Raw genomic sequence first — 57,671 nt, forward strand, 5'->3', positions numbered from 1 at the left:
CTCAACTTACTCCATATCTAGATATTAATTTTAATGAAATTCTCGCAAGACAGCAGCAATTACAACAACACAGTTCATCTTGGAGACATTGGTTAAATTGGCAGGCTATAAAAAGCCAGTTGATTCAACATGGGTTAAAACAGTTGGCCTTTGAACTCTTAGATACTCCATTGGAACTGGATGCTGCATTAAAGCGTTTGAATATTAATTTAGCGAGACAATGGATTACTCATCAATTTAGCCAACATCCAGAATTAAATCAATTCAATAGCCAACAGCATGAACAGAAAATCCAGACTTTTACACAGCAAGACAGAGATCACCAGCTTGCTGCGAGTCATGAGATTATTCATCGTTGGAATGCTATTTTTAGTGAACAAGATAAATACAAGGCACAGTGGACTGTTCTTAATAAGGAATTAGGCAAGAAACGCCGTCATATTCCTGTACGCGAATTAATGCGTCAGATTCCTGATGTATTAGTTGGATTGAAGCCATGTTTATTGATGAGTCCGTTATCAGTTGCTCAATATCTGGATACTGAAGCAAAATTTGATGTAGTGATTTTCGATGAAGCATCACAGATTCCTGTATGGGATGCGATTGGTGCATTAGCGAGAGGTAAACAGTCAATTGTGGTGGGTGATAATAAACAAATGCCGCCAACAAGTTTCTTTGGTAAAGGAGATTCTGAGGAAGAGGTCGATGAGGAAGTAACCGAAGATTTAGAAAGTATTCTAGATGAATGCCTTGCTGCTCAGTTACCAGAATTGGCTTTGAACTGGCATTACCGTAGTCGTTATGAAAGTCTTATTCAGTTTAGTAATCAGAAATACTACAAAGGTGGTTTATTTACTTTCCCTGCACCTGTTGCTAAGGATACGGCTGTAAAACTACATGTAGTTGATGGTGTTTACGACAAAGGTGATACACGTACCAATAGTAATGAGGCTAAAGCAATTGTTGAATTTATTATTCAACATTTACAGTCACAGTTAGCGCAAGACAACCCTCTGACTCTCGGTGTTGTAACTTTCAATATGACTCAACAAAAGCTGATTGAGGATTTGCTAGATAATGAATTGGCAAATCATCCTGAATTAGAGACATTGAGTAAGTCAGGCATTGAACCTTTATTCGTTAAGAATTTAGAAAATGTGCAAGGAGATGAACGCGATATTATTGTTTTCTCAATTACTTATGCTAAAGATCAGGATGGTCGCTTATCAATGAATTTTGGTGCGCTTAACCGCCAAGGTGGTCAACGTCGTCTCAATGTAGCAATTACTCGTGCCCGTCAAGGGTTACATGTTTTCTCTGCCTTGAGTCCAGAAGAAATTAACTTGGCACGTACAAATAGTGAAGGTGTAAGGGATCTAAAAGACTTCCTCGTTTTTGCTCGAAGTGGTCAGTTGCATTTAAATTATGTGGATCAAAGTAAACAGCAGGCTAAAAAAGAATTCGTACAGTACCTACAAAATAAGTTGCAAGAACAAGGCTGGAGTGTGGACCTTGGAATAGGTCAGGGAGATAGTTGTGTAGATATAGCTATTAAGGATGATTTGAATTCGGGTAGCTATATTGCAGGTATTATAGTAGATGGTGAAAACTACGCTAAAGCAGCTACAGCACGGGACCGAGATCAGTTGAGACCAACTGTTTTAAATGGACTAGGCTGGGGCATTTTATCGGTTTGGACGGTAGATTGGTGGCTAGATCCAGAACAAAACTTAACTAAATTGGTAAAAGCATTGGAAGAGATAAAAGTTAATCAAAATGTTGCTTAAATTATCTAGAAGCAGATAAGGTTATTTCTTCTCTGTTTCTTTGACAGAATTTATAGCTGACCTATAAAAGGGTGAAAAGTTCTAAGTACGTTGAAATATTTTACATAGAAAATTATATTGCGAAAATGAATATGGTGAGAGCAACTGTATATCTTTTCTTCATCATGATCGGGGAATCACCTAAATACATCGTTAAAAAGCCAAGCTGAGTGAATCCTCTCAACTTGGCTAAAATAAATTTTACTTTAAGTTTTGATTAAAGAAGTTCGTCATCTTATCAAATGGAATGATGTCAACACGGTCATAGAGATCAACATGATTGGCATTAGGAACAATATAGAGTTCTTTGGGTTGGGCTGCCGCCTCATAAGCTGTTTCACTAAAATAGCGTGAATGTGCTTTTTCACCATGAATAAAAAGAATAGGACGAGGTGAAATTTCTTTAATATACGTCAAAATTGGCATATTCATAAATGAAATTGGTGTAGTCATTGACCATGCATTGCCTGAATTGACTGCACGAGGATGATAGCCACGAGGCGTCATATAGTAGTCATGATAGTCTACTAAGAACTGTGCTTCACCACCATTTAATTTATTGTAAGCAGGTTGATAGGCAGGCGTTCCATTTTTTGCATCGATCCAACGTTGAGCACTAAGCTGTTCCAGTGTTTTGTTACGTTGCTCTGGTGTAACACTATCATTATACCCTTTAGACATTACTCGGGTCATATCGTACATCGTGCTTGTGGCAACAGCTTTTACACGTTTATCTACGGCTGTCGCATTGAGCGCCATACCGCCCCAACCACAGATTCCAATCATTCCAATACGGTTTTGATCAACGTTGGGTTGCAGTCCGATAAAGTCTACAGCAGCACTAAAATCTTCGGTATTAATATCTGGCGAAGCAATATTACGGGGCTCACCACCACTTTCACCTGTATAAGATGGATCAAATGCTAAAGTGACAAAACCTCGTTCTGCCATAGTTTGCGCATAGAGTCCAGATGATTGCTCTTTTACTGCACCAAATGGTCCGCCAACCACGATAGCTGGAAGTTTGCCTTTAGCATTTTTAGGGATATACAAATCGGCAGCTAGGGTAATGCCATAACGGTTTTTAAATGTCACTTTTTGATGCTCGACTTTGTTACTTTGAACAAAGGTCTTGTCCCATTTAGTGGTGAGTTTTAAGTCCTGATTAGCCAATGTGGCTTGGTTTATAGCTAACGCTCCAATACTCAGGCTAAGAATAGCAAAAGTTTTTTTAAGAAAACGGTTCGATGTTGCTGGTGTGTAATGAGACATAGGGTTCATTCCTGTTATTTTGAAACGATTGAGATTGTGACCTTAAAGGGTTTATTGTCTGAAAATGCTTTTGGCAAAGTATCGAATTTGCCTAGATAAATGAGGCTGTTGGCAACACCATCAAAGTCTTTGTAAAAGACGGCGAGATTTCCCCAAGGTGCATAGTAGGCAATATCACCCGCTTTGGCTGAGTGCCCATTTGGGGCTCCCTGTGAAGTCAATTTTTTAGGCAAGTAGGCAATTTTTTCTGTTGCCACATAATCGGTCAGTTCGAGAGTCAGCGGAAGCTGCCTGATAAAATCCTGTGTAGTCGGTGAATCTTTTAAACGAACAAATACGGGCTGAGCTGAGCCTTCAATATCAAAACGAATATTCATACTGGAAACCTTTTGTGAAGCAGGTTGTTCTGCATTGGTCTTTGCTTCTGTACAAGCACTGAGTCCAAATGCTAGCGCAAGTAAGATGAAACCACTGATAACTGAAAACCTATATTTAATTTTTTGCATCATGCTGTTATCCCGATCAGGTGAGCAGTTAATTTTTTAAACATCAGACTGACGTACACTTATTAGTTGGGATGATTTTGTGTTCATTATAAAAGTGATAGAGCTTAAGGATTAGCCCAAAAAAACAACATAGACCTATGAGTATCATTCATAAATCTAATACCAAAATAATTTTTATCCTGGGAAAACGCCTTTATTGAATCCTAATTAATGAATCAGCCTCATAACTCTATTCATGGAAAAGTACTTATTCAGGAGGTGAGGTACCTTTATCATGGTTTTCTGATTTATATAGAGAACGTCTATGACACCTGCACAGCAATCTGTCGAGATAGAACAACAGCCTGCATATTGGAGTGGCGTATTTGCCATGACTTTGTGCGTATTTGCATTGATCGCCTCCGAGTTTATGCCCGTTAGTCTATTAACGCCGATTGCCAAGGATTTAAGCGTCACCGAAGGTTTAGCTGGATATGGTATTGCTATTTCAGGTGCATTTGCGGTCATCACCAGCCTGTCAATTTCACGTCTGGCAGGCAGCATCAACCGTAAAGCCTTATTACTTGCCTTAACAGCATTAATGGCGGTTTCAGGTGCAGTAGTTGCACTTGCTCCAAATTACTGGGTCTACATGTTTGGTCGGGCTTTAATTGGTGTGGTTGTGGGTGGCTTCTGGTCGATGTCGGCAGCAACAGCGATTCGTCTTGTACCGACAGCCCAAGTGCCGCGAGCCTTGGCAATCTTTAACAGTGGTAATGCCTTGGCAACAGTAGTGGCACCCCCTTTGGGCAGTTATTTAGGGGCAATGATTGGTTGGCGTGGAGCATTTTTTTGTTTGGTGCCGATTGCAATTTTAGCCTTTATTTGGCAATGGATTAGTCTACCTTCTTTAAAAAATCAAACATCTGCATCTAACTCATCAGATGGGATATTTAAATTATTAAATCATCGGATTGTGCTGATTGGTATGTTGGCAACGGGTCTACTATTTATGGGACAGTTCTCGCTTTATACCTATATTCGTCCATTTCTTGAAACGGTGACCAAGCTCAATTTATCAACATTATCTTTCACTTTATTTGTCATTGGAATTATGGGCTTTGTGGGAACAGTATCTATTAGTTTTGTATTAAAACGTCATTTCTACGGGACTTTAATTGCTATTCCGCTTCTCATGGCAGCCATTGCACTCACACTGATTGGCTTTGGGACATGGTCTGTTTTAGTAATAGTCATGTTGGGTTTTTGGGGTTTAATTGGAACGGCCGCACCTGTAGGTTGGTGGAGCTGGATTGCTCAGAATTTTCCGAATAATGCTGAAGCAGGTGGTGGCTTATTTGTCGCAATTGTTCAACTATGTATCGCATTGGGTTCAACTGTTGGTGGTTTGCTGTTTGACTATAGTGGCTATCAGATGACCTTTGCTGTCAGTGCAATTCTTTTAATTATTTCTGCTGCTTTAACACTTTGGGTTTCACGATTAACCATCTAAGGTGTATTTATCAACTGTTTGTTCCATTCATTAAATGCTTTCGCTAACTCATTATAGGATACTACCTGCGCTAATGGCGATGAAACGTTGTACTCTGAGTTTTTGCATGGCTTCTACGATATTTTCTGTTTTAATATCCAAATCCGTATTGCCGATTGTACTAATGACGATGTCTTGTCCTTGGATAGTCTTTTTCAAGACCTCTAAGTTATTTGCATTACCTTCAAATAGTTGTACACGTTTATTTTTAATGAACACAATTGATTGAGGTTACATGAGACTAGCGTGTGTTGAACATCATCCCGCTCAAGTAGGCGGGGGATTAATTTGTTGAGATGTGTATCCGCTTGCATCAATCACGATGAGCTTTTTAATTGAAGCTTATCCAGTAATTTCTAATTGTATCAGTATAGGAATAGAAAAGAAGAAGAATAAGGACCCAAAATAGAATAGAGTTATCAATACACTTCATTAATAGTAGACACGATACAGTGCCCAACGTGTAATAAAGATAATGGCTGATATTGAGCAACAGGAGTTTACGCCTTGATTAGTAGAGAGAACTATAACGACCTACATGCTTTTCTGATGGTGACACGAGAGGGCAGTTTTACTAAGGCAGCAGGTAAACTTGGTGTTTCACAATCAGCGCTCAGCCATAGTATTCGTGGTCTTGAAGAGCGGTTAGGTATTTTATTGTTAAATCGAACTACTCGTAGCGTATCGCCCACCGAAGCGGGTGAGCGTTTAAGACAAACCATTAGTGCCAGTTTTGACCAGATTGATAATGAACTGACATTATTGAATACCTTTCGGGATACACCAGCAGGTAGAGTTAGAATAAATGCCAGCAGCCACGCAATACAACACATCCTGATTCCAAAATTGGCAAAAATTGCCCATCTTTATCCTGATGTTAAAGTTGAGTTTAGTGCCAATAGCGGTATGGTGGATATCGTTGCCGAACATTTTGATGCAGGTGTTCGGTTTGGCAGTCGGGTGGCTGACGGAATGGTTGCAGTGAGAATTGGGCAGGATGTCAAAATGGCTGTGGTTGCAACACCTGATTATTTTCAAAGTTACAGCATCCCTCAGACCCCAAAAGATTTAGACCTGCATCAATGTATTGGTTTTAGATTGATGACCCAAGGCGGAATTTACGCATGGGAGTTTGAAAAAGAAAAACAAGAATTTAAAGTTAAGATCAATCCCCAATGGGTTTTTAATGAAAGTTTTGATATTGCTCAAGCAGTCAAATCAGGTATGGGATTGGCATATATTCCAAAAGACATGGTAGAAAAAGAAATCGAGCAAGGCGATTTAATTCAGGTCTTGAAAGAATATAGTATCCAGTTTTCAGGCTATCATCTTTATTATCCTCATCGCAGGCAGCAGTCTTCGGCTTTGAAACTGGTAATTTCTTTGTTAAGGCTTTGATTATTCTTGTTATTAAAATTTAAAATTATGTGATTCGATAGGATAAGGGTGATGCAAGGTTTTAGGTGAATTATTCTGAGTAGGGATTGGATACAGTCGATAATTTTTATTTAAAATCTGAGTCAGTTAGGGGTTGAAAATCAATGAATTTAAAAAAGATGACGTGTTTATTGATGTTAGTTAGCAAAGGTTACATAAGTTGGTTCAAGCTTTGAATTAGCAAAAGGAGGTAAATTACCTCCTTTATTTTTAGCCAAAGATCATATCAATTATTTATACAAATGCAGAAAAATTCTTACTACAATTTATTAATAACAAATGACTATCTAGAGATGTGCTTTGCAATTAGTCAGTATGTATTTTAATCACCATAATTGGGATAGTCGGTATAACCTTCAGCCCCTCCACCGTATAATGTTGCCGGATTTAACTCAGCCAATAGAAGGCCGTGTTTTAAACGTTCAACTAAGTCTGGATTACTAATAAATAATTTTCCAAAAGCAAATAGGTCAGCTTCTCCAGATTGAAGGTGAGCATTCGCAAGTTCTAAATCATAACCATTATTGGCTAAATAGGTCTGATCAAAACGGTTGCGTATAGCAGGATAATCGAAAGGCGCAATATCACGCGGTCCGCCTGTTGCACCTTCAACGACATGCAAATAGACGATACCGAGTCGGTTAAGCTGTTCAGTGATGTAATTGTACTGAGGTTGAGGCTCATTGCAGCTTATACCGTTGGCAGGAGATACAGGAGATATACGGACACCTGTTCGATTAGCACCAATTTCACTGACTATAGCTTCAACCACTTCAAGTAATAATCGTGCTCGATTTTCGATAGATCCACCATATATATCAGTACGTTGGTTGGCACCATCTTTTATAAATTGTTCTAGTAAATATCCATTCGCAGCATGAATTTCAACACCATCAAATCCAGCAGTAATGGCATTTGCTGCCGCTTGGCGGAAATCTGAAATAATGGCGGGAATTTCATATAACTCTAATGCTCGGGGTTCAGATACGTCAGTAAATGTATTATTTACAAAAGTCTTTGTATCTGCCTGAATCGCTGAAGGGGCGACAGGACTTGCCCCATTAGGTTGCAAATCAACATGAGAAATTCGTCCAACATGCCATAATTGAACAAAGATTTTTCCACCTTTGGCATGTACGGCATCTGTTACTTTTCGCCAAGCGTCAATTTGTTCAGACGTATATAACCCCGGTGTATCTTGATATCCTTGAGCTTGTGGAGAAACTTGGGTTGCTTCAGTAATAATAAGACCCGCGCTAGCACGCTGAGCATAATAATCAGCAGCAAACTCACTTGGCACAAGTCCTTTCCCAGCGCGGTTACGTGTGAGTGGAGCCATTACAATACGATTGTTGAGTTCAATATTGCCTAATTGATAAGAACTAAAAAGAGTTTTATCTGTCATGTCACACCTCTAAATTTAATAATGATGTTGAATCAAAAAATCTGCATTTTAAAAAATTGTTATGACGCTTTTTCAGGAGCATCGAAAATAAGGCATGTCGTTGTCGCATGTGCATATAATTTTCCATCAGGGCCTATTATTCGTCCCTCAGCAGTCGCTGTTTGGCGTCCGACATGGACGATTTTCCCTTCTACTCGTACAAGAGGAGTCGCATCTGTTAGTGCACGTACCATATTCACTTTGAGTTCAAGTGTGGTATAAGCTTTCCCCGCAGGGAGTGTAGTATGAATAGCGCAAGCAACAGCTGAATCAAGTAAAGTACAAAACCAGCCCCCATGAACACTACCTAATGGATTGTAATGTTTACGTTGAGGCCTGCCTTGAAAGACAGCAATTCCATACTCCATATGCACAGGGATATAGTCGAGCGTTTCTCCAATTGGAGGTGAGGGAAGCTCACCAGAAAAAATAGCCTCAAAAACCTCTAATCCTGAGCGTCGAGTTAACTCTGATAATTGCACAGAATCAGGTGGGCCTAGATGCTTAAGAATTTTCTGTTCAGTTTCTTCCCATTCTTTGAGAACGTCATTTATTTCCATAACTATAAGTCCAGTTTGAATAGTAAGAATTGAGAATGGTTAATATCGTTACTAAAATCTAAGCAATAATGGTTTTATGCTTTGCATCAGTATTTAATATAGGTATTCGCTTTTGATCTGAAGTTATTATTTGACTGACTGAATCGAGTAGTTGGATTTGATCATGTGACAATACAACATCAATTGCTTCTAAATTACTTTTTGCTTGTTGTAGAGATTTGGGACCAATAATTGGCACAGTTCCATGTGTAGATGACCAAGCAATTGCCACCTGATCAGCAGATACATTTAATTCATTAGCAATTGAAAGTACTGCATCTAAAATTGCTGTACGTTGACTCGAATTTTCTTGCTGAAAAACCTTGCCGCCGAAGCCCTCTTCACGGCCTTTCTCACCTTTTCGATATTTACCTGTAAGCATTCCTCCACCTAATGGAGACCATGTCACCATCCCTAATCCTAATGCTTGAGAGGCTGGAATTAAATCGGCTTCAGGCTCACGATAGACCAAGCTATGTTGGAATTGTGCCGCTGCAATAGGCACTGTATTTTTAAGTTCAGCAATAGTTGCTGCACGAGATAGTCGCCATGCTGGAAAATTTGATAAACCTGCATAGAGAATCTTTCCGGCACGAGCCAAATCCTCTAGCCCTCTTAGAATTTCTTCGCTGGGTGTAACATTATCAGGATGATGTACCCAGTAAAGATCAATATAGTCCGTTTTCAATCTGCGTAGACTTTGCTCAACTGAATAAAGCATTGCTTTTCGGCTATTTCCTTTATGCAGTTGATTTGTATCAGGCAAGGCACCATCCGAAAATTTAGTGGCTAAGACAACCTGATGGCGAATACCTTGTAATAAGTCACCTAGAATTTGCTCAGATTGCCCAAATTGATAAACATCTGCTGTGTCTATAAAATTGCCGCCTACATCCAGATATGCATCCAATATTAATTTGGCGTCTTCTTGTGAGGAACCATACCCCCAACCTGTGCCGAAGTTTCCAGTCCCTAAAGCGATTTGTGAAACATTTAAACCTGTTTGACCAAATAATTGATAATTCATATTTATCTCCACTTTTATTCAGAAATTTTTAAAACGATTTTTCCTTTTGCCCGTCCAGTATTTACATAGTGGAAAGCATCTTTAATCTCGCTAAATGTATAAGTCTTATCGACCACTGGGTTTATTTTCCCAGACTCGACTAATTTTGAAATTTCAGAGAGCTGTTGTCCATTCGGTTGCATAAATAGGAATGAATATGTAATGCCTCTTTTTTTGCTTTATTTCGGATTGACCAACTTAAAAGCGGAATAACACATTTTAGAAACCAGTTCGGATTAATTGCCTCTGCAAAAGCATGGTCAGGTGGCCCTGAAATACTAATAAGACGTCCGCCGCGTTTAAGAACGTTCAGTGATTTTTCTAAGGTTTTTCCACCTTGTGTATCTAAAACAACATCGTAGTCTTTAAGCTCTTGCTCAAAGTCCATTGTTTTATAGTCAATGATGATATCGGCACCTAGATCTTTTACCCAACTACTGTTTTTACCACTTGTGGTGGTTGCAACCGTAGCACCAAGAGACTTGGCAAGTTGAATTGCAATTGAACCCACACCACCTGAACCCGCATGAATAAGTACTTTTTGACCAGCTTTAACTTTTGCAATCTCAACCAGTGCTTGCCATGAAGTTAAGGCAACTAAAGGTAGGGCTGCTGCCTGTTCCATCGAAATATGTTGCGGTTTAAGCGCAAGTGAGGATTGTTGAACAACCGTATATTCAGCAAATGCGCCGTTTAAATCGGTCTTGGCATAGACCTCATCTCCGACTTTAAACTGGGTAACATTTGATCCAATTTGAACAACTGTACCAGCGAAATCATTGCCTAAGATAAAAGGAAATGAGACGGGCAGAATTGCCTTAAATTCACCTTCTAAAACTCGTATGTCGAGAGGGTTAATGCTGGCTGCATGCACTTTAACAAGTACCGCATTTTCGGTTAGAGATGGTCTCGGTTGTTCATCAATTTGTACATCATTGATATTGCCGTAGCGGGTTATATAAGCTGCTTTCATTTGGAACCTCTATTGTTTTGAACTTTTTAATGTTTTAGATTTTGGTTCTGTACTACACCTTCATACTTCGCTGAATTAACTTGTCAAAGACTTTTACAGGAGCAAAGTGTCGAAGGGCTTTTAAGTTTCTTGCAGTTTTACCTGCTGTGTAGCGTGGTAAAACATGTTGACTCTCAATGACATTTAAAATGGTATGGGCAACCACACGTGGGTCATCTGACTTATTAATTGAATGAATCATTTGTTTGTGTAGCTTTTCACGCATTTGATCGTAAAAAGAAACTTTATTGTCTGCTTCCAGTAAATTTACTCCTAAAGAAGTATTGGTATAAGCAGGTTCAATCAAAGACACACGAATGCCTTGTGATCTTAACTCGTGGTCTAAAGATTCAGAATAACCTTCCAGTGCATGTTTAGATGCAGCATAAAGAGCGCCAAAAGGCATAGGCACAAGTCCAAGAATTGAACTGATATTTAAAATAAGTCCTGAGTTTTTTTGACGCATGTGTGGAATAACTGCGCGAGTCATTCGAACGGCACCAAAAAAGTTAGTATCAAAAATAGCCTGTGCTTGCTGCATTGAGCTTTCTTCAGCACCAGCGGGTGATATTGCAAACCCAGCATTGTTAACTAAGACATCAATTCGGCCTTCATTTACAATTACTTTTTCAATAGCTTGAGTTACCGAGTCGTCTTGATTGACATCTAACTGAATCAGATGAAATTTAGAGTTTGATGAATTTTTCGTTTGTCGGCTTGTACCATAAACAATAAATCCCGCCTCATGTAAAAGGTTTGCTGTTGCTAATCCAATACCCGAAGATGCGCCTGTAATCAGAACTACTTTGTTGGCCATACCATGTTCCTTACTTAAACTTTGTCGCCTGAACCAATCAATTCCGGCTTGATTTTTTCATCATAATCTAAAAATAAAATAGTTACTACTAAAAAGATAGTGACAAATAAATATTGTGGTCGTATAGTAAGTATCAAATGAGTAGTTTCTGTAATGAATGTAGTTAATCTCAATAGATTGCTCATCAAAACAGTTAAATGAATAGACTTAGGATCAAAACAAGTGAAATTTCTATTAAATACAATTGCTATGGGATTAACGGTGGTATCAATTTTTAGTGCTCCCTTAACTCAAGCAGAGACGGTGGCGTCTATTTCTTTTAGTGACCACATAACTCAGGAGAATAAAATGTCATCAAATATCGTTACCCATCCGCAAGTTGGAGCAGACTCCCTGATAGATACAAATTGGAAGAATGTACCAACTCAATTGATTAGTGCAGGTGGCGTTAACTTCGCTTACCGAGAATATGGTCAACAAAATGGTGGAACGCCTGTCATTTTCTTAAATCACTTGGCGGCTGTTCTAGATAATTGGGACCCACGAATTATTGATGGAATTGCGACTAAACATCATGTGGTGGTGTTTGATAATCGTGGTGTTGGTGCGTCTACAGGTAAACCAGCTCAGTCGATTGAGCAAATGGCAGACGATGCGATTGCATTCATTCAAGCAAAAGGCTTTAAACAAGTTGATTTATTTGGCTTCTCGATGGGCGGCATGATTTCACAAGAAATTGTTTTGAAGCAGCCAAATTTAGTTCGAAAAATGATTTTGTCGGGAACTGGTCCCGCAGGTGGTACAGGCATTAGTACCGTAGGACGAATTTCTAATTGGGATTTAGTCCGTGGAATGGTGACTGGCCAAGACCCTAAAGTTTATCTTTTCTTCACACGTACAGAAAATGGTAAAGCAGCCGCTAAAAAGTTTATTCAACGCATTAATGAACGTACTGAAAACAGGGATAAAGAAATTACCATTTCTGCCTATCGTGCCCAGCTCAAAGCATTAAAAAAATGGGGAAGTAAGAAACCTTCCGATCTTTCTGTGATTCAACAACCTGTGTTAGTTGCTAACGGCGATCATGACCGAATGGTGCCAACAGTAAATACTTATGATTTAGCAAAACGCTTACCGAATAGCTCACTTGTTATCTATCCGGATGCAGGTCATGGAGGAATATTTCAGTTTCATGATGATTTTGTAAAACAATCCCTTACGTTTCTAGTTAAATAAAAATTAGCTTAATCAGAAACTTAAATTCAGGATAAATACAATGACTACTATTAAACACCAAACAGCCGAGACCCAATTCATTGAAGTAGATGGAGCAAAATTTGCTTATCGTCGATGGGGTAACTCAAATACAGGGCAGCCACCGCTAGTTTTTCTTCAACACTTTCGAGGTGGTTTAGACAACTGGGACCCAATCATTACCAATGATTTGGCACAAGGGCGTGAAGTCATTTTATTTAATGGTCGAGGCATAGCTTCATCTACAGGTCAGCCTCGTACCCGTATTGAAGATATGGCAGATGATGCAGCCGCAGTCATTCGTGCATTAGGCCTAAAACAAGTTGATTTATTAGGCTTTTCACTCGGCGGGTTTCAGGCACAAGATTTAGTACGCCGTCATCCTGAACTTGTAAGAAAGCTTATGCTTTTAGGTACAGGGCCAAGAGGCGGTAAACCTCGAGGTGACGACCCAGAAGTGGCTGCATTGGTATTGAAACATGCAACAACTGCTGTGCCATCTGAAGAAGACTTTCTGTTTTTATTTTTTGGCCGATCTGAAGCCGCTATTCAAGCGGGCCGTGAATTTTGGCAACGTCGACATGAACGCAAAGATCAAGATACACCAAGCTCAGTTGAAGTGATGCAAGCACAGATAGAAGCTAATATGCATTTTTTACCTAAACTTGATGAACAAGATCCATTTGCACATTTACGTGAGATTAAACAACCTACTTTCATTTTAAATGGTGTGGATGATGTGATGATTCCGACCATCAACGCCTATCACATGGCACTTAACATTCCAAACGCGCAGCTATTTATCTATCCAGATGCAGGACATGGCGCTCAATTTCAATACCCTGAACGCTTTGTAAAGCATGCAATACAGTTCTTAGATGAATAATTGCTTTTGAGTTCTGTTCAGTCAATTTGATGAATCAAGAAGGTAAAAATGATGAAATTTAAATTGTTGCTGTGGATGCTCACCAAGCTCATGCAGCGTGCGGTAAAAAATAATCCGAAATGTGCAGCGTTTGTGAAAGATAAAAATGTCACCTTTCAGATTCAGACGGCAAGTGGTGAAGGGCGCTATTTTGAAGTCAAAAATGGCAAAATTAACTCTTACTCAGGGCTAACCAAGTCGCCAAGTTTTATTTTTACATTTAAAACGGGTAGCAAGGGGTTCGCGGTATTGTCTGCTAAAGACAGTGTGAATACGTTTTTAACAGCACTTAGAACAAAGGATCTTGTGATTACAGGAAACTTTGTCGATGTCATGTGGTTTCAAAGTTTGGTCGATTTTATTCAACCCCAGCCTAAATCCTCTTCAACTGTGTGAGCGAAGCCCATGAGTGATTTGCAATTTAAAATAAATCTTTTGAATCAGCCTTTAACGTTGCCAAATGGAATCACTGTTTCAAACCGTTTAGCGAAAGCGGCAACCAGTGAAACCTTAGCCAGCTATTCAAATAATCCAAATGAAAAACATGTTCGGCTATATCAGCGTTGGGCTGCATCAGGGGTTGGGATGATTATAACTGGCAATATTATGATTGACCGAAGTGCCTTAGGCGAGGCTGGTAATGTTGTGATTGAGGATGAGCGGGATTTTGCGATTTTGCAAAAATGGGCAAAATCAGTTGCTGAGCAAGGTTCTCAATTGTGGGCACAGTTAAACCATCCGGGGAAACAATCACCAAAGGGATTAAATATACGTAACATTTCAGCATCGGCTGTACCATTTGGACCAGAAATGCAGTCTTTATTTGCAACACCTGATGAAGCCACACAAGCAGAGATTTTAGAAATTATTCAGCGTTTTGGGCGTAGTGCTGCGATATGTAAAAAGGCTGGATTTAGTGGCGTTGAGATTCATGCTGCACATGGTTATCTCATAAATCAGTTTTTGTCACCTTTGCACAATTTAAGAAATGACGAGTGGGGTGGTACACCAGAAAAACGTCGTCGTTTTTTAATGGAAGTTTATGCAGAGATCCGAAAACAAGTCGGTAAAGCGTTTCCTATCGCGATTAAGCTTAACTCGACAGACTTTCAAAAAGGTGGGTTTACCGAGCAAGATTCTTTAGAAACAATTCAGGCATTAGCGAATGCAGGCATTGACCTGATTGAAATATCGGGCGGTACCTACGAATCTGGTGTAGCCAAAGCTCCACAAAAAGCATCGACAATCTCACGCGAAGCTTTCTTTATTGATTTCGCAGAAAAAGTGAGAACACTGGTAAAAACGCCGTTGATGGTAACGGGTGGATTCCGAACTGTAGAAGGTATGGATCAAGCTTTGCAGTCACATGCATGTGATGTCATTGGAATTGCAAGACTTATGGCAATTGAACCTGATGTACCCAAATCTTTACTGTCAGGAGAAAATGGTCTTCAGTCGGTGCAACCCATCAAAACAGGCATCAAAAAAATTGATAGTCTGGGGATTATGGAAGTACTTTGGTATACCCAACAACTCAAACGGATTGGTAAAGGTAAAGAGCCGAAACCTAAGGAAAGTGGGTTATGGGCATTTATTAAATCAGTTTTACTCAGTGGTTGGGGAACTTATGCAACCCAACGTAGCCGAGCAAAATAACCAATTTATTTTAAATAGAACCCATAAAAAGCACTCAAATAGAGTGCTTTTTTAAATTTAAATTATTCGCTATTTTTGACTAATCGGACGGGTACCAATTTCAGCTCCCGTCACTTGATCAATCACGATAGGTTTAATTTCAGTCCCTTGTACAGCATCTAGGAATATAGGCATTTTTTCGGGTTGTTCAAAGGGTTTATGTTTACGTCCCCAAGCTCCAATCACAAACAGAACTGGTAGGAAATCTTGACCAGCTTGAGTGAGTACATATTCTTCACGTGGCGGATGTTCTGAATATTGTCGTTTTTCAAGTAATCCTTCATCGACTAAAACAGACAAACGTTTAGTTAGCATTGTGGGAGCAATACCTAAACTTTTACGGAACTGATCAAATCGAGTAAAACCCGAATGTGCATCACGTAAAATTAACATACTCCAAGCATCGCCAAGAACCGAAAGACTTCTTGCGATTGGACAGACTTCAAGACTGGAATTTTTGCTCATAATAGATCGATAAATTTGAATGTAACTACTAAATAGATAGTAACATATTTTGCTATTTTAAACTATGTTTAGAAATTAATAAGGTTATTTGTCAATTCTAGTGACGTAAAAAGTGATACCTTATTCAGCGTATATGTATGGTTTGTAATAACACTTTAATGATTGGTCTAAAAGATAAGAATATCTGTTTATTAAAAATACAAAGAGCTAAAGGTAAGCTTAGTACATGTAGCATTTTCAAAATATAATTTAGAATCACTCAGATTCATGATCCAAGTACGGAAAGTTTGTTGCGGTAACTATTACGGTAATTTTATTTGATTAATTAAGCTTATTATTATTAATCAATATCTTATGTTATATTTCTTGTGCTCGCTGAGCGCACCAATTTATTGTTATTTATCAATAGTTTGCATTTTTTCACACGTGTATTTAAATGGGTTTTCGAGGGTAATCATTCCCTTAAAAATTAAAAAAAGAATGAAAAATACACAAAAGTCTAAATTTGAAAATATCAGTGACTAACTTTTGCGCTTTCTAAAAGCATAAAACACATTTTTAATAGATTCTATCTTAGAGTCATGTTTTAAAGACAATAGTCTATTTTTAAAACCATTCTCAATATCTGGCTAATTCAGCTTAACGAATACTTTGGTTTAGCATCTCATTATATAAATGAACCCTTGATACGACTAAAACTGGAACATGAATAGATATTTACCATGCTCCTGAGCAGTTGGATATGGAATTTTCTTGCAAGCATCCATATACATCATAAAAATGATTTCAATACCTACTAAGGCTTCAGCTAATGCTTTATCCAAAAAATACCTACGCTATTTAATTTTGCCAGATCACGAGCACTTGCAATAAATGCATCACTTTCTTGCATAATTTTCACTGAATATTTCATAGTTATATACATGAGACTAATATGACGAGTTCACTAAGCTGCTAAAAAGGTTAGGGCTATAGCTTCAGATTCTTTTGTCTGCAATTTTTTGGCTATTTCGTTTTTGGATAGTTTGGTAAAACAATTTGTACTGATTAACTCAATAATCATGTATGAATCCTTTCCTTAAGCAACAGAACAACCCTTTATGCTAGACGTGTCATTTTATGTTGTTGTAATTTATAGCGGTTCTTTGTAAAACGATAACTGATAATAAGATATTCCTTCTTGGAGCTCGGCTCTCAAGTCTTCTAAAAGAGCTACGAGAATGTTTGCTCTAAATTTGTCTGTCTGTGTTAATCATTACTTCAGTTTGCTTGTATGCTAAACAATTTGTACTGTTGACGGGATTGAGAACCGCTTCAAATGTCTAATCATGATATTTAATAGACGTAGAAGAATGTATTTATTCAATGGCGCTTTAAATACAGGAGATACGAGTACAATTACGTCCATCATTTTTTGCTTCATATAGTTTTTGGTCTGCAAGCTTAATCACGTCATTGACACTTTCTGCATCTCGTGGCCAAGATGCAATGCCAATTGAAACGGTAATATGTCCCACTGGATCAAGATAGCTTTGTGCAACAGCCTCTCGAAGTCGTTCAGCTGCTGTATATGCAACTTTGGGATCTTCATGCACGACAAATACAGTAAACTCTTCTCCGCCAACACGACAGCAAATATCATGCTTACGGAAATTGTTCATCATGTGAGATGCTAGTTTCTTTAATACATGATCTCCTTGATCATGGCCATAGTTATCATTAATTGCTTTGAAGTGATCAATATCTATGTTGAGTACTGAAAAAGGAGTGTTTGTGGCTTTTAATTCATTTAAAAATAATTTCATGCCTCGGCGGTTATATAGTTCTGTAAGCGGGTCTGTATTTACGTGCTGTTTAAGTTCTGCAATTTCATCTTTAAAGTGTTTAGAGCTCAAAAGCAATGAAGTGCGAAAACGCAATGCTTCAAAATACCAAGGATCTATTTTCTTGATATCTTGATCAATATTGGGGCGTGTGAGCATGCTTGCCATTTGAGCAAGTTTATTGAGCGGAGAAGAGATTAAGTAGGATAGTTTCCAAACAAAAATAAAGAGTACAAGATAAAAAATCAGCATACCCAAGGTCACTTTTACAATAATAGCGTTCGCTTGGCTGAGCAATTCTAATGTGGGCTGCTGCGACACAATAATCCAATTCACGCTTGGTATCGCTGCAAAACCAGCTAAGTTCTCGATTCCTTTACTATTGACTAAAGCAATGTTGCCTGAGGAGCGAGAAGTAATATATTTCAACCCCGTATTATTTTTTAATGAATCTCCAATCCGGCTTTGATCAGGGTGGAAAATAATCTTATTTTTATTATCAATAACATAGGTGTAGCTTTTCTTGTGAGAATACGATGTGGCAAGGAGTTCACTCACCAAGTTCTCTTGATTTAAATAAATTGAACCCGTCACAATACCTAAAAATTCATTTTTATGATTAAAAATAGGTTGAGCAATGAGAACAATAAGGTTATTAGAAAGTCCTTTGTAGGGAGAAGATATATAAGTTTGTTTTAGTTTTAAGGCTTCAATGATTCCAGCAGTTTTATATTGTTTTTTGTGGTCTATACGAAAGTTATGTGGTGCATATTCCCGAATGTATGCATTTTTATCGACAATGGTGATCGAGTTAAATTTGTGGGATTGATTCTTGAGCCTTGAAACTTCTGCTTTTAAAACATCTTGATTGGAAAAGTTTTGACCTAAGATGTGAGCGCTAAATTTGAGTTCACTTAACATGCTTTCAAAATATTTATCTGTGCTAAATGCAATTTTGGCAGCATAGCGTTGATTTGCAGCTAAAGAATTCTCTGTGAGTTGCTCTTTGATGACATAATTCAGCACAAAAATTGAAATTAAAAACAAGCTTGATACGCTGCTAATAATTAAGATCAAAATAAGTTTTTGTAAATCTAAACTATGAAAGACAGACTTTTTGATCACTCATTACCTCGAAATAAACAGCGATGTTGTACATTTGCTTGTAGCGCGTAGGCATCCAATTTTAAACAGATTTATGAGAAAAATCTTTAAAAAAAGTATTTGATTGTTTTTGTGTTCATTTTTGAGATATAGATCAATTTACTGATAATATATATGTAATAGTTCTAGTAAATTTACACAAATTACTATTATGATCATACTGATTGAACATAATGGAGCAAAACTAATCACAAATTATAATAAAATTTAATGTAAATAACATTAAATTGACATGCTGAAAACGTAATAATCGAAGTCCATAATATTTTACCTTTGGAGAACATATATGTATGTCATCGGGATCGCATTCATCATTTTACTGTTGCTGATAGGGATAGGTGCAGTGATTACAGGCTTTGCTATGGGGGAGATGTTTTTCATTGTAATCGGAATTTTGTTATTTATTATGGCATTTTTAATTTGGTTAAGTTTTAAAGATAAAGTTTCAAACCCTTTTAAAGATTGATAGTTATAAATTTAATAATATATTTTTTTGATTAATATTTGTCATTTTTCTTGATTGTTTTGTGATTGAATAATTATAAGATTGAAATATGAACTTATTTGTGTGCTAACTGATTTTTACGTCATAACTTTAGAACTTTTAATGTTTTTCATTTAGCTAAGTAGGCTTTTCATAATGATATCGCTCTTGTCCTGACTTTGAATAAGCTCAGTTTTATTGCACATGAAGTGTTTGAAATATGATTGATTGAGCAAGAATGCACTTAAAAATATGTTGAAGAATTAGTCGCTTTTATTGATTTTTGGCCAGCGTCTATTCACTGACTGGCCTGGATGGTTATAGTTTATTACTTTTGCATAATTCCCTACGGCTGTTGCATTTTCCGGGATATCTTTTGTGACTACGCTCCCCGCACCAATGGTTGCATTATGACCAATTTTAACTGCATCAATGATACAGACATTTGGACCAATATAAACATTGTCACCAATGATTGCTGCTTGGCGACCACCATTAGCACCAATTGTTGTAAATTGCGATAAGTTGACATTATTTCCAATCACTGTAGTTGGATTGACAACCAAAGGCCCACCATGCCCAATATATAAGCCATAACCAATTTGTGTAGTACAGTGAATGTCTATACCATATTTCTTTTTCTTATAATAAAACACAGGATAGGCCAGTTTAGCGACCCAAGATTTTGAGCTTGCAAGACGCAACCAAAAACTAAAGTTAAAGCCCCGATTGAACAAATAATTTTTAACAAATGAGCTCATTTTAGTATTGCCACAATAGCGATATAAGTCACTTAAAATTAATTGAACTAACATGGAGATACACTCTTCGGTCGAGTTCGGGAGTTTACTTTATTTGCGGATGAGTTGTTATCTCTATTTTGCCATGAACATGATCGCTCATTTTAATAAAATATCAATTGGATTTTATTTGTACAGTTGTTTAGAAATGTCATACGTACTTGTCGAAGTGCAGAATTACTTTTATATTGTACCTACAGTAGGTCGATAACTAAGACGCTACGATGTAGTTGGACGGATCAATGACAGCTCGTTGAGTTTGAAACGAAATGTTCAAACAATAAATCAGCACTAGCCTTCCAACATAGAAAAGCTCGCAGAAATGCGAGCTTTTTTTATGTGAGTAATTATGACGATGTATCTCGGATGTTACCTTGATTCAGTTTAAGTTTTTGATTTATGGTTATGATTTTTAAAATATTCATATAAATTAACATTGCGATAAATTCTAACATCTCCAAATCGGGACAATTAAAAATCTTATGTTATAAAAGTAAGCAGAGCAAAAAAGAAAAGGAAAGAAAAATGACTCAACTTGTAGATGTGAAGGTTAAGGATCAATACAGTCAAACCTATGAGGTAAAAGCACGACTTAGGCAAGCTCCTGAAGAATCTGAGGCTGCAAATTTAGATTTGTTTCAGCGTATTGAACATATTGTGGTTGAGGGTGAGGTGATTCTTCCGAGTATTGAACTGCTGTTTGAAAGTCAACAGACTGAGAATATATATCGTGTTATTGATTGATTTTATCTTAAACAAAGAGCTCATGTTTACATGGGCTTTTTTGCTTGATCACCAAGCTTAAATAAAAAACAACGCTTTGGTTCTACTGAATAATCAGATGCTTTTCTCGTTAGTTAGGTCAGTACATAATTGCACATCCACATCATACTTATTCAGTTCTTGGATCAAAGTATTCAGTATACATTGTGCTTCTGCGGCATGAGGTGCAAATGAAAGCGTACTTTGCTGCTGACTGTCATAGCATTCGACATAGTCAATTGCCCAAAGATGTGCATTTGCAGTGCGGTGTATAATAATGCGCTGTGGTTGTAGTCGTGGGCTGAGTTGGCGTGGAAGAATATAAGTCAAAGCCAAACAACTATCGTTTAGATCTTCTGGGGGAGATAAAAAAGTAATCAACCAATTTCCGACTTTACTGAATTGCATCGGGTTATCTACAGGATCAAACAGTAGATGATTTAACATTGCCATAGCATGGTTCCTATTTCATATTAGAATTTATGCCTTGAGCGCTTGACTGAGCCAATTGTGCCAAAGTTTAAAGAAATTCGGATGACCTCTAAATTTTAGTTTAGATTCTAAAATAAATTTATAAAAACAATAGCTTGATATTTTTTCTTAGAGCTTACTCCTTTTGAACCATACAAAAAAAGACTGAATATGCATGCCTCAAGCGGCTTGTAAACGTAAAAGTGAATGATTAATTTGCTGTAGATATTGGTTGAGCATGATGGGTTCTATTCGACTTTCTTGTAGGGCGGTAATCCATTGCATTTGGCAACGTTTCAAGCTTTGTAGGTCTGTTGCAGATTGAATTTGGAGAATGAGTTGTCTCGCCATTAATCCACAATAACGTTGTAATAAACTCATCATCAACTCACGAGTTTCTTCAAAATTGTACGCTTTGAATGCTGGTGCTGGTGCTGGTGCTGGTGCTGGTGCTGGTGCTGGTGCTGGTGCTGGTGCTGGTGCAGTAATTTCAGTGTTTAAAACTAGAGCAACGTTGCTGTCTTTCAACTCAGGCGTTACAACGGGGGAGGAACTTGGAGCTATGTTGGTTATATTTGTTTCAAATTCAACAGGAGTTGGTTTTGGAGTATGAGCTGCTTGGGTGGAATGAATCAGACCCAATTCGACGAGTTGTTCGAGTATTTCTGGTGTTGCAATACGTTGTTTAAATTGATCTGCCAGTCGGTCAAAATCTTCTGTGCCAATTAAAACCAATAATCGTCTCTGGCGTGCATTGAGTGGGATATGACGTTGTTGTAACGCATCGAGACCTAATGCTGTCTTTTGATAATGATTCATACCTTAATTTACTCCCCCGAAAAAATAAATTAAGGCTGAACATACAGTGTAAAAATTACAGTAATATTAACAATTTATGACAAATTATTTTAAAGTGTTGTAATGCTGGCATTTTCCAAAGCCTTACGTAAGTAAGGATCAAGTTCATCTTGGCGCATTAACCACTGAATATAGTCGGCAGGGAGCTCTGCAATCGCAGTTCCACGATGTTTACCAAAGTTAATGACACGAGGAATGCGGGCATCTTCAGAGGCTATAAATAACTGCTCCATACTATTTATTTTTAAGTGATGAACCACATGCATTAAAATATTGGCTGTTAAGATAATATCCATATCCGCACGGTGCGCTTTTTTAATCATCTCACGGGCTTTTTCACTACCTTTGGAGATCATATAAATGAGTGCTGAAATATTATGGGCTTCAGCATCAGGCCAAACTAAGCGCGCAAGTGCCAAAGTACAAATTGCTTTAATATTTGAAACATTTACACCACACTTTTCTATGGCACGAATATCATAGTCAATATTATGACCAATAATGTATTGGGTCTCATCTGGTAGCCTGAATGTCGTGTAGTGGGGTTGGCCCACTAAATCAGACTCTAAAATATGGTGTACAGCCATAGCAGCAAAAGAAATCGGTTCATCGACCGTATAGAGCTGATCAAAGACTTGGCTTTTATCTAGGCTTAATTTGCCATTGATGATTTCAATTGGCGCGTATGCAATCTCAATAGGTTGACCGTTGAGGGTATGAGTTTCTGTATCGAGAATGATGGCTTGCATATGCATGTCCGAAAATTGAAAACTGTATAAATTTATCATTTTCAACAGGATCAAGACAGCCTGCGATGTCGGATTTGTAGCCTGATATTATTTTTGTTGGTGAACAAGTGTATGCACTGAAGCGCAAGTTTAAATGATTGAGCCATATTCATCCGTTCAAATCGACTAGATACAATAAGCCTAGCGAGTCGTAGTTCATTATCTTGAGAAAATTAAATAGCGTTAAAAACGTATTTTTGGACAGTCTCACCTATAAGTGCAATGACTTGTTATATGGTTTTTTATTTTATAAATTACAGTGCTTTATGTTGTTTCAAGAAATAAAGATAGATTCAAAAGGGTCATTTGTTTATTTTTTGTAAGTGATCTTGCTATAGGTCATTTTGAAGCGTAAATCATTAATGTATTCAAGTGATTTGAATCGTTACAACAAGAAAAAAACTTCATTAAGGAAATTGAAGATGAAAAAAAGAATATTGGCAGTGTTGGTCAGCAGTTCTGTACTTTTATTAACAGCCTGTGGTGGTGGGGAAGGGAACACAACTTCCGTCGTTGTAAATGATGGAGTCCCGAAAAATAATATTGTAAATCCAGTGGTGAAAACTGAAGCTTATACGGATGTTAATGCTAGTGCCAATATTGTTCTGGATAGTGTGAGTGCATCTAAAACCTTGATGACATATAAAATGCGTGGTGTAAATGGGAGTGAGACTCAAGCCACCGCATTAGTATTTACACCCAAAGGAACAATGCCCACAGGTGGTTGGCCAATTGTTGCATGGGCACATGGGACAACTGGCGTTGCTGATCAGTGTGCGCCAAGCCAACAGGGCTTAGCTGGAAATGAATATTTGATAGCTAAACTTCTTGCCTCAGGTTATGCCGTGGTTGCACCAGATTATGAGGGTTTAGGTGAACCTAGTGGCCGTGAGTTGCATCCATTTTTAAATCTAAAAAGTGAAGCCTATTCGATCACCGATGCAGTTGTTGCAGCGAGTCAAAATTTTGGTAATACAACTGAAAAACGTTGGGCTGCCATCGGACATTCTCAAGGTGGACATGCAGCATTGGGTGCAGCTGAAAATGCATCACGTGCACAACTTGATTATAAAGGTACGATTGCAATTGCTCCTGCATCATTTTTAAGCTTGATTCTGATTGGCGGTGAGCAACAGGCAGCTGCTGAAACAAACTTAACAAATAAAATTAAAACACTTGCAGGATTAGACACATTTACAGCCTTAATTACAGCAGGGTTAAGAAACCCTTATCCAAATTTACACTATAGCGAAGTGTTCCAAACGCCAACTGATAATATTGCAGCAGAAGCTGAATCACTATGTTACACAGCATTAGGTAATAAGTTTGGTGGGGCGATGGGTGTTTATGCTGCAACATATGGAACCATAGATGGTTATCCACGAACTCAAACAGGATTTATGTCGAATATTCCTGAAGTAAAAGATTTTCTAGCCAATGGTTCACAACCTTTGAAGAGCAAGATTAGTACCCCAGTGATTATTTATCAAGGAACATACGATACGACAGTACCAAGAACAATAACCAATAACTTAGTGAATACAGCACCAGCAGGTACGGTGATCACGTATGTTAATGATGATCAACTCGCAGCAGTTGATAAGTGGGATCATACTACTGTTTATACTAAAAATTTGGATAACTTTGTGGCAGATGTTAAAACTCTCATGCCAATTCAATAATTTGCTTTGACCTAAAGCGCTCATGTGGTTTTACTGCATGGGCGATTTTTATTTCAAACAGAGTAAAGTTCGTTCTCGAAATTTATAAACTTCATGCTACAATACGCGCCAATCTTAGCACGGCTTAAAAGCCCTAATTTCATAGGACCTCGCTAATGTTTGCCAATATCTCAATTGCTGAATTTGATCCAGAAATCGCGCAAGCAATCACACAGGAAGATGCTCGCCAAGAAGCGCACATCGAACTGATTGCTTCTGAAAACTATTGCTCTCCAGCAGTAATGGAAGCGCAAGGTTCAAAACTTACAAACAAATATGCTGAAGGCTACCCAGGCAAACGCTACTATGGCGGTTGTGAATATGTAGACGTGATTGAACAATTAGCGATTGACCGTGCTAAAGAGCTTTTCGGTGCAGATTACGCAAACGTTCAACCACATGCGGGTTCACAAGCAAACTCTGCTGTTTACTTAGCCCTTCTTAACCCAGGCGACACAGTTTTGGGTATGAGCTTGGCGCATGGTGGTCACTTGACTCACGGCGCAAAAGTGAGCTTCTCTGGCAAAACATATAACGCAATTCAGTACGGTTTAAACCCAGAAACTGGCGAGATCGACTACGAAGAAGTTGAACGTTTAGCAATTGAGCATAAGCCACGTATGATCGTTGCTGGCTTCTCTGCATATAGCCAAATTGTTGACTGGCAACGTTTCCGTGACATCGCGGACAAAGTTGGTGCTTACCTATTTGTAGATATGGCTCACGTTGCTGGTCTAGTTGCTGCTGGGGTTTACCCAAGCCCAGTTCAGATTGCTGACGTAACAACAACGACTACTCACAAAACACTTCGTGGCCCACGTTCAGGTTTAATCCTTGCGAAAGCAAACGAAGAAATCGAGAAAAAATTACAATCTGCTGTATTCCCTGGTAACCAAGGTGGTCCTTTGGTTCATGCTGTAGCGGCTAAAGCAATTTGCTTTAAAGAAGCAATGGCTCCTGAATATAAAGTTTACCAACAACAAGTGGTGAAGAACGCTCAAGCTATGGCTGAAGTTCTCATTGCTCGTGGTTATGACATCGTTTCTGGCGGTACAGAAAACCATTTGTTCTTGTTATCTCTTATTAAGCAAGATGTAACAGGTAAAGAAGCAGATGCATGGTTAGGTGCAGCTCACATTACTGTGAACAAAAACTCTGTACCAAATGACCCACGTTCACCATTTGTGACTTCAGGTATCCGTATCGGTACACCTGCTGTGACGACTCGTGGTTTTGGTGAAGCTGAAGTACGTGAACTTGCTGGTTGGATCGCAGACATCCTAGACAGCAAAGGTGACGAAGCTGTGATTAATGCTGTTAAAGCGAAAGTTGAAACCGTTTGCGCGAAATTCCCAGTTTACGCGAACTAAGTTTGACTTGAGAAAGCCCCCTCAAGGGGGCTTTTTTTATGGCATTAAAAAATCAAAATCAGTTGAAATGTAATTTAGACTGCATTTCTGATATAACAGAAGTTATAGGCTAATAAATTATTTTTAATAAGAATTTTATTCATATCGTATTCAAATAGGGATGCAGCACATGGCAAATCCAGCAATTATTATTTCTGAGCAGGATCTTCATCGTTTAGAAACGATGCTAGAGCATCAGCCTAAACTTACACCGACTATGCAGTTGCTTGAAGAAGAATTGGCCCGTGCCGATGTTGTTGCGCCACAAGATATGCCTGCCAATGTGGTAACGATGAACGCAAAAGTTTTACTGACCATTGCACCATCTACAGAAGCATCTGAAATTACCTTGGTTTATCCGCATGATTTTAAAGGGGAGAAAGGGCAGGTCAATGTGGTTGCTCCAATTGGCGCAGCAATTCTGGGCTTAGCTGAAGGTCAGGAAATTGAATGGCCACAACCAGACGGTCAAATGATGAAAGTCAAAATTGAAAAAGTGCTTTATCAACCTGAGCGTGAAGGTGATTATTTATAATATCGAATCACTTAATTTTAAGGCCATGTTGCTCATGGCTTTTTATGACATTGAATATGTGCTTTCTATAATGAAAGACAGTAATGCAAAAGAAAACAAAAAAGTAGAGTGCTGATTGATTTCGATTTTTTATTTCATCTAGATAGAGTTGGTTATATTGTTGATAGGCTTGTTCATAGCCGAAAATCATTTTTCCATTCACATGTAGTGCATACAAAATATCATGAGGGCTCTTTAGATAAGTGATGGATTGACCTCTCCAAGCAGGAATATCTAAAGTTAACCGCATTGCATCGAATAGCCATTGGCAAGTATGAAAATAGCGAATAGGCAAATTCATTTGTTTTATTGGATTTTTCGGGCCAGTGTAGGAGGCGGTCTTAAAAGGTGAGTCTAGCCAACGATCACACCAAACCGTTTGAATTCGGCCCTGATTCTGGCTAAAGAAACCGACCAAAAATTGCGTTTTACCCAAGCTGTTTAAATTATAGGGTGCTAGATTTTTTTGATAAAGTTGAATAGCTGTTTCATTGCCTAGCAGTGTGCCACTCACTTGTTGCAATTGGCTCGGATCATGCTCTAAAAATGTTTCGTGGATGTGTTTTGCTTTATAGTGCGCACCAATACTGATAAATAAGGTTAATACAATGCAGAAGCCTAAACTATAACGAATGACGTGCTGAAGACGAATGATCATAATTTTAAATAGATATCATTTTATTGGAAGCAGAAGTAATGATTAGCCAGATCAAGATAAAAGGTTTTCACAGCGTTTTTGCAAAAATCTACATGTTATTTAATATAAAAGCTGTACTATAAAAATGATTTTATTCAATTTCTTTATTGGGTTAAAGCACTATGGCACAAATTGACGTTCTTGTTCCATTAAGGGATATACCAGTCAATTCAGATGAACTTTTAAGTATCCAACGTAATGATTTGGTTCCGTTGCTGAACGACCAATATCGTCTCAATCATTATGCAGATAGTGTCATTCAGGCCCAGTCTGTGCTACTTAACGGGATAGACCCGCAGCTGACCTTGCAGCTGAGTCAAACTATTGAGCAACTGATTCAGTCACTGGCTGACTCAAAAAAATATCTGAAGAAGCGCAAATTTAATGGGCTGCAAAAGTGGCTCGGGATTGATGTTGAATATGGTTCGACCCAAGTTGAATACTATAAAAAACTGGATCAGCTGCTGGATCGAGCCAATCATCTCAGCCAAAAATTGCAAATCGAAATTCAAAAGTCACAGGCACGCTATCAGCAGTTAACAGGCTTACGTGAGCAAATGGCCAAATATGTATCTGCGGCTGAAGCATTTTTAATGGAATATCCTAAATTTGTGAAGAATGCACATCCTTTAGATAATTTTGCAGAACGTTTGTCGAAGAAAATAAACAGTTTACAAACTTTGCAAAGCAGTAATGATATTGCGATCACTCAAATGCAACTGTCTCAGCAGCTTTCATTGAGTTTGTTAGACCGATATAAAGAGGCACAACAGGTCTTGATCCCAGCATGGCAATATCATGTCAAACAATCGCAGCAATCAAGCTCGACAATTGAACTGGAAAAGCTCGATAATAGCCGTGAAAAATTGATTCATACCTTAAAAAAATCACTACAGAAACCAACACTTTAAGAAATAGATTAGGTGAATTATGACCAACTCAGAACAAAACAGTCTTGTGGTAGAGCCAACCACTGGAAGTGATTGAACACAAGTTTCAACAGTTAAATTTGCAAGAAATTGGCTTGCAACAAGATGACTTCAATGCAGTCTTGGCAGCGCGGAAAGAGTTGGCAGAAATCAACCATAACGCCGTGGCAGAGTATGGTAAAAATATTGCGACACAAACCTCTGGATATACTGATGAGTTGTTAAATTTGGTTCAAAATAAAGACTTGGATGAAACTGGGCAAAAGCTGAATCAGGTAGTACAAGTTGCACAACAGCTCAATACCTCAAGTATTTTAAATAAAAAGAAAAATTCAGGTTTCTTCGGTGGCTTGATGAGCAAAATTAAAGGCGCAAAGAATAATATTGATATGCACTTTAATACCACCAAAGAACAGATTGATACTTTGGTGAAAGAAATTGAAAAATCGCAGTCTGGTTTAAAAGCACGTGTTGATACATTAGATCGGATGTTTCATGGTGTACAAAGTGAATATAAACAGCTCGGTGTGTATATCGCGGCGGGTAAGTTGAAACAGGATGAAATTCAGCAGGAAATCTCAATACTGACTGCACAGGCGCAAGACCAAACCACGACGCAGAGAGTTTACGACCTCAATCATTTAGCCAATAATTTGGAAAAGCGCGTGAGTGATTTGCAGGTTTTACAACAATCAGCCATGCAAACGCTACCGATGATTCGTATTATTCAGTCTAATAATTTGATGTTGGTCGATAAGTTTTATGCGATTAAAAATATCACATTGCCTGCATGGAAAAATCAAATTAGTTTGGCGATTTCTTTAAATGAGCAGAAGAACAGTGTGCAGTTGGCCAATACCATTGACGATGCGACCAATGATTTATTGAAGCGTAACGCTGATTTGTTACATCAAAACTCAGTAGATACAGCAAAAGCCAATCAACGTTCGGTGATTGATATTGAGACGCTTGAACATGTACAAAATACCCTCATTAAAACAGTAAATGATGTGATTCAAATACAAAAAGAAGGGATGCAGAAACGTGCTGAAGCAACCACACGTTTGCGTAGTTTGCAGGACAATTTGAATCAATTGGTTTTAGACTCGAGTTCTAATCGTACGACACCATCTTAATGCTAAGTTGGGTGGTCGATAGAGGAGAAATGTTTGCCTTCTTTAGATGAGTATGTTGTTCAGCCTCAGCACCTTGAACAAGGTGTAGCTACACTCAAACAGCGTCAGCGTAAACTGAGCTTATGGTGTATGGTGAGTGTAATTCTACTGATCGTCTCTGGTGTGAGTTATTTCCTACAGCAGGATTTTGTCTATAGCTTTTTTGGGCTCACGACTGAAATACAGCAGCTACATATGCCCATGAGTGTCGATGAAAATCTAGCATCACTTGGACAACAGCCAGATTATTTTCTGAATTTGTTGTCATGGTTTGGTTGGCTTGTGCTCAAGATTATGGTGTCTTTTGTTGGGGCATTTGTATTGGTGCACTATGCACGGAAAATTCACTTTTTCTATGTGCGTTTTCAGTCTTTTATACTGAAGTTTGTGGCTTGGCTGATAGCATTTATTTTACTGTGGTCTGGGCTGACCTATGTGCAATATGATTTAAAAGATGATGAGCATGAGGCTTTTCAGAAAATTGTATATTACGATAAAAATATTCAACAAAGTGAACTCGCGCATTATTTGCAAGAGTCAGACATTCAGCTTCCCGTAAAACATTATTTGCTTGCACAGACAGCATTGTTACACCAACCTGTCGATAAAAATGCAGCCATTCCGCATGTGCTTGCTCTTGTGCAAGCAGAAAAAAACGATTCACATTTTATTGAATATGGGTTTAAGCCTGAACAGCTATGGACGATGCAGCACCAACTCTATGGAAAAACACTTACGCCGATGGCTGAAAGTGTAGAAAAACAGGCTCAGCAAGCTGCGCAGTTCACTACGGTCATGCAATTCTTCTCGCTTATCTTGATGCTAATCATGGCGCTGTTGAGTCTTGTATTGTTTGGTTTGACATGTCAGTTAAAGGCCAGAACGCTAAGAATTGAACAGCGGATGCAGAATAAATCCTAAGCTTTGACTTCATTTAAAGTCCTGCGTTTAGTGGGACTATTTATGAAGAATATCTTAAAATCTATAAAACCGATTATTAAAATAAAAACAAACTGTTTTATCTATTTTTAGATTTACTCTATGATTCTTTTATCAAATAATTTTACAGACTGCTTTGGAGAGCTTAACCATGTTAGATCAAAATACTTCAGCTCAATTAAAAACGCTTCTTGAACGTCTTGAAGGTCCGATTGAATTGGTTGTAACTTTGAACGGTTCTGAGAAATCAGACAAAATCAAAGAATTGGTTGAAGAAATTGCAGCACTGTCTCCACTGGTGACTGCACGTTTTGATGGTCAAAACTCGCGTGCACCGAGCTTTGGTGTAGCAAAAGCGGGCGAACAACCACGTGTCTTCTTTGCAGGTCTACCAATGGGACATGAGTTTACCTCTTTGATCTTGGCATTGTTACAAACCTCAGGTTACGCACCCAAAGTATCGGATGAAGTTTTGGCTTCAATCAAAGGTTTAGGTATCCAGTCTGACTTTGACGTATTTGTCTCTTTAAGTTGTCATAACTGTCCAGACGTGGTGCAAGCGTTGAACCTGATTGCCATTTACAATCCAGGTACGACAGCCACCATGATTGATGGTGCATTCTTCCAAGACGAAGTTGAAGAACGCAAAATCATGGCTGTACCAATGGTGTTCCAAGACAACAACCATATCGGTCAAGGCCGTATGACTTTGGAAGAGATTATTGCCAAACTGGATACCAATTCAGCAGCCAAAGAAGCTGAAAAACTCAATGCCAAAGCTGCTTTTGATGTTCTCGTGATTGGCGGTGGTCCTGCAGGAAATACCTCTGCCATTTATGCAGCGCGTAAAGGCATTAAAACCGGGATCGTGGCTGAACGTATGGGTGGTCAAGTCATGGATACCATGGACATTGAAAACTATACCTCGATACAAAAGACCCAAGGGCCAAAGTTTGCTGCTGAAATGGAAGCACATGTACGTGAGTACGGTGTGGACATCATGAACTTACAACGTGTTTCTCACATCAAAGGTGCAGATGAGACCGCGAATGGTTTGGTTGAAGTCACTTTAGAAAATGGTGCGAAGCTTGAATCTAAAACAGTCATCCTTTCTACAGGCGCACGTTGGAGAGAAATGAATGTACCGGGTGAAGCAGAATACCGTACTCGTGGTGTTGCTTACTGTCCACACTGTGATGGCCCACTGTTTAAAGGCAAACGTGTTGCCGTAATTGGCGGGGGGAACTCAGGTGTCGAAGCTGCGATTGATCTTGCTGGGATTGTAGAACATGTAACTTTGGTTGAGTTTGATACCAAACTACGTGCTGACCAAGTGTTGCAAGACAAATTGCATAGTCTGCCTAACACCACAGTCATTCTGAATGCCTTATCAACCGAAGTTGTGGGTGATGGTTCACAAGTGACAGCATTGAAATATAAAGACCGTGCAACCGATGTAGAACATAGGGTTGAGCTTGCAGGAATCTTTGTACAAATTGGTTTATTGCCAAACACCGATTTCTTAAAAGAAACAGCGGTTGAGCTTTCAAATCGTAATGAAATTGTGATTAACGATCGCAATGAAACCAATGTCAAAGGTGTATTTGCCGCAGGTGACTGTACGACTGTGCCTTACAAGCAAATTATTATTGCTACAGGTGAAGGCGCGAAAGCATCTCTGTCTGCTTTTGATTATATTATTCGTTCTGGGTTGTAAGTGTGAAATGAAAAAGCCAACGCTCTCCCAAAATCTACGTTGGCTTTTTCCCTTTATGTTGTATGACTAAGCTCTAGTTGTACTTTTATAGGAACTCTGGTCGCTAACAGCCTGAGTTCCTTTTTTTTTGGAATGATGATTTCGGGCAAAGAAAAAGCCAAAGTGTTCCCCAGATCACTTTGGCTTTTTCATTTAGTTGTTGTTTATTGTTATTCTTTGCCCAGTTTTTGTTTTGAAACTCTGAGTGTGGTCAGTACTCGGTTTCTTTTCTACTTTCCCCAAGGTTAGACGCTAAATAAGTTCAATCCTTTAAATTTTTCTAACAGTTGTTGATGAGTTTCCATGTGTTCTGGATGCAGCTCGATACAAGCAATTGGGCAAACATCGACGCAGGTTTGGGTGTCATAAAAACCAACACACTCTGTACAACGGCTGACGTCTATTTCATAAATCTTGTCACCTTCAAAAATAGCAGTATTGGGACATTCGGGAAGGCACATATCACAGTTAATACATGCATCTGTTATTCGTAGTGCCATGGTATTATCCCTCAGTCAGCTTGTAACATAAGCCAATGCAGGCGCTGAAATATCAGTGCTTGAATGCGGCAAGTTACGAATGAGTAGGGCATAACGCATGTCAACATCAGCAGGAACAGGTATTTCAACTACATGTCCTGAGCCTTTCGCTTCAAGTATTGGATTGCCTTTTTTATCGAGAATTTCTGTCAACTTAAAGGTGATATTGCCTGACGTGGTCATGAGTTCAAGTACATCGCCCACCACAAAACGGTTTTTGACATCGACTTTCAGATAATCGCCATTTCGCTCTAAAATTTCACCGCAGTATTGTTGATGGTCAAAACTAGATGAGCCATTTGCATAGTTTTGATATTCGCTGTGTACGTGGCGACGTAAAAAACCTTCGGTATAACCACGATTCGCCAGACCTTCGAGTTGTGTCATGAGTGAGGAATCGAAAGGCTTATTTGCGAGCGCATCATCTATGGCTTTGCGATAAATTTGCGCTGTACGCGCACAGTAAAAATAAGACTTGGTATGCCCTTCAATTTTTAAAGAATGGATGCCCATATGGGTTAAGCGCTCAACATGCTGTACCGCACGCAAGTCTTTAGAGTTCATAAAGTAAGTACCATGTTCGTCTTCTTCAGCAGCAAACATGTCTTCATCATGACGTTGTAATAATACGGGTTCATCGAACTGATGCTGTGCTTGCATATGCACTTCATCAGCATCAGAATTTGAACAGCAGTTGGAGCTTGTATTCAGATTTTGAACGGGGGTCACATCGCCATTTTCATCTTGCGTAGTCTGATGGACTTTGTATTCCCAACGGCAAGCATTGGTACATGCCCCTTGATTGGCATCACGTTTATTCATATAGCCTGAAAGCATGCAACGTCCTGAATACGCCATGCATAGCGCACCATGCACAAAAACCTCAATTTCCATGTCTGGCACTTGCTGCTTAATTTCTTCAATTTCATCAATGGATAATTCACGGGACAAAATGACACGAGTCAGTCCCATGTTTTTCCAAAATTTCACAGTAGCCCAGTTGACAGCATTGGCTTGAACAGAAAGATGCACATCCATATCTGGAAAATGCTCACGTACCATCATAATCAGGCCTGGATCTGACATGATCAGGGCATCGGGTTGCATCGCAACCACAGGTGTGAGGTCACGAATAAAGTTTTTGAGCTTTGAGTTATGGGGTTGAATGTTGACGACCACATAAAACTTTTTGCCTAAGTCATGCGCTTCTTGAATGCCGATAGCTAAATTGTCATGATCAAATTCATTATTGCGCACACGTAAACTATAACGGGGTTGTCCTGCATAGACTGCATCTGCACCATAGGCAAAGGCATAACGCATATTTTTAAGCGAACCAGCCGGTGAAAGAAGTTCAGTAACGTGGGAAATGCTCATGATCAAACTAAGGCATAAAAAAAATATGGTTTTATTGTAGTGCTTTAAAAAATAGATTCAACCTAGTAAAAAACTCGGAATTTAACTGCTAGTGAGTATCATAAATTTTTATTCAAGGATTTAATTTTAAATAATAAATAATATTTCTTTGAGTGAAGAATGATTTCTTTATAAAGATAGAAATTAAAAAAATAAAGTGCCTCATATAAAATTCATGGTGATTTGAAAAAGAAAAGTTAAAAATTTTATATGAGTCTTTGCATATTTAGATGAAAGAAAGTGAAGACTAGGCATAAAAGTGAAGTTAAGCCATCAGGCATGTCAAGGTTCTGCTATTCGTCAGAAGTTTCCGCTTCAAGTTGCCTTAAAATTTGACAATCATCAATGGTTGATAGCGTGGCACAGGATTGACGCAGTTGTTGCAACTGAATTTGGAATTTTTTTAGTTCAACTATTTTTTGCTCGACTTGTTTTAAATGCTCATCTATCAATTGATTGACCGCGCTACAGTCCTGTTGTGGGTTCTGCTCCAATTGGATGAGATATTCAATTTCTTTGAGTGAGATATCGAGCGCACGGCAACGTTTAATAAAAATGAGTCGTTTAAGCGCCTCATCTTGATAATAGCGGTAGTTATTGTCCCCGCGAAAAGAAGGTTCTAATAAATTTTTCTTTTCATAAAAACGAATGGTATCGGCACTTAAGCCAGTTTTTTGGACTAAGTCTTTTATTAAATAAACAGGAGATGAGTTTTGTTGATTCATTTTGCTTGACCTTAGAGTGACTCCATAGTTTTTAATCATAATATAAAATGATCAAGTAGTGATAGAGGTCGCTAATATGGCGTGTTCTTCATGTAGTTGTACACCCGCACCACAAAAGCCGAATAGTAAGTTTAGAACGGCATTATGGATTGCCTTATTTATTAATTTAGCTATGTTTGTGGTGGAACTCATTGGTGGGGCTTATGCGCATTCATCATCATTATGGGCTGATTCCTTAGACTTTTTTGGTGACGCGGTGAATTATGGTATTTCACTGGCAGTGCTCGGTGCGAGTTTATACTGGCGAGCGACAGTAGCCTTGCTGAAAGGTATAACCATGGCGTTGTTTGGCTTAGTTGTGATAGGCAAAGTGATTTATGCTTATGTGCTAGGGATTCCGCCTGAAGCTATGACTATGGGCGTGATTGGTGTGATAGCTTTGTTTGCGAATGTGGTTTGTGCTGTCATTTTATATGCTTACCGCGAAGGGGACTCGAATATGCAATCGGTTTGGCTTTGTAGTCGAAATGATGCGATTGGAAACGTGGCGGTTATCTTTGCAGCTATAGGTGTGTTTGGGACAGGAAGTATGTGGCCCGATATGATTGTTGCAGGTATTATGGCAACGTTAGGTTTGACAGCTGGCTATCAAGTCGTGACTAAGGCATTGGCTGAGCGGAAAAAGAGCGTTTTAGAAAATTCGACTGTAGAATATGAATAGGATGTAATTGCGAATACGTTTAGCGTTTAAGATTCGGTTTACAGCCTTACAGTAGTTTGAAGTTTAACACTCCATAGGATGGAACTTCTGCATGTTCAAGACGAATATGAGAGTGTACATGGACGTACAGCTATTAAGATGAATTAGTGAGTATGCAAATACATCTTTGTCCAAAAGTCATTCCACAGATTTAAATATTCAGCTTGAAGCTGTTTAAAATATGACTCGTCTTTTGGTTGGTAGCTTTGTGTGAATAGCAACCAAATATCGTCTTCATGATTATCATCGTTTGCAAGAGTTTGGTCACTGGCTTTAGCAATACCATGACATGCATAATAACCATTGGTAAACGAAGAATCATACACCGCGAGATTTGTTCTGAGTGCTTCACTGAACTTAATCACTTGCAGTTCAGTACAAGCCAAAATCAACAATAAGTCTGCATAAGAATGAATATGCTCTTGAATAAACTGTGTAAGAGAGAATGCTTCGGCTTGAGTTTGTTTTTGGTCAGGGACATCGAGTTTGAGTTGTTGCATCAGCTTTAAAAAATAAACCAAGTGCGATTTTGCAGGGGAGCTTTTTTCAAGTTGATGCGTGTTAAAACCCAATTCATCAAAAAGATTGAGTGAGAGTAGATAACGCGCATATATCTTTGCCGCAATACGGTCTTGTGCCTTAATATTACTGTTGTTTTCAAGTTGTAATGCTTGGTAGATCACCATGCTTAAGGCATCGGTAAAATTCTTGACAATAGCTGTAAAATAATTCAGATGAATTAATTTTAACTGCTCAAGGGTCAGTTGACATTGGTGCAACCGTGTAAGGATAGGATGCTTAAATAAGGCATGATCTCCTGTTGCCTGCTTTAGTGCATGGACCACTTGAGTATTTGATTTCCATAACTCTGGACTTAAGGAGTGCTGAATAAAGTATAAAACTTCTTCGCGGGTATGTTCAGACTGAGTAAAGGAAAGGGTGTTCATAGAGCGTTAAATTTTAATTTTCATCATTTTTTATCATAGTGAAAAAGGCTGCATTCTTCTAGTTTTTTTATTGAATTTAAATCTCTTATATTTCATGCGCTTATTTTAATGTTGGTGAGATTTTCCATAAAAAAACAGTGTTGTTTTAAATTTGATATATAATATCGTTTCGAAACGATATATTTCATATTCTTGGGTGTTCTTATGGGGCAGTGGCCTAATTTTAAAGTTTTGTGCATCAGGTAAAATAAATGTCAAAAAAAGAAGACATCATTAATACAGCGCTTAATCTCTTTAACTCACATAGCTACAATTCTATCGGTGTGGATCGAATTATTAGTGAGTCTGGCGTTGCTAAAATGACATTTTACAAATATTTCCCTTCCAAAGCTAAATTAATTGAAGAATGCTTAGTGACTAGAAACCAAAATTTGCAGCAGTCTCTCGATGCAACGATTGCTGCGTGTGACCCAAGTGATTATCTCTCACATATTCGCGCAATTTTTGAATGGTATAATACATGGTTTCATACGACAGACTTTAATGGTTGCATGTTTCAAAAAGCAGTCGAAGAAATTTCAAAAATTTATCCGTCATCGCTCCAACCTGCAATTGATTATAAAGAGTGGTTAAAAGGAAAGTTGCGCCAAGCATTGCATCATTTAGGGGTGAAGCAAGATGAACAGTTGGCTGGTTTTCTTTCTAGTATTTTGGATGGAATGACTATTCAAGCTCAAATTGACCCAAATCAAGTGCATTTGGAAGAGTATTGGAAGCGTGTAAATACATTGATTCAGATGGAATTAGTTGCGGCTTAAATTATTAAAAATAAGAATGTAGCATCTAAGAATTACATTCTTATTGATTGAAATCATGCAGACTTTTATAAAATTCAATCAAAAATAAATAAGCGCGATAACCGTTAGATTATCGCGCTTTGCTGATAATAATTTATTTTTCATATCACTCATTATTTGACACTAATGAGTGATATGAATATGAGCAACTTAAACGTGCCTTCTTATATTTTTTTGTACCCTCTGAATGTTTTCGGTCATTCAGTATTTCAGCAAAAATAGACAGACTTGTCTGTTTTGTTGAATTATAGAGAAATTGTGGAGAAAAACAACCAATATGTCTTGAGTTTGGCTGAAATTTATTCATTGCCTCTAGTATTCAATAACTTAAATAGAATTAATTTTTTTAGAATTTAATTTGCTACAGTTTCGAGTACGCTTGGGGGTAAGTAAATTGTAAATTCATTGATCGGTTCAATCAGTACACTATAAGGCTTGAGTTGATCTTCATAGGATATAAGGTTGAGCCTTGCTAACAGCTCAAAGCGTGCGTAGTGCAGTGTTGCGGGTCTAGGATTTAAGCGCTCATGCCACACACGATATGTACCGAGTTTGCCATCACGGCGATGATAAAATCCTGCCAAAGGATGTGTAATAAAGACTTGGTAACTTTCTAAATCTGGAAAGCCTTCAAAAAACCAGCGGTCATCTTGAGCCTGAATTAAATTCACTTCAGAGCTAGCCCATGCAGATTGGGTTCGCATTTTGTATTGTGTGTCTCTGTACACGACAAATTTCACAGAACCCTTATCCTATCAGGATTCTGCCTTCTTAAAATTGCCAAAATTTCCTTAAACTCTTCTTTTTTCCCAAAACCAATTAAACGCTGAATCGCCATTTGAACATAGTCTAAACCATAGCGAAATAAACTCATTGAGAGTCGTCCATGCTTCTTTATTTTTATCGCTTTTTTTTGATCATGTTGCCATTCACCTGTTAAATAGCACCAACAGAAACCGATAGCTAGCACTGCTATCAATTTCTTGACTCGTCCAGGGTCTGTTAAACGAGTATTTTCAAGATTGAATCCACGTCCTTTGAGACAACTAAATAAGGTTTCGATTTCCCAGCGTAATGCATAATCACGAATAGCAGAAGCATTAAACATAGGAGAAACAACAAGTAAAAGTTCCCCATCTTCTAATCGTAGCGCACTAATATACAGTTTCACTCGACCAACCCAAATACGTCGTTTACGACATTCAGTTTGACCAACTTGAAGATGACGAAATAAATCACTAATTTTATGATTCCTGGCTAAGTGATTGGTCACAATAAAGTTTTTTTAACACGTATACAGAAGTTGATGTCATTTTCAATTAACCATGTAAACCATTTCTCACCGATAAATTCTCTGTCTGCGAACACATTCACAATACGGTCTTTACCAAAAATAGAGATAAAGCGTTGAATCAAAGCAATACGCTCTTTTGTATCTGAATTTCCACGTTTATTGAGCAATGTCCAAACAATAGGTATCGCTATTCCACGATAGACGATGGCTAACATCAAGATATTGATATCTCGTTTTCCCCATTTCCAATTGGTTCTATCTAAAGTCAGTTGCACTTTGTCGAATGAAAACATATTGAAAATCAACTGAGAAATTTGACGATAATCAAAATACTGACCTGCAAAGAAGCGTTGTATACGTCGATAAAATGATTGTGGTAAGCACTTGATGGGTAAGGCTTTAGATGCAGAAGAAAGATTACAGGTCTGTTTTACAATTAATGCAATCATAATCAGTGTAAAACATTTTACATGTGACTTGTTCCACTTTAGATATTTGTTTAAGATGAGATGTAACTCATTGAAATGTGTCATCATATTCGTCGTCAGAAAACAAGTATTATGCCATTATTTCAATGAGTTATCTATTTTTGTCGTGTACAGAGATTGTGTGTATAAGCCAGTCGGATCTTGTAGACAGTCAAACTCAATTTGGGCTGGATGCCATGGCAGTTGCCAAACATAGCGTGGAAAGATCAGCGTCCAAGAGTCCAAAGTTGTGCCTAGAAACCAAACACAACGTTCCTGTGTTTCCTGATCAATCACATACACTCGATAGTTGGTTTGTCCCATAGTAAATTTAGGAAAAGGGTAGACGGCGGAGCTAAAGTCAACATCAATAAAAGGAACGACAGACATCAAAGCACATTGTTGACCTTGATAAAGGATAGTGTCTAATTTAAATCGAGGGGGAATAATGTCTTTGAAGCGTGTAGGGTCGAGTGCATAAGTAATGAGGGCGAAATGCCGAAGTTTACACTGTACATCGAGACCTTTAGGTTGAGGTCTTGGGTGTAAATAGTCTTTAAAATTGAGTTTTGGAAAGGTCATTGTATAAATTTAAGATTTGTTCTTTTGTACAAATATTAGAGAAAAAGACAAGCAGAGTAAATTAAAAAACCGAAGCCTAAGCTTCGGTTTTTTAATATCTTTATACGATCTTACTTTTCAACGAATGCACGTTCAATAACATAATCACCCAGTACACCCATTTTAGGTGATTCTTTTAGACCATGTTGATCGAGAAGTGCTGCAACGTCATCTAAGAACGCTGGGCTACCACAAAGCATAGCGCGGTCAGTTTCTGGGTTGAAACGTGGTAGACCAATTTTTTCAAACAATTCGCCAGTTTCAATCGCTGTCGTTACACGACCTTGGTTTGGATATTCTTCACGAGTAACCGTTGGGTAGTAAACCAATTTGTCTTTGATACCAAGTTCTTCAAAGAATTCATGGCTTGGAAGTTCATTTAGGATTAGGTCTTGGTAGGCTAATTCAGAAATGAAACGAGTACCATGTACAACAATGATTTTCTCAAAGCGTTCATAGGTTTCTGGGTCACGAATTGTAGACAAGAACGGTGCAAGACCTGTACCTGAAGAAAGGAGGTATAAGTTTTTACCAGGGTTTAAGTCGTCGAGAACCAAAGTCCCTGTTGGTTTTTTAGAGATTAGAATCTCATCGCCCACTTTTACTTTCTGTAAAATAGATGTCAATGGGCCATCTGGAACTTTAATTGAGAAAAACTCTAGTTCTTCTTCATAGTTTGCACTGGCAATAGAATAAGCACGCATTAACGGTTTGCCATTTACTTCAAGGCCGATCATCACAAATTGACCGTTTTTAAAACGCAGTGCAGTGTCGCGCGTCGTTTTAAAAGAGAATAAAGTATCATTCCAATGGTGGACGTGAGTAATCTTTTCGACGTTGAAAGCAGCCATTAAAGGTCTCAATAAATTATCAAATTAGAACAGCTTGCTATTCTAATCTAAAATCATTCTCGATAAACTGAATATATTTAATTGAGCTTATTAGAAAAAGTGATGATAACTGAGTTAACCTTGCCAATTATTGGTTATATGCACTCTTCTTATAAAGAAAAGTTTGGTATTCCTCGCCAGCCTAATTTGGTACAAGTGGAATCCTATATTGAAATGTCAGCCCCTTATAATGATCTTTTGGCCTTTGAGGGGATTGAGGCTTTTAGTCACTTATGGTTGGTTTGGCAGTTTCATGACAATAAGAATCAAGAAAAAACACAGTTTCGTCCACAAGTTCGACCACCTCGCTTAGGGGGCAACAAAAAAATAGGAGTGTTTGCCACACGGAGCATGTACCGTCCAGCGCCAATTGGCCTATCTGTAGTTCAATTAAAAGCGGTAAAAAAAGAAGGGCGGTCAGTTCGTGTGTATGTTACAGGGAGTGATTTGCTCGATGGTACGCCAATTGTTGATATTAAGCCTTATATTCACTATTCAGACGCAGTTTTAGATGCTGAAAGTGGTTATGCACAAGATGAGCCTAAACGAAAGGTGGTGGTGTGGTCTGATCTGGCTTTGCTACAGAAGCAGCAGCTTTTAGCAAATGGCAAAATTTCTATGCAGACAGTACAGGAGCTTGAGGCGGTTTTATCTTTAGACCCACGACCTGCGTATCAAGATGATGAAGCGCGAATTTATGGGATGAGATTTGCAAACTTAGATGTGAAATTTAAGGTAAATGAAACGTGTGTGGAAATACAGGAACTTTGAGTTCCTGTAGCCATTAAAACGCTCATCGGTAGCATGCTTTTCAAGTCATTTAGAACTTTAAGTTTTGTTCTAAATAACTTGCTGCAATTGGATTATACAGGTCACAACCTTTATTTAAGCCATCTGCCTTAGCTAAACGTGCGTTTTTCTCTTCGGTAGACATATTGTTTGTGATGAGGTCTTTCTCTGATTGAATGTCATCTGCAAGATTGGACTCTACCCCAGCATTTACTTTTGAACTTGAATAGTAACTGTCTTTGTATTGAGCATATCCAATGAAAGCATTTGCCTCAGTTCCATCAGGACTGTAATGGTAGGCAAGAACATTTTTAAATTTTGTGAGCTTAAAATACTCTTGTTTAGTTTGGTTGGTAAATCGCTCTGTATATTCTTTAAAGAGACGTTGATATTCATCATCTTTTTCAGCTAAAAGTAAATATTCCTGATTATTAGAATATTGGGTTTCCAGTAGGCAGGTTGAACCTGCTGGGAATTTTAAAGCTTGGTAGGCTTTTAATTTTGTATTGATTTCATCTGAATATTTGACGCTATATTGAGGATAGTTCAAGTTCCAATTCAACTCAGGGTCTACAGTTGCAAGTAGACTTTCGCCTGAAATATCACGTTTGCTGACAGTTGACGTGAATTCTAATCCTGTAGAACCAATTGCTGAATAAGGGCGGAGTTTGAGTTGATTATTGGAAAAGGTCATTTCACCCATTAAAGTGCCATAACGACTATGGGTTGGGCCGAATGTTTGATACTCGCCTTGCGTAGTTAAGTAAATTTCATTTGTATCATCATCTGCATCTAAAGTGGCATAGGCTTTACCATCCACCAGTGTAATTTGCGTATTCAGTACATTGAAATCACCAAATTGATTGAGTTGATCATACCAATAATCAATACGGAATATTTCCCATTGCTGAGCGGTATTTGAATTATTATTTGATGAGTCAGTAGTTGTTGAGTTGTTGCTCGTGCTTGTATTATTTGAGCTATCAGAGCTTCCACCACATGCACTCAGCATGAGTGCGCTAAAAATTGCAAATGATAATATTTTAAATTTCATAAAGTACCCAATTCAAAAAATTTATTATTAATAACGTTGTTGTTTAAAAATAAAGCGGGCTGATTATAGGTTAATAGTATTGAATAAATAAATAAATTTCATAAAAATAAGTAAGTTAAGTTTTTTTAAAAAATCATCCAGTACAGTAAGCCGATTAAAAACATCATATGTAAAATTTGAATCGGTGCAAAAGCAATAAAGTATTGCATCCCTCCTGTTAAAGCGGCATTCACAGATTTGGCAATCGCATGTGCGGCTAAACCAAATATAAAGGCGGATATAACAGCAGTATCTGTGGGGGTACCTTGCATCACCACGGTTGCCATCGCCGCATGGATTTCAAACAAAGAGGCCAGTAAAGTTCCTGCAATTAAGCCAGCTTCGCCTAGCCACAGGTGAAGTCCATATACTCCTGCCTGAATGAGAGTTAAGCTCAGGGCAATAATTCCTGCCTCTTTTAAACTAAACATGCGTGAATCACTGCTCAGTTGCTGTTCTTGAGCTGGGGCAGTGCGGACTAAAGTATAGGCAGAGAGTCCTAAAATCAAACATGCGATTAGAGTGGGAAGCAGTATTGTTTTGAGCCAGAGCATACTGACGCCCGCCACAATAATGAGCAGTTGCAATAAAGTTGCGATACATGACATCAGAGCAGCACCTGCATTGGATTTGGCCTGTGCACGACCTGCTCGAACCTCCATGCCCAAGCTAGCAATAGTGGCTGTACTGGATACAAAACCAGAAGCAATTGCGGATAAAATCATGGCATTTTTAGTGCTTAACAATCGTTTGGCGATATGTGCAAGGGCTTGAACAGCCAGAATGAGTGTGACTAATTTTAAAATGATATAAAGATTCAGCACAGCGCCCCATAAAGGCGTATTTGGTGTTAAGGGAAGGGCTATTAAAATGAGAGCCAATAGGAAAATACCGTCTTTAAATTCTGCTTCTGTAATCCATTTTCCTGCAATACTGTGCATGGAGTGTTTAGTCATGAGAATAATGGTCAGCAGTACAGCCAGACCTGCTGCTAAAGGTGTATTCCACAGGCACATGGCGCCAATAAAATAAGTCATTACAAAGGCAAGCTCAGTAGTTGAGCCTAAGTCCTCAGTTTGGTTTTTCATGGAAAATAGGACAATACCTCCAATGATCAGCGCACCCACAATACCAATGGTGACACCAAATAAAAAACAAATAGCACCGAGAAGGGCACAAATGGCAAAGGAGCGCAGTCCTGCAAAGCTCTGTTGGTTTTCTCGTTGCTTGCTTCTTTCTCGCTCTAGACCAATGAGCAAACCACAGCCCAAAGCTGAGGCCAATGTAAACAGGGCGTCAGATAAAGCATAGTTGTCGATTGAAATGGTACTGAAGTCCAAAGCCTACCTCATAAACACAAATGAGTCGTTTAAAATATAGGCGAATGCGGGTGGTGGATTCAAGTCAAAATAGAGAAAAAGCGTAGTCATTTCATGATTATATTGATCAGCTGACATGCTTTTTTATATTTATAGGATTTGCCAGTGCTTTGTACAAAATAATCTCGAAAATCTTGCTATAGTGGTGTTCTGTTTGGGGACGTATAACAATGAATTTTAATTTTGAAATTGATACCACTTGGTGCTTAGATCAACTTTTTAAAGATGGGCGAATTACTGAAAAAGAAAAAAATCTCGTACAAACCTCGCACCGTCAACGGGATCAATTAAAGTGGCACCCTTTACAATGGATTGCCCATTTTAATATGCAGGATCAGTCACACCCTCAGTCCAGACTGACGTTGAACCGATTATGTCAATGGTTAGCCGAAAAAACCCAGTTACCGTTTTATGTGATTGATCCACTCAAAGCTGATGTTCAAGCCTTGACTTCGGTGATGTCCCAAGAGTTTGCCTTCCGCAATAAAATCTTGGCCGTAGAGGTTCAACCCAATCAAGTGTTGATTGCGACAGATCAACCCTATATGAAGGATTGGGTAGCGAATTTGGAGCATAATGTCGCACCGAAAAAAATCCAGCGCGTATTGCTCAGCCCAGAACAATTACAACGTTATATGGTGGAGTATTATCAGGTGAGTCGCGCTGTGAGTAATTCACAGAAGTCTGGAATTTATGATCGCGAAAATAAAGGCGTTGAAGCCCTGTTACAATTAGGTGATAGTCAAAATCCTGATGCCAATGATCAACACATTGTTAAATTAGTTGATTGGGTTTTACAGTTTGCTTTTGAACAAAGTGCCAGTGATATTCACCTAGAACCTCGTAAGGACAATGGTAAAGTACGCTTCCGTATTGATGGTGTGTTACATACGATTTATAACATGCCTGCCAATACTTTAACGGCGGTCATTTCGCGAATTAAAATTTTAGGTCGAATGAACGTTGCAGAAAAACGTAAGCCACAAGATGGTCGTTTAAAAACACGTACACCCAAAGGACAAGAAACAGAACTACGTCTTTCAACCTTGCCAACGGCCTTTGGTGAAAAGTTGGTTATGCGTATTTTTGACCCAGAAGTTTTGGTACGTAGCTTTCAGCAGTTGGGTTTTGATGGGCATTTGCTCAGTGATTGGAAGGCACTGACTTCACATAGTCATGGCATTATTTTGGTGACAGGACCAACAGGCTCAGGTAAAACCACCACGCTTTATTCTTCATTGAAACAGTTGGCAACAGAACAGGTGAATGTCTGTACCATTGAAGACCCAATTGAAATGTTAGAACCAAGCTTTAACCAAATGCAGGTCAACACAGGTATTGACTTAGGTTTTGCTGATGGTGTTCGTGCACTCATGCGCCAAGATCCCGACATTATTATGGTGGGGGAGATTCGTGACCATGATACGGCCAATATGGCAATTCAAGCTGCACTTACAGGGCATTTGGTACTTTCAACCCTACATACCAATGATGCGCCTTCTAGTCTAACCCGTTTACACGATTTGGGCATACAACCATTTTTAACTGCAGCCACCATTTTGGGTGTATTGGCACAACGTTTGGTACGGCGCCTATGTCCACACTGTAAAGTGGAAAAACAAATCAATAGCCAAGAGTGGGAGCACCTGACTTTTGATTATATTATGGAGATGCCTGAAAAAGTCTTTACCGCAGTAGGCTGTGAAGAGTGTCGTCAAACGGGCTACAAAGGGCGAGTTGGTATTTATGAGTTTATGCCTATTAGCATAGAGGCTAAACAATTAATTGGTGCAAATGGTGATTTGAGTGTACTGCGTCAGCAGGCCAAAAAAGAAGGCATTGAGCCTTTGCGGATTGCAGGGGCACGAAAAGTGTTAGAGGGAGTCACCACGCTAGAAGAAGTGTTGCGTGTCGTACCTCTCAACTAAGCGTTTAATGTTTTACTTGAAGCTTTCTTAAGATTCAGCTCATCTAATTTTGGTTTAATAACTTCATCAAATAGATCAACAATTAAATAGAGGTACTGGATATGAATATGATGATGAAAGCGTTATTGGTTGCTGGTGTGATTGGTTCGACAACTGTGGCAGTAGCAAATACAGCGGTGAACCAAGCGGCTGTAGCTGCTTCAACGCCAACTACGGTTAAGCATGCATTAACTTTAAAAGATGACAGCCATGTTCAGTTAAAAGGTTATGTGGTCAAAGCAATTGGTGATGAAAAATATGAATTTCGTGACCAAACAGGTTCAATCACTGTCGATATTGATGATGAGTTATGGGGGGGTAAAGCGATTTCGGCTAAAACACCTGTAACCATTATCGGTGAAGTGGATATTGACTATAAACCAACAAAACGCGTTGAAATTGATGTAGATCAAGTGAAATTCTAAACACTCTAGTCCAACCTTAATTGGACTTTCTTAAAAAACCACATGGCTTAGATTTGATCTTAGCCCTGTGGTTTTTGTATTTTTCATCATTTCACGGCATGATTTAAACAACAGGGATAAGGCAGGTTCAGTAGTGCGGATATTGTTAGCAGAAGATGATGCCTCTCAAGCTGAAAGTATTAAAACTTGGCTTGAAATGGATGGTTATAGTGTGGACTGGGTGGAGCGGGGCGATCATGCCATTTTAGCGATTGAACAGCATCAGTATGACTGTGTGCTTTTAGACCGTGGATTGCCGCATGCCACAGGTGATGACATTTTGCTGAAAGTCCGTGGCAAGAACCTCTCGACGCCTGTGATTTTTCTCACTGCGCGTGACAGCATTCGAGATCGGGTCGAAGGGCTAGATTTGGGCGCCAACGACTATTTGGTTAAACCCTTTAGTTTGGAGGAATTATCTGCTCGTATTCGCCTACAACTGAGACAGCAACAAAATAGCAGTTCGCATATATTGAGTTATGCCAATATTCAACTCGATCCACAAGCCAAAAGCGTAACTCAAAATGGTCAATCCGTGAATTTGACCGCCAAAGAGTTTCAAATTTTGCATAAATTGATGCTCAAGCCTGAACATGTGGTGACACGTGAGCAGTTAGAAGAAAGCCTATATGCGTGGGGAGATGAAATCGAAAGCAATGCCATCGAGGTTTTTATTTATCAACTGCGAAAAAAACTCGGTAGCCACTGTATTAAAACCATCCGTGGTTTGGGTTATAGAATGAATCAGGACACATAATGGCTCAACCAGTTTCATTACAACGTCAGCTCGTTAAAAGTTCGCTCCTCAGTTCGATACTGGCGGGGCTTTTGGCCTTGCTGATGTTTATTGGAGTGTCGGTTTATCAGACCATGTCTATGCAAGATGAGATCATGGATGAAATGGCAGATATGTTGTTGGCAGATGACTTAACTGTCAGCAATGGTCAGGCCTTGGCTGAACTTAGTGATGAGTTTGATATTCGCTATCGACTCGATAACGCACAACAGCTTTTAACTGCCTCAGAAGATGTGCCAGAAAAAATAACCGTGGATCATTTAAGTTTGGTTTCAGATACACCTTATGGCTTTTACTGGTCAGAGCAGAAACTTTGGCGTATTTATAGTGCGCAGGATGAGCATGGATTGCAGGTACAAGTCACTCAGTTGATATCGGATCGTTTTCAAGCCTTTGGGCACACCATCTTGCTTTTTAGTGGGGTATTGCTTTTAGTCTGGTGCGTACAATGGCTATTGATGCACTTTGCGATTCGACGCAAGTTTCGGACGATCCACCAAGTTTCAGAGCAAATTTCAAATAAATCGGTAAATGATTTAGCACCTATTTCTATGCCAGAACCTGAACTGATTGAACTACAACCGATGTTATCTCAGTTGAATGCTCTATTGGCTCGTTTAGATCAGGCCTTAGTGGCAGAGCAACGCTTTACCGCAGATGCCTCGCATGAGCTACGTTCTCCATTGTCTGCGATACAAATGCGGCTTCAGGTACTCAAACGTAAGTTTCCTGAGCTAGAGCAGGAGTTTAAGCCAATTCAGCAAGATGTGAGCCGTGGGGTACAAGTTCTCGATAATTTACTTTTATTGGCACGGTTAGATCCAGAGCAAAGTCAAAGTTTAGCCAAAAGCAAATTTGATTTTAGTCTGTTAATACAAGATGTAGTCAAAGCCTTACAGCCTTTTGCAGAATCAAAACAGATTGAGGTTCAGATGGTACTTGCAAAAGAGGTCTATGTATTTGCCAATGAACAGCTTTTATTCAGTGCACTACGGAATGTACTTGATAATGCGATTCGTTATAGTCCTGAGCAGGCAAAAGTTTTTGTGACGCTGACGATTGAAAGACAGCAGCTTAGACTGAGTATTGAAAATAGCGGATATGGTGTAGATGTGACAGTTATCCAACGTTTGGGTGAACGCTTCTATCGGGCTTTAGGTACAAAAACACAAGGCTCAGGCTTAGGTCTATCCATCTGTCAAAAAATTGTCGATTTACACGCAGGGCAGTTGTTATTTAGCCCATCTGACTTAGGCGGTTTAAGCGTTGAATTAATACTGGATATTGTTAAGGTTTAGAGCATGCTTTTTTAGCGATAAAATTAAAATGAATATTTTAAATCAATTAAAAAGCAGTACGCGCTGACATACTGCTTGTTTCCACGATTATTGTTATTGAATTTTTATAATTCTTATTTGGTTAGAATGAGTCGATTATTGCGTGTGAGTCGTAGACGGTACTCTTCTCCTGCGTGCATAATGCGAATTTCACGGCCTAGGGCAAATAAGTTGTTCGAGTGTAGCATTGGTAGTGAATGGGCTGTTTCGTTACGAGTAAATAAGCTAAATGGTGCGTTCATTCTGGCGACTCCGTGGTGTATATTGAACGTTTTAAATGATAATCATTATCGAATGGGGCTGTCAACATTTTCTCGCTGAAAATATAAAAAACTTCTATATCGTTACATATGGTCACTTAACACACTACACATCTGAAATGGAATCTGATTATGTCAAAACCTCTGGTTCAAGTTGCTATAGCTATTCTTTTACATCAAGGCAAAGTATTGGTGGGATGGCGTCAGGCTGAGCAACATCAAGGTAATAAGCACGAATTTCCAGGCGGGAAAGTTGAGTCAGGTGAAACCACAGAACACGCATGTCGCCGTGAGGTTTTAGAAGAAGTTGGAATTGATATTACAGATTGGCATGCCTTTGACAGTATTCAGTTTGAATATGAGGACGTCATTGTGCATTTACATTTGTTTCATGGCATTGTCTCAGATCATCAGCTTTCAGACATTCGTGTGCCTTGGGCATGGTTTAAACGTGCCGAGTTACAGGATTTAAACTTTCCTAAAGCCAATCAGGCCATTTTAAAGCGACTGTATGCTCCGCAGGTGATTAAGATTTCTGAGCAAATTACGCTGTTGAAGACTTTAGCTGAACAGCAAATGATGTATTGGAGAGTGCCTGTAAGCCCTGAGCATCTTTTAAATATAGCGGAACTGAGTGTGGAACAGCTGTCGCGAGTCATTGTGAATGTAAGCTTGTGGAAAGAGCTGAACCCTTTACAGCAGCAAGCGATTGCGGCTATACACTTGAAACAATCTCAACTGATGCAACTTCGTAAAGGCGATTTAAAAGTTGGTCAACGTTATATTGCGGCTTGTCATGACACAGAAAGTGCAGAACATGCGCAGAATATTGGCTGTGATGCCATTTTACTTAGCCCTGTACTTGAAACTTTAAGCCATCCGAATAGTGACACTTTGGGCTGGGAGCAGTTTAGTCTGATTGCTCAAAAGATTCACATCCCAATTTTTGCCCTAGGTGGCTTACAGTTAGCTGATTTAGCCAAAGCACAAAGTTATGGTGCTTATGGTATAGCAGGTCAGCGCTCCATTTAATGGAGCGTACTTTTAAGACAGGCTTTTGATTGCAGTCTGGGCTTGTTGAATGGTTTTTTGGTTTTTCTGCATTTGACCAGCTTTTAAGATAATGCTCCAAAGTTGCTTTTTCATGGCATTACTTTGCGCATAACTCAGGCCGCGACGCGCGAGTGATTCTGCATTTGCAGGTTGTTTTTGTTGATTGGCAATTAGCGCCAAATACAGGAAGGTTTCACTTGACTGTGGGGCGATACGTTGCGCCTGCATAGCAAAACCTTGAGCTTGGTTCCACTGACCTTGGCGGTAAGCGGTTTGTGTTTTTTGCATCAAGTTTTTGAATGCAGGAAGTTGTCGACCATCATCAAACTGCTGTTTGGTCTTTTGTTCAGGAATCACAATTTTTTGACGTTGAATTTCTTCGCGATCATAAGGGTGAATCGTTACACCTGATGGTGTTTGCTGCTCTTTGTTCGGCTCAGCCTTCTCTGGCATTTTTTTATCAGTTTGCTGTGGGAGGCTTTGGCAGCCTGCCACAGTTATGACGATTGCTAAGATACTTAAACGTTTAAACCACATCAAAATTTAAATCCGTCCTATTTATTCAGGTTGGTAGCTACCGCTTGAAATGACCTGCGTGTCATTTTCTAGGTTGCGTTGCATATTTGATTCACTTTCACGAATATAGTTGTCTATGCTGTCGCCTTGTTCAGGTGTAGCTTGGTTACCATCTGTTTCAGGATTGTAAGTGGGTTCAACTTGATAATGAGGCAAGCCACATGCAGTTGCCTTTCGGGGAATGGTGTTACGAAGTAGAGGAATATACATTGCGCCCTCACAACCTTGGGCTGCAAGATAGCCTGAACTACTGTCAATCCAGTGCCATTGAACATCATCGGGTTGGCGTAAATTGACAGGCTTTTGACGCAGTTGACTCATTACATTTGTCCACACAGGTAAAGCACCTGAAGAACCTGTTAAGCCTGTTTGTTTGTTGTCATCCAGTCCTAACCATACTACAGAAACATAGTTGCCTGAGTAACCTGCAAACCATGAATCACGGGTGTCATTGGTGGTGCCAGATTTTCCTGCAAGCTTGAGCGACGTCGGAAGAGTATTGTACGCAGAGCGTCCCGTGCCCGAAGTCATCACTTGTTGGAGTCCATAGTTCAGGACGTAGGCAGAAGAAGGGTCAATAGTTTGTTGGACGTTTAGACCATAACGGGTCAGTAGGCGACCATTTTGATCGACAACGGTACGAATCGCTTTGGTTGGGTATTTAAAGCCCCCTGTTGCAAAATTACCATAAATGCCAAGTACCTCCATTGGAGACATGTCTACCGCACCCAAGAAAATAGATGGATAACTTGGGATGTTGCTAGTCACACCGAAACGTTTTAAGTGATTACTAAATGTTGATAAACCAAACTCTTGACCTAAACGTACGGATGATAAGTTATAAGAATGAGACAAAGCTTGTACCATCGGCACAACCCCATGTTCGCCACCACTATAGTTTTTTGGTGTCCATGACTGACCATTTGACTGAATGCTGATACTACTGTCTTCAACAGGACTAGCCCAGTTATAGCGACCTGACTGAATTGCACTGAGATAAATTACAGGCTTGAGCAGTGAGCCAACTTGACGTTTGGCATCTAATGCACGGTTAAACCCAGTAAAATCTTGTGTTGATCCTACTGCTGCGACTAATTCACCATTTTCAGGATGCGCAACCAATACAGCACCTTGTAACTCTTTTAAACGATTTGACCCACGACTCAAACGATTAACTGTTGCTTTAAACGAGTCTTGAATTTTGGTCTGGGCAATCGGATCGAGTGTTGTAAAAATACGTAGACCTTGATTGGTTAAATCACCTTCTTGGTATTCGGTACGCAACTGACGACGTACAATGTCTAAGAAATCTGGGAAGCGTGATGGGCCGAGAGTTGGTTTGGCAATCACATTTAAAGGGCGAACCGTTTCAGTTTCATACTGTTCTTGAGTCAAATAGCCCATGACCAACATGTTGTTTAAAACGATATCACGACGTTTTTTAGCCGCTTCTGGATTACGCCAAGGGTTATATAAGGTTGGACCTTGTACCAAACCAACCAAATACGCTTGTTGTGCAATATTCAGTTCGCGTAAAGGCATGCCGAAGTAGAACTGTGAAGCCAAGCCATAGCCATTAATTGAATAATTACCATTTTGACCAAGATTTACTTCGTTAAGATACGCTTCTAAAATTTCATCTTTGTTGTAGTGAAGTTCAACCAATAAAGCCATAAATGCTTCATTGACTTTACGCTTAATGGTTTTTTCAGGAGTGAGATAGAAGTTCTTCACCAACTGTTGGGTCAGCGTTGAACCACCCTGACGTTTTCCACCTGTGACATTACTCACAATCGCACGTGCAGTACCACGGATTGAAATACCATGGTGGCTATAAAAATTACGGTCTTCCGTTGCGATTAAGGCTTCAATTAATGGTTTAGGGACTTTATCGAGTTTAATCAGTACACGGTCTTCGTTATGCTGTGGATAAATCCCGCCAATCAGCATTGGCTCTAAACGTGCAATCCCTGTAGAGGAAGGTTTAGTGGCACTTACTTCAGAGACTTGTTCATCAGCAAAGGTGACTTTAAGTACTTGCTCAGGTTCGACACTATCTCCAAAATCAAAGCCACGTGTATGCACATATAACTCATTGCCAGAACTGACATAATTGCCTGATTTGGTATAGTTTTCAGAGGACTTATAGCCCAAAAGTTTGAGCTCTTGGGTAAAGTCAGCCTGACTAATCGGTGCGTTGGTATACACTTCAAGCGGACGTGCGAATACTTTCGCAGGGATATCCCAACGCTTTCCTTCAAACTTGTCACGAACAACCGAATCTAGTCTTATTAAATAAATACTAAAGACCAAAAAAGCTGCAATGACTAAGATGCAGAAGATCAGTGCAATTATACCGATGCCACGTTCTGACTTCATAAATACTGATAAGATCCTGATAAATTGTGCTAATCATGCGAAGCTTTTCGCTAATTTGCAATAATTAAACTGTGAACAAATTGAAATATAGAGATAAATATTTGTATAGAAGCAGTCACTTTAGTTTTGAATCAATTTAAGTAAATAATGCTATGATAGGCGGGAATCTTAGCGGAGCGATGTTGCTGGTGCAAATTTCACATAAAACATTTCGAAACATAGGCTTAATTGGGCGTCCAGATAAGTCTTCAGTCGTCGAAACCTTATGTCTTATTCATGATCATCTTCTCAGTTTAGGGTTACATCCCGTTTTCGATGCGGAAACAGCTGAACTCGTTCCTTATAAAAATACACAAACAGTCAGTCGAGCACTTCTCGGTGAAGTGGTCGATTTGGTGATTGTGGTGGGTGGAGATGGTTCACTTCTTCATGCCGCACGAGCTTTGGTGAAATACAATACCCCTGTAATTGGGGTAAACCGAGGTCGCTTGGGCTTTTTAACGGACATTAAGCCAACAGAAGTGATTTTTAAGCTCGATCAAGTCTTAAAAGGTGAATTTCAACTGGACCGCCGTTTCCTGTTGGAAATGGAAATTCGCTCAAAAGGTGAAACCATTTATGATGCGATTGCCCTAAACGATGTGGTGTTGCACTCAGGTAAATCGGTACATATGATTGACTTTGAGCTCAATATTGATGGCCAATATGTTTATCGTCAACATAGTGATGGTTTGATTGTATCGACTCCAACAGGTTCAACAGCTTATTCGCTGTCTGGTGGTGGACCCATTGTACATCCGAGTATGGATGCGATCGCTTTAGTTCCAATGCATCCCCACACTTTGTCTTCACGCCCAATTGTGGTGGGTGGACACAGCGAAATTAAGATTTTCATTCGTGAAAATCGTGTATTACCGATGGTTAGTGCCGATGGACAGCACAGCGTATCTTTAAATGTCGGTGATAGTTTACATATTCGTAAACATCCCTTTAAACTGAATTTATTACATCCGCCGGGTTATGACTTTTATATGTCATGCCGAACCAAACTCGGCTGGAATCAAGATTTTGACTCTTTTCAGCAGGATTAAATCATGAATATTGAACAAATGTTAGCTGTGCTCAATCCTGAAATTGTTGAGCGTTTAAGAACAGCAGTTGAAATTGGTAAATGGCCAAATGGGGTTGCGTTAACCAAAGAACAGCGTGAAATTTCGATGCAAGCGGTCTATGCGTGGGAAATGAAACATTTACCTGAGGATGAGCGCAGTGGTTATATCGACCGTGGCACGAAAGAAGACGGTGAAGAGTGTGATGATGATCATCACCATCAGCATGACGATTTCCAGCCTATCAAATTTATTTAAGTTCTTTTAAAGATAAAAAGCTAAGCCCAGTGCTTAGCTTTTTACTTTAACGTTTATGAGTATCGAACGTGCTTAGTGGAGACGGTTTTGCCATAAACGTTTTGCCTGTTGCATCGCTTCTTCATATTGCTCGCAGATTCCCATGGTATATAGTGCAATGCCAATGGTTTCAGTCACTGCCATTTCACCATATTCGTGCTGTTTTTCACCCAGCCAAACTGCTTTAAACTCGGCCAAATCCAGTTCTTCTTCGATTGGGCTGCGGTTGTTGGTGAGCTTTGGTAGTTCATGTTCGTAAAGTTCACCATTTTTAATACCACAGATTAACGTTTTAGCATCAGGGTTACGTTCAAACTCGCCACCTTCGCCTTTAATGACAGCACTATTTTGATAACCCAGTTTAAATGCTGCTTGTTGATGCGAACCACGATAGGCTGGATGGAAAATAGCTTGCAAAGTCGCTTTGGCATTAAACGGATTGATCAAGCGTGCAAGGGTATGAATAGGTGAACGAAGCCCCATCACATTTCGCAGGGAAATTAGCTCACTTAGAATCGGGGAAATGGCATGTAAGGGTAAATAAGCAAAATTATGTGTTGCTAATTCCTGTTCCACATCTGCTTGGTTTTGGCAAATATTAAAATCGAGATACTCTAATACTTGTTCGGTATAAATACGGTTAATGGTATGACCTGATGCACCATGCATCACAACCTTATAACCCGCTTTGGCTAAAGTCAGCGCTGCCAAAAGAAACCATGGATAGTGCTTACGTTTACCCGCATAAGAAGACCAGTCTAAATCGACATCGAGAGCAGTAAATGGTAGTTGATCACGAGTGGCTTGAACAAAACCTGCCAGTTCATCTACAGACTCCTCCTTCACACGGAGTAACATCAGAAATGCGCCAAGCTGCACATCTAAGACTTGGTTTTTCAAAATCATGTCAAAGGCTTGATAGGCCTCTTCATAACTGAGAGAACGTGCACCGTTTTTCCCTTTGCCAATAATGCGAACAAACTGGGCAAAAGGGTGCTCAGTATCTTTATAAATATTTCTTTTGTTGTTCATGAACAAACCAACGTAAGTGACGGCTATGGTGTGCTATTTTAGATGAACGATCAAAAAAAATAGCACTTTTAATTTTAAATAATTTTTCATCATTAGACTAAAGTATGAGTCATATTGTTTAGATTTTATACATTATTTTTAAAATGAGTTTACTTTGCTTAAAGAATGTTAGGTAAAATTTACTCAATTGTTGTGACTTGCTAGTTTTTAAGTTTCTCCCATTATAGTAGATGTGAATGAACTGTGAATTTCATCACATAGCTAATGTTTGTACAGCATGATTTTTACCCGGTGTTTGGGCGCGGTCCAAACTGTGGGCTTTTTTGTGTTTATCAGAAAGCCTGCTGCCTATAAGGATATGTAGGTATACCGATTTTTTCAGTTTTTGATTTACAGAAGTATTAGTTATGACTAAGAAACCAATCTATAAGTCACTATATTTTCAAGTTATTGTCGCGATTATTGCGGGTATCTTGGTAGGGCATTTTTTCCCTAGCGGTACGCAAGTTATCAATGGCGTTGAAGAATATGTACCCGGCTGGGGCGAGCTTTTTTATCCTCTAGGTCAAGGCTTTATTAAACTGATCAAGATGATTATTGCGCCAGTGATTTTCTGTACCGTGGTGAGTGGTATCGCGGGTATGGAAAGCATGAAGTCTGTGGGTAAAACAGGCGGTGTTGCGTTACTTTATTTTGAAATTGTATCGACGATTGCATTATTGATCGGTTTACTGGTCATTAACATCTGGAAACCAGGTGTAGGCATGAATGTTGACCCTTCAACACTAGATACTTCTGGTATCTCGAAATTTGTTGAATCGGGACAGCAGCAAACAACTGTCGACTTCTTTATGCACATCATTCCAAACACTGTGGTTGGCGCATTTGCTGAAGGTGAAATCCTACAAGTATTGCTGTTTGCACTCATGTTTGGTTTTGCATTACATAAGTTGGGTGACGCAGGTAAACCAGTTCTTAAGTTTATTGATCAAATTTCGCATGTGTTCTTTAACATTGTAAACATGATCATGAAGCTTGCACCAATTGGTGCGTTTGGTGCAATGGCATATACCATTGGTAAATATGGTATTGGCAGCTTGGCGCAACTTGCTCAGTTGATCATCTGCTTCTACATTACCTGTTTGCTTTTCATTTTCTTGGTTCTAGGCACAATTTCACGTCTTTGTGGCTTCAGTATTTTGAAAATGATTCGCATGATTCGCGAAGAATTATTGATTGTACTGGGTACGTCATCTTCAGAATCGGTTTTACCGCGTATGTTGAAAAAGCTTGAAATTGCGGGTTGTGAAAAGTCAGTGGTTGGTTTGGTTATTCCAACAGGTTATTCATTTAACTTAGACGGTACCTCAATCTACTTAACGATGGCAGCGATCTTTATTGCTCAAGCGACCAACACTCAGCTCGATCTGATGCACCAAGTGACTTTGTTGGGTGTGTTATTGATTTCATCGAAAGGTGCTGCGGGTGTCACAGGTTCGGGCTTTATTGTAATGGCTGCGACTTTATCAGCTGTTGGTCATATTCCAGTGGCGGGTCTTGCTCTCATTTTAGGTATTGACCGTTTCATGTCTGAAGCACGTGCCTTAACCAACTTGGTGGGTAACTCATTGGCAACGATTGTTGTTGCGAAATGGGTGGGTCAGTTAGACCAAGAAAAACTACATTTTGCACTAGCAAACCCAGATGAAGTAGACCGCCAAATGGCTGTTGAAGAAAATGCTCACGCATAATTTCAGTTCATCTTAAAAAGGAAGCCGAATGGCTTCTTTTTTTTATGTGCATAAAAAAATGGCCTGATGCGGTCATGACAGTTGCATTAAAAATGGCTAGCATGTGAGCTGAATAATAAAACAACATCAACATAAGGAAAAAATATGCTGAATTACGATGCAGACTTAGAGCTATTTCGCGATAATTTTCGTCGCTTTATGAATGAACACATTGCACCGCATTATGAACAATGGGAACGAGAAGGCTTAATGCCGCGTTCGGTATGGAACGCATTGGGTGAAAATGGGTTCTTATGTGTCGATGTTCCAGAGGAATACGGCGGTTATGGCGTTCCAACGCATTATTCGCTGATGTTGGTTGAGGAGTCGGCACGAGCAGGTTTTAGTGCTTTATCGACAGGTATTTCTTGTCACTCCGAAATTGCAGCACCGTATATTTTGCATATTGGAACTGAAGCACAGAAGCAGTACTGGTTACCGCAAATGGTGTCAGGTGAAGTGGTCGGTGCAATAGGGATGACGGAGCCGGGTGCGGGTTCAGACTTACAAGCCATGCGAAGTAATGCGATTTTGCAAGGGGAGCATTATATTTTAAATGGTTCTAAAACCTTTATTTCAAATGGGCAGCATGCTGACCTTGTGGTATTGGCGGTAAAAACTGATCCGCAAGCTCG

General features: G+C 39.1%; 54 protein-coding genes and 2 pseudogenes (2 of these 56 only partly in view). 27 read left to right on the top strand and 29 right to left on the bottom strand.

The features are described from left to right. A protein-coding gene (locus ACZ8ZH_RS04880; RefSeq protein ID WP_119063078.1) for a DUF4011 domain-containing protein crosses the window boundary here: on the top strand, positions 1-1,787 show its final stretch. 3,370 nt of this gene lie to the left of the window's left edge; 1,787 of the gene's 5,157 nt are visible here — the last part of the coding sequence; its start codon lies off the left edge, out of view; its stop codon occupies positions 1,785-1,787. 240 nt (positions 1,788-2,027) lie between these two features. On the opposite strand, the gene ACZ8ZH_RS04885 is transcribed toward ACZ8ZH_RS04880, so the two are convergent. Continuing rightward, positions 2,028-3,098 (bottom strand): alpha/beta hydrolase, encoded by a 1,071-nt coding sequence (locus tag ACZ8ZH_RS04885; RefSeq protein WP_119063077.1) that lies wholly within the window; start codon positions 3,096-3,098, stop codon positions 2,028-2,030. A gap of 14 nt (positions 3,099-3,112) precedes the next feature. Further along, positions 3,113-3,607 carry a cyclophilin-like fold protein gene (locus ACZ8ZH_RS04890; protein WP_119063076.1) on the bottom strand — a complete coding sequence of 165 codons (495 nt, stop codon included), beginning with the start codon at positions 3,605-3,607 and terminating at the stop codon, positions 3,113-3,115. Between the two features lie 301 nt (positions 3,608-3,908). On the opposite strand from ACZ8ZH_RS04890, the gene ACZ8ZH_RS04895 reads away from it, so the two are divergent. Next, entirely contained in the window at positions 3,909-5,096 is a 1,188-nt protein-coding gene (locus ACZ8ZH_RS04895) for an MFS transporter (RefSeq protein ID WP_119063075.1), read from the top strand. Between the two features lie 51 nt (positions 5,097-5,147). Here the strand turns inward: ACZ8ZH_RS04895 and ACZ8ZH_RS04900 are convergent, their stop codons facing one another. Further along, complete coding sequence (locus ACZ8ZH_RS04900) at positions 5,148-5,354, bottom strand: NAD(P)H-binding protein (RefSeq protein WP_228199380.1); 207 nt, start codon at positions 5,352-5,354, stop codon at positions 5,148-5,150. A gap of 288 nt (positions 5,355-5,642) precedes the next feature. On the opposite strand from ACZ8ZH_RS04900, the gene ACZ8ZH_RS04905 reads away from it, so the two are divergent. Then, entirely contained in the window at positions 5,643-6,533 is an 891-nt protein-coding gene (locus ACZ8ZH_RS04905) for a LysR family transcriptional regulator (protein ID WP_119063074.1), read from the top strand. Positions 6,534-6,894: 361 nt separating this feature from the next. Here the strand turns inward: ACZ8ZH_RS04905 and ACZ8ZH_RS04910 are convergent, their stop codons facing one another. From ACZ8ZH_RS04910 to ACZ8ZH_RS04930, 5 genes and pseudogenes are all read right to left on the bottom strand, one after another. Beyond that, complete coding sequence (locus ACZ8ZH_RS04910) at positions 6,895-7,977, bottom strand: alkene reductase (RefSeq protein WP_119063073.1); 1,083 nt, start codon at positions 7,975-7,977, stop codon at positions 6,895-6,897. Between the two features lie 59 nt (positions 7,978-8,036). Further along, positions 8,037-8,576 (bottom strand): PaaI family thioesterase, encoded by a 540-nt coding sequence (locus ACZ8ZH_RS04915; protein WP_119063072.1) that lies wholly within the window; start codon positions 8,574-8,576, stop codon positions 8,037-8,039. 58 nt (positions 8,577-8,634) lie between these two features. Beyond that, a complete protein-coding gene (locus ACZ8ZH_RS04920; protein WP_119063071.1) occupies positions 8,635-9,642 on the bottom strand; it encodes an aldo/keto reductase in 1,008 nt (335 codons plus the stop codon). Between the two features lie 14 nt (positions 9,643-9,656). Beyond that, positions 9,657-10,654 (bottom strand): annotated as a pseudogene (locus ACZ8ZH_RS04925) (NADP-dependent oxidoreductase). 52 nt (positions 10,655-10,706) lie between these two features. Then, positions 10,707-11,510 carry an oxidoreductase gene (locus ACZ8ZH_RS04930; RefSeq protein ID WP_119063069.1) on the bottom strand — a complete coding sequence of 268 codons (804 nt, stop codon included), beginning with the start codon at positions 11,508-11,510 and terminating at the stop codon, positions 10,707-10,709. Positions 11,511-11,732: 222 nt separating this feature from the next. Here ACZ8ZH_RS04930 and ACZ8ZH_RS04935 point away from each other — a divergent pair, with 222 nt between their 5' ends. From ACZ8ZH_RS04935 to ACZ8ZH_RS04950, 4 genes are read left to right on the top strand one after another with little or no spacing between them, the layout of a single operon-like run. Next, the gene (locus ACZ8ZH_RS04935) at positions 11,733-12,746 is read left to right on the top strand and encodes an alpha/beta fold hydrolase (protein ID WP_119063068.1); all 1,014 of its coding nucleotides are present in this window, start codon (positions 11,733-11,735) and stop codon (positions 12,744-12,746) included. A gap of 40 nt (positions 12,747-12,786) precedes the next feature. After that, complete coding sequence (locus ACZ8ZH_RS04940) at positions 12,787-13,650, top strand: alpha/beta fold hydrolase (RefSeq protein WP_119063067.1); 864 nt, start codon at positions 12,787-12,789, stop codon at positions 13,648-13,650. Between the two features lie 48 nt (positions 13,651-13,698). Further along, positions 13,699-14,085, top strand: coding sequence for a helicase (locus tag ACZ8ZH_RS04945; protein ID WP_119063066.1), 387 nt, complete (start codon positions 13,699-13,701; stop codon positions 14,083-14,085). A 9-nt stretch (positions 14,086-14,094) separates the two neighbouring features. Beyond that, positions 14,095-15,345 carry an NADH:flavin oxidoreductase/NADH oxidase family protein gene (locus tag ACZ8ZH_RS04950; RefSeq protein WP_119063065.1) on the top strand — a complete coding sequence of 417 codons (1,251 nt, stop codon included), beginning with the start codon at positions 14,095-14,097 and terminating at the stop codon, positions 15,343-15,345. Between the two features lie 69 nt (positions 15,346-15,414). Here the strand turns inward: ACZ8ZH_RS04950 and ACZ8ZH_RS04955 are convergent, their stop codons facing one another. The 3 genes from ACZ8ZH_RS04955 to ACZ8ZH_RS04965 form a co-directional block, all read right to left on the bottom strand. Continuing rightward, positions 15,415-15,849 carry a winged helix-turn-helix transcriptional regulator gene (locus ACZ8ZH_RS04955; RefSeq protein WP_119063064.1) on the bottom strand — a complete coding sequence of 145 codons (435 nt, stop codon included), beginning with the start codon at positions 15,847-15,849 and terminating at the stop codon, positions 15,415-15,417. 1,373 nt (positions 15,850-17,222) lie between these two features. Then, positions 17,223-18,797, bottom strand: coding sequence for a sensor domain-containing diguanylate cyclase (locus ACZ8ZH_RS04960; RefSeq protein ID WP_119063063.1), 1,575 nt, complete (start codon positions 18,795-18,797; stop codon positions 17,223-17,225). Positions 18,798-19,583: 786 nt separating this feature from the next. Further along, positions 19,584-20,135 (bottom strand): serine O-acetyltransferase, encoded by a 552-nt coding sequence (locus tag ACZ8ZH_RS04965; RefSeq protein ID WP_086207914.1) that lies wholly within the window; start codon positions 20,133-20,135, stop codon positions 19,584-19,586. 510 nt (positions 20,136-20,645) lie between these two features. Between ACZ8ZH_RS04965 and ACZ8ZH_RS04970 the strand changes: the two genes are divergently transcribed. Continuing rightward, complete coding sequence (locus tag ACZ8ZH_RS04970; protein WP_086207913.1) at positions 20,646-20,864, top strand: hypothetical protein; 219 nt, start codon at positions 20,646-20,648, stop codon at positions 20,862-20,864. Between the two features lie 93 nt (positions 20,865-20,957). Here the strand turns inward: ACZ8ZH_RS04970 and ACZ8ZH_RS04975 are convergent, their stop codons facing one another. From ACZ8ZH_RS04975 to ACZ8ZH_RS04985, 3 genes are all read right to left on the bottom strand, one after another. Continuing rightward, positions 20,958-21,335: a hypothetical protein gene (locus ACZ8ZH_RS04975; RefSeq protein ID WP_228199378.1), complete on the bottom strand. Its 378-nt coding sequence runs from the start codon at positions 21,333-21,335 to the stop codon at positions 20,958-20,960. A gap of 198 nt (positions 21,336-21,533) precedes the next feature. After that, the gene (locus ACZ8ZH_RS04980; RefSeq protein ID WP_470247866.1) at positions 21,534-22,172 is read right to left on the bottom strand and encodes a hypothetical protein; all 639 of its coding nucleotides are present in this window, start codon (positions 22,170-22,172) and stop codon (positions 21,534-21,536) included. Positions 22,173-22,261: 89 nt separating this feature from the next. Continuing rightward, positions 22,262-22,960, bottom strand: coding sequence for an exonuclease domain-containing protein (locus ACZ8ZH_RS04985; RefSeq protein WP_119063209.1), 699 nt, complete (start codon positions 22,958-22,960; stop codon positions 22,262-22,264). Between the two features lie 461 nt (positions 22,961-23,421). Between ACZ8ZH_RS04985 and ACZ8ZH_RS04990 the strand changes: the two genes are divergently transcribed. The 3 genes from ACZ8ZH_RS04990 (at position 23,422) to rnk (ending at position 26,664) form a co-directional block, all read left to right on the top strand. Next, positions 23,422-24,681 carry an alpha/beta fold hydrolase gene (locus ACZ8ZH_RS04990; protein ID WP_119063061.1) on the top strand — a complete coding sequence of 420 codons (1,260 nt, stop codon included), beginning with the start codon at positions 23,422-23,424 and terminating at the stop codon, positions 24,679-24,681. Positions 24,682-24,836: 155 nt separating this feature from the next. Beyond that, entirely contained in the window at positions 24,837-26,090 is a 1,254-nt protein-coding gene (gene glyA, locus ACZ8ZH_RS04995; protein WP_086207910.1) for a serine hydroxymethyltransferase, read from the top strand. Between the two features lie 169 nt (positions 26,091-26,259). After that, the gene (gene rnk / locus ACZ8ZH_RS05000; protein WP_087526224.1) at positions 26,260-26,664 is read left to right on the top strand and encodes a nucleoside diphosphate kinase regulator; all 405 of its coding nucleotides are present in this window, start codon (positions 26,260-26,262) and stop codon (positions 26,662-26,664) included. 7 nt (positions 26,665-26,671) lie between these two features. Here rnk and ACZ8ZH_RS05005 read toward each other — a convergent pair whose 3' ends face one another. After that, on the bottom strand, positions 26,672-27,361 hold the full coding sequence (locus ACZ8ZH_RS05005) for a hypothetical protein (RefSeq protein ID WP_119063060.1): 690 nt from the start codon (positions 27,359-27,361) through the stop codon (positions 26,672-26,674). A gap of 161 nt (positions 27,362-27,522) precedes the next feature. On the opposite strand from ACZ8ZH_RS05005, the gene ACZ8ZH_RS05010 reads away from it, so the two are divergent. The 4 genes and pseudogenes from ACZ8ZH_RS05010 to ahpF all read left to right on the top strand — a co-directional run bounded on the left by ACZ8ZH_RS05010 (position 27,523) and on the right by ahpF (position 32,160). After that, positions 27,523-28,311 (top strand): tellurium resistance protein, encoded by a 789-nt coding sequence (locus tag ACZ8ZH_RS05010; protein WP_119063059.1) that lies wholly within the window; start codon positions 27,523-27,525, stop codon positions 28,309-28,311. Positions 28,312-28,330: 19 nt separating this feature from the next. Beyond that, positions 28,331-29,465 (top strand): annotated as a pseudogene (locus tag ACZ8ZH_RS05015) (toxic anion resistance protein). A 33-nt stretch (positions 29,466-29,498) separates the two neighbouring features. Then, positions 29,499-30,425 carry a hypothetical protein gene (locus tag ACZ8ZH_RS05020; RefSeq protein ID WP_119063057.1) on the top strand — a complete coding sequence of 309 codons (927 nt, stop codon included), beginning with the start codon at positions 29,499-29,501 and terminating at the stop codon, positions 30,423-30,425. A 169-nt stretch (positions 30,426-30,594) separates the two neighbouring features. After that, the gene (gene ahpF, locus ACZ8ZH_RS05025) at positions 30,595-32,160 is read left to right on the top strand and encodes an alkyl hydroperoxide reductase subunit F (RefSeq protein ID WP_119063056.1); all 1,566 of its coding nucleotides are present in this window, start codon (positions 30,595-30,597) and stop codon (positions 32,158-32,160) included. A 284-nt stretch (positions 32,161-32,444) separates the two neighbouring features. Here the strand turns inward: ahpF and ACZ8ZH_RS05030 are convergent, their stop codons facing one another. From ACZ8ZH_RS05030 to ACZ8ZH_RS05040, 3 genes are all read right to left on the bottom strand, one after another. Further along, positions 32,445-32,699 carry a YfhL family 4Fe-4S dicluster ferredoxin gene (locus ACZ8ZH_RS05030; RefSeq protein WP_119063055.1) on the bottom strand — a complete coding sequence of 85 codons (255 nt, stop codon included), beginning with the start codon at positions 32,697-32,699 and terminating at the stop codon, positions 32,445-32,447. 15 nt (positions 32,700-32,714) lie between these two features. Further along, positions 32,715-34,115 (bottom strand): prephenate-dependent tRNA uridine(34) hydroxylase TrhP, encoded by a 1,401-nt coding sequence (gene trhP / locus ACZ8ZH_RS05035; RefSeq protein ID WP_470247867.1) that lies wholly within the window; start codon positions 34,113-34,115, stop codon positions 32,715-32,717. A 332-nt stretch (positions 34,116-34,447) separates the two neighbouring features. Next, positions 34,448-34,879 carry a Cd(II)/Pb(II)-responsive transcriptional regulator gene (locus ACZ8ZH_RS05040; protein WP_110975968.1) on the bottom strand — a complete coding sequence of 144 codons (432 nt, stop codon included), beginning with the start codon at positions 34,877-34,879 and terminating at the stop codon, positions 34,448-34,450. Positions 34,880-34,955: 76 nt separating this feature from the next. Here ACZ8ZH_RS05040 and ACZ8ZH_RS05045 point away from each other — a divergent pair, with 76 nt between their 5' ends. Next, positions 34,956-35,600, top strand: coding sequence for a cation efflux transmembrane domain-containing protein (locus ACZ8ZH_RS05045; RefSeq protein ID WP_119063053.1), 645 nt, complete (start codon positions 34,956-34,958; stop codon positions 35,598-35,600). Between the two features lie 143 nt (positions 35,601-35,743). Here the strand turns inward: ACZ8ZH_RS05045 and ACZ8ZH_RS05050 are convergent, their stop codons facing one another. Further along, positions 35,744-36,586, bottom strand: coding sequence for a hypothetical protein (locus ACZ8ZH_RS05050; protein WP_119063052.1), 843 nt, complete (start codon positions 36,584-36,586; stop codon positions 35,744-35,746). Between the two features lie 251 nt (positions 36,587-36,837). On the opposite strand from ACZ8ZH_RS05050, the gene ACZ8ZH_RS05055 reads away from it, so the two are divergent. Beyond that, positions 36,838-37,404, top strand: coding sequence for a TetR/AcrR family transcriptional regulator (locus ACZ8ZH_RS05055; protein ID WP_110975398.1), 567 nt, complete (start codon positions 36,838-36,840; stop codon positions 37,402-37,404). A gap of 392 nt (positions 37,405-37,796) precedes the next feature. Here ACZ8ZH_RS05055 and ACZ8ZH_RS05060 read toward each other — a convergent pair whose 3' ends face one another. The 4 genes from ACZ8ZH_RS05060 to ACZ8ZH_RS05075 all read right to left on the bottom strand — a co-directional run bounded on the left by ACZ8ZH_RS05060 (position 37,797) and on the right by ACZ8ZH_RS05075 (position 40,676). Continuing rightward, a complete protein-coding gene (locus ACZ8ZH_RS05060; protein ID WP_470247868.1) occupies positions 37,797-38,183 on the bottom strand; it encodes a hypothetical protein in 387 nt (128 codons plus the stop codon). Further along, positions 38,180-39,270 (bottom strand): IS4 family transposase gene (locus ACZ8ZH_RS05065; RefSeq protein WP_470247926.1). Its coding sequence is split into 2 segments (ribosomal slippage): positions 38,180-38,730 and positions 38,730-39,270, totalling 1,092 coding nucleotides; the frame shifts between segments, so codons are not numbered across the junction. The genes ACZ8ZH_RS05060 and ACZ8ZH_RS05065 overlap by 4 nt, the downstream gene beginning before the upstream one ends. A gap of 33 nt (positions 39,271-39,303) precedes the next feature. Continuing rightward, positions 39,304-39,786, bottom strand: coding sequence for a DUF2071 domain-containing protein (locus ACZ8ZH_RS05070; protein WP_470247869.1), 483 nt, complete (start codon positions 39,784-39,786; stop codon positions 39,304-39,306). A gap of 110 nt (positions 39,787-39,896) precedes the next feature. Further along, positions 39,897-40,676: a ferredoxin--NADP reductase gene (locus ACZ8ZH_RS05075; RefSeq protein WP_086207896.1), complete on the bottom strand. Its 780-nt coding sequence runs from the start codon at positions 40,674-40,676 to the stop codon at positions 39,897-39,899. Positions 40,677-40,778: 102 nt separating this feature from the next. Here ACZ8ZH_RS05075 and tsaA point away from each other — a divergent pair, with 102 nt between their 5' ends. After that, entirely contained in the window at positions 40,779-41,486 is a 708-nt protein-coding gene (gene tsaA, locus ACZ8ZH_RS05080) for a tRNA (N6-threonylcarbamoyladenosine(37)-N6)-methyltransferase TrmO (protein WP_119063050.1), read from the top strand. Positions 41,487-41,535: 49 nt separating this feature from the next. Here tsaA and ACZ8ZH_RS05085 read toward each other — a convergent pair whose 3' ends face one another. Then, positions 41,536-42,558 carry a hypothetical protein gene (locus ACZ8ZH_RS05085; RefSeq protein WP_228199377.1) on the bottom strand — a complete coding sequence of 341 codons (1,023 nt, stop codon included), beginning with the start codon at positions 42,556-42,558 and terminating at the stop codon, positions 41,536-41,538. 125 nt (positions 42,559-42,683) lie between these two features. Then, positions 42,684-43,937 (bottom strand): MgtC/SapB family protein, encoded by a 1,254-nt coding sequence (locus ACZ8ZH_RS05090; RefSeq protein ID WP_119063049.1) that lies wholly within the window; start codon positions 43,935-43,937, stop codon positions 42,684-42,686. A gap of 209 nt (positions 43,938-44,146) precedes the next feature. Here ACZ8ZH_RS05090 and tfpB point away from each other — a divergent pair, with 209 nt between their 5' ends. From tfpB to ACZ8ZH_RS05110, 4 genes are all read left to right on the top strand, one after another. Next, positions 44,147-45,904, top strand: coding sequence for a type IV pilus assembly ATPase TfpB (gene tfpB / locus ACZ8ZH_RS05095; RefSeq protein ID WP_119063048.1), 1,758 nt, complete (start codon positions 44,147-44,149; stop codon positions 45,902-45,904). 101 nt (positions 45,905-46,005) lie between these two features. Further along, complete coding sequence (locus ACZ8ZH_RS05100) at positions 46,006-46,368, top strand: NirD/YgiW/YdeI family stress tolerance protein (RefSeq protein ID WP_086207892.1); 363 nt, start codon at positions 46,006-46,008, stop codon at positions 46,366-46,368. Between the two features lie 133 nt (positions 46,369-46,501). Beyond that, on the top strand, positions 46,502-47,164 hold the full coding sequence (locus ACZ8ZH_RS05105) for a response regulator transcription factor (RefSeq protein WP_119063047.1): 663 nt from the start codon (positions 46,502-46,504) through the stop codon (positions 47,162-47,164). After that, positions 47,164-48,501: a sensor histidine kinase gene (locus tag ACZ8ZH_RS05110; protein WP_119063046.1), complete on the top strand. Its 1,338-nt coding sequence runs from the start codon at positions 47,164-47,166 to the stop codon at positions 48,499-48,501. Before ACZ8ZH_RS05105 ends, ACZ8ZH_RS05110 begins: the two co-directional genes overlap by 1 nt. A 113-nt stretch (positions 48,502-48,614) precedes the next feature. Here ACZ8ZH_RS05110 and hemP read toward each other — a convergent pair whose 3' ends face one another. Then, on the bottom strand, positions 48,615-48,782 hold the full coding sequence (hemP, locus tag ACZ8ZH_RS05115) for a hemin uptake protein HemP (protein WP_004696105.1): 168 nt from the start codon (positions 48,780-48,782) through the stop codon (positions 48,615-48,617). Between the two features lie 150 nt (positions 48,783-48,932). Between hemP and ACZ8ZH_RS05120 the strand changes: the two genes are divergently transcribed. Beyond that, entirely contained in the window at positions 48,933-49,832 is a 900-nt protein-coding gene (locus ACZ8ZH_RS05120; RefSeq protein WP_119063045.1) for an NUDIX domain-containing protein, read from the top strand. Positions 49,833-49,844: 12 nt separating this feature from the next. Here the strand turns inward: ACZ8ZH_RS05120 and ACZ8ZH_RS05125 are convergent, their stop codons facing one another. Both ACZ8ZH_RS05125 and mrcB read right to left on the bottom strand, forming a co-directional pair. Continuing rightward, complete coding sequence (locus ACZ8ZH_RS05125; protein WP_086207888.1) at positions 49,845-50,390, bottom strand: hypothetical protein; 546 nt, start codon at positions 50,388-50,390, stop codon at positions 49,845-49,847. Positions 50,391-50,411: 21 nt separating this feature from the next. Continuing rightward, a complete protein-coding gene (gene mrcB / locus ACZ8ZH_RS05130) occupies positions 50,412-52,808 on the bottom strand; it encodes a penicillin-binding protein 1B (protein ID WP_119063044.1) in 2,397 nt (798 codons plus the stop codon). Between the two features lie 152 nt (positions 52,809-52,960). Between mrcB and ACZ8ZH_RS05135 the strand changes: the two genes are divergently transcribed. Further along, positions 52,961-53,899: an NAD(+) kinase gene (locus ACZ8ZH_RS05135; protein ID WP_171264389.1), complete on the top strand. Its 939-nt coding sequence runs from the start codon at positions 52,961-52,963 to the stop codon at positions 53,897-53,899. 3 nt (positions 53,900-53,902) lie between these two features. Then, complete coding sequence (locus tag ACZ8ZH_RS05140) at positions 53,903-54,175, top strand: YeaC family protein (protein ID WP_086207885.1); 273 nt, start codon at positions 53,903-53,905, stop codon at positions 54,173-54,175. A gap of 72 nt (positions 54,176-54,247) precedes the next feature. Here the strand turns inward: ACZ8ZH_RS05140 and ACZ8ZH_RS05145 are convergent, their stop codons facing one another. Continuing rightward, positions 54,248-55,246 carry a glycosyl transferase family protein gene (locus tag ACZ8ZH_RS05145; protein ID WP_086207884.1) on the bottom strand — a complete coding sequence of 333 codons (999 nt, stop codon included), beginning with the start codon at positions 55,244-55,246 and terminating at the stop codon, positions 54,248-54,250. A 407-nt stretch (positions 55,247-55,653) separates the two neighbouring features. On the opposite strand from ACZ8ZH_RS05145, the gene ACZ8ZH_RS05150 reads away from it, so the two are divergent. Together ACZ8ZH_RS05150 and ACZ8ZH_RS05155 are read left to right on the top strand one after the other, a co-directional pair. Further along, positions 55,654-56,997, top strand: a complete 1,344-nt coding sequence (locus tag ACZ8ZH_RS05150; protein WP_086207883.1) for a dicarboxylate/amino acid:cation symporter — start codon at positions 55,654-55,656, stop codon at positions 56,995-56,997. Positions 56,998-57,141: 144 nt separating this feature from the next. After that, positions 57,142-57,671, top strand: partial view of an acyl-CoA dehydrogenase family protein gene (locus ACZ8ZH_RS05155; protein WP_110975390.1) — the beginning only. 613 nt of this gene lie beyond the right edge of the window; only the first 530 of its 1,143 coding nucleotides appear in the window; its start codon is at positions 57,142-57,144; the stop codon falls past the right edge of the window.

Source organism: Acinetobacter sp. SW-226, from assembly GCF_055632855.1.

Bases quoted from the DNA above. Each gene is read 5' to 3' on its own strand.
- ACZ8ZH_RS04885 (WP_119063077.1), bottom strand. From the start codon at position 3,098: ATGTCTCATTACACACCAGCAACATCGAACCGTTTTCTTAAAAAAACT.
- ACZ8ZH_RS04890 (WP_119063076.1), bottom strand. From the start codon at position 3,607: ATGATGCAAAAAATTAAATATAGGTTTTCAGTTATCAGTGGTTTCATC.
- ACZ8ZH_RS04895 (WP_119063075.1), top strand. From the start codon at position 3,909: ATGACACCTGCACAGCAATCTGTCGAGATAGAACAACAGCCTGCATAT.
- ACZ8ZH_RS04910 (WP_119063073.1), bottom strand. From the start codon at position 7,977: ATGACAGATAAAACTCTTTTTAGTTCTTATCAATTAGGCAATATTGAA.
- ACZ8ZH_RS04915 (WP_119063072.1), bottom strand. From the start codon at position 8,576: ATGGAAATAAATGACGTTCTCAAAGAATGGGAAGAAACTGAACAGAAA.
- ACZ8ZH_RS04920 (WP_119063071.1), bottom strand. From the start codon at position 9,642: ATGAATTATCAATTATTTGGTCAAACAGGTTTAAATGTTTCACAAATC.
- ACZ8ZH_RS04930 (WP_119063069.1), bottom strand. From the start codon at position 11,510: ATGGCCAACAAAGTAGTTCTGATTACAGGCGCATCTTCGGGTATTGGA.
- ACZ8ZH_RS04940 (WP_119063067.1), top strand. From the start codon at position 12,787: ATGACTACTATTAAACACCAAACAGCCGAGACCCAATTCATTGAAGTA.
- ACZ8ZH_RS04945 (WP_119063066.1), top strand. From the start codon at position 13,699: ATGATGAAATTTAAATTGTTGCTGTGGATGCTCACCAAGCTCATGCAG.
- ACZ8ZH_RS04950 (WP_119063065.1), top strand. From the start codon at position 14,095: ATGAGTGATTTGCAATTTAAAATAAATCTTTTGAATCAGCCTTTAACG.
- ACZ8ZH_RS04955 (WP_119063064.1), bottom strand. From the start codon at position 15,849: ATGAGCAAAAATTCCAGTCTTGAAGTCTGTCCAATCGCAAGAAGTCTT.
- ACZ8ZH_RS04965 (WP_086207914.1), bottom strand. From the start codon at position 20,135: ATGTTAGTTCAATTAATTTTAAGTGACTTATATCGCTATTGTGGCAAT.
- ACZ8ZH_RS04970 (WP_086207913.1), top strand. From the start codon at position 20,646: ATGACTCAACTTGTAGATGTGAAGGTTAAGGATCAATACAGTCAAACC.
- ACZ8ZH_RS04975 (WP_228199378.1), bottom strand. From the start codon at position 21,335: ATGGCAATGTTAAATCATCTACTGTTTGATCCTGTAGATAACCCGATG.
- ACZ8ZH_RS04980 (WP_470247866.1), bottom strand. From the start codon at position 22,172: ATGAATCATTATCAAAAGACAGCATTAGGTCTCGATGCGTTACAACAA.
- ACZ8ZH_RS04985 (WP_119063209.1), bottom strand. From the start codon at position 22,960: ATGCAAGCCATCATTCTCGATACAGAAACTCATACCCTCAACGGTCAA.
- ACZ8ZH_RS04990 (WP_119063061.1), top strand. From the start codon at position 23,422: ATGAAAAAAAGAATATTGGCAGTGTTGGTCAGCAGTTCTGTACTTTTA.
- glyA (WP_086207910.1), top strand. From the start codon at position 24,837: ATGTTTGCCAATATCTCAATTGCTGAATTTGATCCAGAAATCGCGCAA.
- rnk (WP_087526224.1), top strand. From the start codon at position 26,260: ATGGCAAATCCAGCAATTATTATTTCTGAGCAGGATCTTCATCGTTTA.
- ACZ8ZH_RS05005 (WP_119063060.1), bottom strand. From the start codon at position 27,361: ATGATCATTCGTCTTCAGCACGTCATTCGTTATAGTTTAGGCTTCTGC.
- ACZ8ZH_RS05010 (WP_119063059.1), top strand. From the start codon at position 27,523: ATGGCACAAATTGACGTTCTTGTTCCATTAAGGGATATACCAGTCAAT.
- ahpF (WP_119063056.1), top strand. From the start codon at position 30,595: ATGTTAGATCAAAATACTTCAGCTCAATTAAAAACGCTTCTTGAACGT.
- ACZ8ZH_RS05030 (WP_119063055.1), bottom strand. From the start codon at position 32,699: ATGGCACTACGAATAACAGATGCATGTATTAACTGTGATATGTGCCTT.
- trhP (WP_470247867.1), bottom strand. From the start codon at position 34,115: ATGAGCATTTCCCACGTTACTGAACTTCTTTCACCGGCTGGTTCGCTT.
- ACZ8ZH_RS05040 (WP_110975968.1), bottom strand. From the start codon at position 34,879: ATGAATCAACAAAACTCATCTCCTGTTTATTTAATAAAAGACTTAGTC.
- ACZ8ZH_RS05045 (WP_119063053.1), top strand. From the start codon at position 34,956: ATGGCGTGTTCTTCATGTAGTTGTACACCCGCACCACAAAAGCCGAAT.
- ACZ8ZH_RS05050 (WP_119063052.1), bottom strand. From the start codon at position 36,586: ATGAACACCCTTTCCTTTACTCAGTCTGAACATACCCGCGAAGAAGTT.
- ACZ8ZH_RS05055 (WP_110975398.1), top strand. From the start codon at position 36,838: ATGTCAAAAAAAGAAGACATCATTAATACAGCGCTTAATCTCTTTAAC.
- ACZ8ZH_RS05070 (WP_470247869.1), bottom strand. From the start codon at position 39,786: ATGACCTTTCCAAAACTCAATTTTAAAGACTATTTACACCCAAGACCT.
- ACZ8ZH_RS05075 (WP_086207896.1), bottom strand. From the start codon at position 40,676: ATGGCTGCTTTCAACGTCGAAAAGATTACTCACGTCCACCATTGGAAT.
- tsaA (WP_119063050.1), top strand. From the start codon at position 40,779: ATGATAACTGAGTTAACCTTGCCAATTATTGGTTATATGCACTCTTCT.
- ACZ8ZH_RS05085 (WP_228199377.1), bottom strand. From the start codon at position 42,558: ATGAAATTTAAAATATTATCATTTGCAATTTTTAGCGCACTCATGCTG.
- tfpB (WP_119063048.1), top strand. From the start codon at position 44,147: ATGAATTTTAATTTTGAAATTGATACCACTTGGTGCTTAGATCAACTT.
- ACZ8ZH_RS05100 (WP_086207892.1), top strand. From the start codon at position 46,006: ATGAATATGATGATGAAAGCGTTATTGGTTGCTGGTGTGATTGGTTCG.
- ACZ8ZH_RS05110 (WP_119063046.1), top strand. From the start codon at position 47,164: ATGGCTCAACCAGTTTCATTACAACGTCAGCTCGTTAAAAGTTCGCTC.
- hemP (WP_004696105.1), bottom strand. From the start codon at position 48,782: ATGAACGCACCATTTAGCTTATTTACTCGTAACGAAACAGCCCATTCA.
- ACZ8ZH_RS05120 (WP_119063045.1), top strand. From the start codon at position 48,933: ATGTCAAAACCTCTGGTTCAAGTTGCTATAGCTATTCTTTTACATCAA.
- ACZ8ZH_RS05125 (WP_086207888.1), bottom strand. From the start codon at position 50,390: ATGTGGTTTAAACGTTTAAGTATCTTAGCAATCGTCATAACTGTGGCA.
- mrcB (WP_119063044.1), bottom strand. From the start codon at position 52,808: ATGAAGTCAGAACGTGGCATCGGTATAATTGCACTGATCTTCTGCATC.
- ACZ8ZH_RS05135 (WP_171264389.1), top strand. From the start codon at position 52,961: ATGATAGGCGGGAATCTTAGCGGAGCGATGTTGCTGGTGCAAATTTCA.
- ACZ8ZH_RS05140 (WP_086207885.1), top strand. From the start codon at position 53,903: ATGAATATTGAACAAATGTTAGCTGTGCTCAATCCTGAAATTGTTGAG.
- ACZ8ZH_RS05145 (WP_086207884.1), bottom strand. From the start codon at position 55,246: ATGAACAACAAAAGAAATATTTATAAAGATACTGAGCACCCTTTTGCC.
- ACZ8ZH_RS05150 (WP_086207883.1), top strand. From the start codon at position 55,654: ATGACTAAGAAACCAATCTATAAGTCACTATATTTTCAAGTTATTGTC.